The organism is Thiothrix unzii, from assembly GCF_017901175.1.
GTDB classification, from domain to species: domain Bacteria; phylum Pseudomonadota; class Gammaproteobacteria; order Thiotrichales; family Thiotrichaceae; genus Thiothrix; species Thiothrix unzii.
This window is the reverse complement of sequence record NZ_CP072793.1, coordinates 3,149,026-3,204,832: the sequence shown is the minus strand read 5'-3', so window position 1 is coordinate 3,204,832 and position 55,807 is coordinate 3,149,026. Positions and strand designations below refer to the sequence as shown.

The following is a 55,807-nucleotide window of genomic DNA, read 5'->3' as shown; positions in this document are numbered from 1 at the left end:
GAGTACAGTGGGCGAAGGCTGTGGGCGCATCACTTCGGAAATGATATTGGTGTCTAACACGATCATCAGTCAAAACTCACGGGTGCATAGACTTCACGAGTTGGCAGGTTCAGTTCCACACCGTAGCGTTCTCCAAAGAACTGCTGCGCTAACCGACCCAAACGTTCGGGAGGCATCACCGCCAACCGCAAAATACGCCGCACTTCTTCTTCCATCGACACCTGATGCTGGGCAGCACGGATGCGCAAGCGTTGCAGCGTTTCATCTTCCAGTTTACGAATGCTTAAACTAGCCATAGTACTCTCCTATTCCTATTATGCTTTCATATGAAAGCATTGTAGTCAGTTGCCTTCAATCGGGCAAGAATACTAAAACCTCGATCAATCTGGAATCCAATTCCATATTAGCCAAATCATTGTTTATAAACCTAAAAATTCAACGTAAACACATCCCCCAACACCCCATCCTCCCCACGCTTACGCCCTTGCGCCGCATTGTCATACACCACCAACAACGCGGTTGCGTCATCACCCTGTGTAAACAAACACAACCCTTCCGCGTGGTCATCACCGTAACCATGCGGAATTTCCGCCACCACCTCAAGCACATCGCGGGGAATCAGGCTTTCCCCATCCGGTTTTGCCCCGCCCTGCCAACGGTAAACCCGTACCGGGCCATCCAGACTCATGGTAGGCCCCGCCAAAATCAGCAAATCCTCACCTTGCACGCACAAATCGCGGATTCCCAAACCATCCAGTTGCAGGAAATGTTTACGGTAGGGGCGATCCTCCTCGCCGATACGCGCCAGCTTCAGCACGGTGGGATCATCGTCATCTTCCACACACTCGATTTCCAGCAACACCGCCCAGCCGCGCAATACTGGCCCGCGCAAACCGAGGAATAAGCGTGTACCAATCACCGCCAAACCTTCCACATCGAAGCCGTTGTCTTTGCCGGGGATTTGCAGGAAAGGCTTGATATGCGGGTCATCGCGTAACGCTTCCATCAATGCATTGCCATCAATATGTAACGGTAAATGCGCTCCCGGTGCTTGCAATACCGGCAGGCCATCAACGTGCGTCAAGGGAATACGTGCAATCAAATAGCGGTTGGGGTCGGGTACGATAGCCCCTAAACGCTCAATGCCTTTGCTGGCTAATTTGCCCGTTTTGGGCTTGCTGCGCTTGAGACTGTGCGAACCCACGACCCACAAAAAGCCATCGTGATAGGCCAAGCCTTCCACATCGACTTCGTTGTCTTCGGCATCCGCTGCTATCGGTAATTGCAAATAATCGTGCAACGCAAAGCGTGTGTGCGCGGCGTATAGCGGCTGATTGTCTGTGTTTACACCTTGATGCAGCAAACGCTCCAGATGGATGCTTTCATCATTGGCAACCCACAAACTGTCACCGATTTGCACCACAGCGGATAAGGCATCGCGGCACTCATATGCGGGGGCTGCAAACTGCAATAACACGGTATTCACTGGGCTATTTTCAATCATTACCACTTAAACGCCACCAACATAGCCATCACAAACATCACAAGGTAAACCCACGGTAAGGCCATTAAATAATGCACCCATTGGTAAGCATCCAGCGAATACGCCCACCACGCCCCAATCCCGGAAATGGCAAACGCAACAGGAACCAGCATCGCTGAGACTAACAACGCACCGCTCCACGAAATCTGCATATTGGCAATGCTAATGACGCTACCCATTGCTAAAAATGCACCCACGAGCACACCGAGTACGCTGACTACCGTGTTAATCCACAAACTCATAGACGACATACACACCTCCACATTCAGGGAATTCCTGCGCAAACTGTAGCACGCGCCTTACCGCAACGCAGTAACCGCAGGCAGATTCCGCGTATCCCTATCAAAAGGCATATATAGGGGGCTGTCAGGTTTGGTTAGAATGCAGGGGGATTGCGCAATCACAGATTCAATGAGGAGAACGACGAATGTCAAAGAAACACCCGGTTATTGCAGTAACAGGTTCCTCCGGTGCGGGAACAACGTTTGTTAAACGTGCGTTTGAGCACATTTTCTTCCGCGAGAAAATCACCGCCGCCGTGGTCGAGGGCGACAGTTTTCACAGCGTTACTCGTACTGAATTCAAGCAACGTGCCGCAGTTGAAGCAGATTTCAGTCACTTTGGCCCACAAGCCAACGATTTCCATGCGTTAGAAGCATTATTCAAAAGCTACGGCGAAACCGGCAGCGGTAAAAAGCGTTATTACCTCCACAATGACGCGGAAGCCGTACATCACCAACAGCGTTTAGCTGCGCTGGGCGTAGCTTGTGCATCCGGTTCGGGTGAATTTACCCCGTGGGAAGATACCGAAGCCAACACCGACATCCTGTTCTATGAAGGTTTGCATGGTTTGGTAAAAGACGCTACTGACGACAAAAAATACGGCGGTTACGACGTAGCCAAGTACGTGGATTTGGGTATCGGCGTTGTGCCTAGCGTTAACTTGGAGTGGATCCAAAAGATTTCACGTGACCATGCGGAACGCGGCTATTCACCGGAAGCAACCGTCGACACCATTATGCGTCGGATGCCGGACTACATTAACCACATTACCCCGCAATTCTCACGCACGCACATCAACTTCCAGCGCGTGCCGACCGTGGATACGTCTAACCCGTTTATCGCGCGTGACATTCCAACGGCTGATGAGAGCTTCGTGATTATCCGTTTCGCTGATCCGAAAGCGTTTAATGTGGACTTCCCGTTCCTGTTGTCGATGATCCATGACTCCTTCATGTCACGTCGCAACAGTATCGTGGTTCCCGGTGGTAAAATGGTATTGGCGATGGAATTAATCCTGAACCCTATCATTCACGACATGATCGAACGCCGTAACAACGCGTAAGTTCTGCTGGTCGGGGCAGTGTCTTTGCTGCCCCTGCTTAAAACAAACCTTTAAGCTTTTGCTTTAGCTCATCTTCAACTTTCTGCTTCAATTGCTCTTCCACGCTGGGTGCATTCGGGTCAGTCGTACTGCTGCCAGTGCCTAAATGCTGCTGCACTTTGTCTTGCAAACGCTGTTCCAGTTTGGCTTTTTCATCAGTCAGGCGTTGTTCCAACTTGGCTTTCTCTGCGTCGGCTTTGGCTTTGAGCGCGTCCAGTTGCTTTTGTTTTTCCGCTTCCAGTTTTTCGGTTAACTTGGCTTTTTCCTTGTCGAGTTCACGCTGTGCTAACGCTTTCAATAAAATATCCAGCTCCAAAGCGTAACTGAGATTGCTCCACGCCCCGTGTACTCGCAACGGTGCGAATAAACCTTCAGGCTGATCCGCTTTGGGTTTTTCACTGATGCGTAATTTCACATCCAGCGATTCATTCACCACATTGACATCACCGCTGCCTTTGATCTGAAAGTGCGGAGCCAGCAACACGTTTTCATCGGTGTGAAAAACACCGCGCTGCACCTGCCATTGACCGCCCAAGGTGGTGAATGCCACTTCTTTTGCCCCCGCCTCGTTGGTACGTTCTTTTTCAAACAGTTTCACTACCTGCTGGGTTTTTTGCGCAAGGTTGGAATCGCGGATTGTGCCGTCTTTCAATGCCACATCCAGCGTACCGTTGAGATTTTGCTTAAACGCGCGCGCGTCCCCGGCAACAGAACTGAGATTGGCGGTCAAATTCAGTGCGCCGGTAATGGTTTTATCGTTATTCAGGGCAAAAAACAGCTCTTCGGTACGCAATCCGCTGGTTTTATGGGTCATCTGTAAGCTGACAGGCGTTTGCTGGGTATAGAGCTTAATCGTTCCCTGATACGCACCTTTGAACAAGGTTCCCTGCGGAGCCAAGGTCAACACGCCGTTCGCCATTTGCACTCCCAAGGTGGCTTTTTGCAACTGAAACGGCGGGTAATTCAGGGTATCGGCCTTGAATTCACCCTCCATCGCTAACGCTGCCAACGGGTCACGTAGCAGCAATTTACCGTTTAATTGTTGCCCCATCAGGGTTAACTGGGTTTGAAACAGCTCCAGCTTGCCTTTGCCTGTACCCCAATTGAGATTAACCTCACCTTGGCCTTGCTGCCGCAACTGACCACCGGGAATGCCGTCACCTTGTAATTGCGTGGTGAGCTTTAAGCCACCCACCGTCAATTGCTGTTGTGCCAATTGCAAACGGGTACTGCCACTGGCTTGTATATCGGCGGTTTGCAGCGGTGCTTGACCACCTTGGGTTTTGGCGTGCGCTTGCATTGCATCGAGTTTGATTAATTGACTCGCCATGTCCCAATGCATATCGGCGGTAAGATTCGAGTCTACTTGCCCCGCTTGCGGATGATTCAATCCAGCCTGCAAGTGCAGCCCGGCGATACTGAGTGTTTCCTGCGCAAGATTAGCCTGTAACCGCCCGCTGAGTTGCACCTTGCCTTGTGGCAATTGCACCTGCGCTTGCAGATCGGGCATAAAATACTGCTGCGCGGCGGTTTCACCCCGTAATGTACCTTTGACATCGGCTTGCAGCTTGCCCTGCGCTTTACTGCTCAAGTCGACGTGCGCCACTAACCCGTTGAATGCGAGAGCTTTAGTTTGCAAATTGCCGTCAACCGCCGCACTGAGATTCAGCCCCAATGTGTCCCCTTGTGCGGGTTTATGTCGCAATTGCGCTTGTAATTGCAGCGCGGTGAGGCTGAAATCCTGCTGATTTTCCGCCAGTTGTGCGGTGGTTGTGCCTTCCAGCGTCGCATCCAGTAACGGAGTGTTTTGCTGAAGGTGTGTTGCAAAGCGAATCGCCACAGGCTTGCCGGGGCGTAATGCGCCTGTTTGTAAATTCAGCGGCGCGAGACTTAAGGTTTGCCCGCTTTGCGCATCATGCCACTGGATAGTGGAATCGTTAACGCTAATGCCCGCCACCATGAAATTGCCCAACAACCGCGCAATCACCTGACCCACCGGATCATCCGATTGCTGCGCATTACCCGGCAATAAATCCGCCCAGTTGGTATTGCCTGCTTTATTACGCTGTAAGTGCAACGTCATGCCTTGCAACGTCACCTCATTTACCCGTAATTGCTGTTGCAACAAGGGCAACACTTGCACCGATACGCGCGCTTGTTCGGCTTTTGCAAAGGCTTCCCCGCTGAATCCGGCAGCATTGCCCAGACTCACCTGCTGCAAGCGCAATGCTAAATTGGGGTAAAGCGACAACTGAATATCACCGTTAATGCTCAATTCACGCCCGGTTTTAGCCTTGACCAACGCTGCTAAGTCTGGCTTGTAGCGGTTCGCATCAAAGGTGAGAACAAAAACGGCAATAGCGGCGACCAGCACCAATACCAAGAAAAACAACGCTTTTAACGGGCGAAACACTGACATAAATAACTCCGTTTTGCCTTTAATCCCGCAATTTCACCGAATGCACGTGGACGTGTCCCGGCGGATGTTTAATCATTAACGAGTGCGCACAATGCGGGCAACGGGTTTGAGTTTGCAGCCGGTTTTCCTGCTTCACTTCCTCAAACACCAAACGCGCTTCCGCACGACTGATCCCAATGTGGATGCGGACTTTTTCCAGATAACGTAAACCGCCAAAATCCAAGAAACCGTTTTCCATCGCGCGAACCATTTCCAGTCGGAAACTTTCACGGCGGCGTTTTAACTCATTGATAATGCCTGACGCTAAAATAGCCGCAGGCAAGGCCGCAATCGCAATACCCAGAATAATAATGATCCCGCTAAACAGCTTACCCGCTTGCGTAATCGGGGTCACATCACCGTAACCAACGGTTGCCACGCTTACCGTCGACCACCACAAGGCACGCGGAATACTGCCAAATGCTTCCGGCTGCACATGCCCTTCCAGCCAATACATACCGGTTGCTGCTAACATAATCAGGGTGCATAAAATCAATAATGCAGAAATCAGCGTGTCCGCTTCCTGCCTGATAACAGTCAATAATAATGCCAACGAACGTGAGTAGCGCGTCAGTTTTAACAAACGTAATAAACGTAAACTGCGCAACACCCGCCAATCCGATACCCCAAAAAAGAAGCTGAGGTAAAAGGGCAGAATGGCTAATAAATCAATCAACGCCATAGGCGAATAAACATACCGCCAACGCCCGCGTAGTGAATGCTGTAAAGCTTTATCGCTGGATTCCACACAAACCCACAAGCGCAAGCCGTATTCCAAGGTAAACACCGCTACCGAGAAGATTTCAAAACCATCGAAATAGAGCTGATATGCCTCATACAGTTGATGCTCAGATTCCACCACTACCGCGACGACATTCAGCAACACCAATAACATTAAACTGCGATTGAGCCATTTAACCCAAGCCGCGCCTTTTTGTTGCTCTAGTGCTTGATACCATAACCGGCGGATAAGCTAACTCCCACGTTTACCAAGACTGTTTAAACTGATCAATCAGGCGACGTTGGCGTTTATCCGGTTTATGCACTTTGATATTAACCCCGTGTAAACGCCGTTCTTCAATCACCGCTTCGCGTTGTTGCTGATGATGCGCGGATTCGCTGTACAACAACCGCGCCTCTGATGCCGGGCGACGGTATTCATTGAGAGCCTCCACGGTAACAATCCAAGTTTCAAAGCCTTTGGTAAGGCGAATTTTGTCACCCGGACGCACATTCCGCCCCGGCTTTACCCGCTCATCATTCACATGAACATGCCCGCCGTTAATCGCCTCCACTGCCAGTGGGCGCGTTTTAAAAAACCGTGCTGCCCACAACCATTTGTCGATGCGTTGGCTTACATTTTGCGCTTCAACGGCCATGAAACGACCCGATCTTCCCAATCTTCTTCATTAACTTGTGAGGCATAGGTAAAACGCCCCACTACCGATTGCTTCATGCGATGAATACTCGCCTTGTCGCCCGACACCAGATGATGCCAAGACGGTAAATTTTTACCCTCGTACAATAAGCGGTACGCGCAACTCGGTGGCATCCAGTAAAGCTCTTCGAGATTATCCGGGGTCAAGTGCAAACATTCAGGCACTAAAGTTTCACGATTTGCGTAATCCTTGCACTGACAGGTCGTGCCATCGAGCAAATCACACGCCACATCAGTGTAATAAACCGTGCTGTCTTCCTCGTCTTCGAGTTTAATCAAACAACATTTGGCGCAATGGTCACACAGGCTTTCCCATTCCGCTTCGTTCATTTCTGCCAACGGTTTTTGCTGCCACCAAGGTAATTTGCGAGTATCAGTCATTTTTTGGCTTTGCCTCCAGCAATTCCTGTTTCAACGCAGCAAAACCTGCGATAGGCACGTAATACAACACTTCGCTGCCCTTCGCATTTAACGCGATTGCCAAGCCTTTATCGGCGTAAAACCAATATTCCACATTCACATCATTGGAGGGTAAACGCTCTGTCGGAGTCCCAAAACGTTGCGTGATAATCTCCGCATCGTAACTAATCGCCGGAATGTACACCAATTTACGGATCAAGAGCGCGTTGACCACCGCCATATCTTCCTCAGCCACGGTGTGTTTCCAATAACCACTCGCCATGCCTTCGCGCTTGGTGGCATTGGTTTGTAGGGCGGTTAATGTCGCATCATCTACCTGCAATTCCGCCAGCAATTTTGCGTCAAACAAGCCCAGACGTTGCGTACCAAAATACGCTTCCAAACGTCGCTGCCCACCTTCGTGCGCAAACACCGCCATTTCGGGGAAGCTGCGTACCTGTGACATCAAATCTTTGAGTGTGGATTTACCCAGCTCCACCTGAAATACCTGCGGATTGCCAGCAGGCGACAGGGTAATTTGCCAAGGTAAATTTTCAATCGGCGGGGCGGAAGATGGCTCACACCCGGTCAAACCAAGGGCAAGTGCCAAGCAACAAGCGGTCATTATCTGTTTCATACACGAATCAAGTCATAGCAATAATGCCCCATGATAACGCAATCGGGGCAGGCAGGTTCCACGTTATTTGCACAATCCGCGCGTATTTTTTGCGGAATTGGCGCGTATCTTTACTCCTGTCGAAAGGGCAATCCAATACATGAAACCCAATATCAAGGAGTACGATTATGAAAACTTTTACACTGATTTCCGGCACTTTACTGGCTGGTCTCTTGTTCGCCTCCGGTACTGCGATGGCAGAACCCATGCACCGCCCCGGTGGTTTTGACGGGGTAAATGTTGTTCAATTAGAACGCAGCATTGATCGCGGGGTGCGCAGCGGCGACTTGACTCGCGGGGAAGAAAGTACCTTGCGCACCAGTTTACGCAGTTTGATGCACTCAGTACGTCTTGCCAAAAAAGATAATCGCATCACCGCACGTGAACGCGCAGGTTTGGAACGCAAAGAAAGCCAACTCAAGCGCAGCATTTACCAATTATCCAATAACCGTGACGTGGCACGCCGTGACCATCGCAACGACCGCGATCATCGCAGCTATAACGACAACCGCGCACCACAACCACACGTGGTTATTGCGCCAATGCCAGTACGCACACACCGTTAATAATAACGGGGCTAAAGGGGCTAACTGGTCAATCCGCTCGGCGGGTTGGCCTTTTAAGCGTTGTTAATACGGCGTTGTAAATGACTGGTATGCGCATGACACAGCGCGATAGCCAATGCGTCTGCGGCATCGGCTTGCAAACGCCCTTGCAACCCCAGCAAAATTTTCACCATGTGTTGCACTTGCGCCTTATCCGCGCCACCTTTACCAACGGTCGCCAGCTTCACTTCTTTGGCACTGTATTCCGCCACCGGCAACCCGGAAGTAATCCCTGCACAAATCGCCGCGCCGCGAGCCTGCCCCAGTTTTAACGCTGACGCAGCATTGTTTGATACAAAGACATTTTCAATCGCCATTTCATCCGGCTGGTAAGTGCGGATGACGGTGACAATCTCGGTGAAAATCACCCCTAAACGTTCAGGCAATGCGCCATCGCCCAAACGCAAACAGGTGCTAAAGATATGTTGAGTGCGTTGCCCGTCGGTTTCGATTAACCCAATCCCCGTCTGGCGGGAACCGGGGTCAATACCAAGGATGCGCCGTAATGTCACTTAAACGTGTGCTGCCAACGATTCATCACTGAAATCGGCGTTGGTGAAAACTTCCTGCACATCGTCGAGATCTTCGAGCATGTCGATCATTTTCAGCAGTTTAGCCGCAATGTCGCCTTCTACCGCCGTGTGGTTTTCCGCACGCATTGTGACTTCATCGTGATCGGGGGTAAAACCTGCCGCAATCATCGCAGCCTTTACGCCAGCAAAATCTTCCGGCGCGGTAATGATTTCAGCAGAACCGTCTTCGTCCATCTGAATATCTTCTGCACCAGCTTCGAGAGCCGCTTCCATCAGCTTTTCTTCGTCTAAACCGGGGGCAAAGTTCATCACGCCGATTTTCTTAAACTGGAAGGCAACCGAACCGCTCGTACCCAAATTACCGCCGTGCTTGGTTAAAGCATGACGCACTTCACCCACTGTGCGATTTACGTTGTCGGTCATGGTTTCGACAATCACCGCAATACCGCCGGGGCCGTAGCCTTCGTAACGCACTTCGGAATAATTTTCCATGCTGGTTTCACCAGAGCCGCGCTTGCACGCTTTTTCAATGGTGTCTTTCGGCATGTTCGCGCCCAAGGCTTTGTCCACTGCTAAACGCAAACGTGGGTGCGCATTGGGGTCAGACGTTTTACCTTCGCGTGCAGCTACCGTGATTTCACGGATTATTTTCGTCCAGATTTTACCGCGCTTCTTATCCACTGCGGCTTTTTGGTGCTTAATGTTCGCCCATTTACTATGACCGGCCATGTCAAACTCTCGTCGTTAAGTCTTGAAAAATGCCAAGCAGTCTACCATAGCTGATACGAATCGGTCATGCAGCAACGCGAGGTTCCGGCATTAGCGTTGCAACACTTCCCAGTGAACTTCGACCTCACCCTTATCACCCGCGATATAGGCGGAATCGCCGGTAATCGTGATCGACAAATCCATTGTGCGGCTCACCAACGCCGCCAGTGCTTCAATTTCTTCTGCTGGGAAGCGGTAAATGGCAGCATCCAACTGGCTAAACTTTTTCACATTTTGTGACCACCAGACATCCGACTTGCTGTTAAAGCTGTAAACACGCACCGCTTGCGCCCGATGGCTCGCCTTTTTGACCCGTTCCGGCGTAGGTTCACCCAAATCAATCCACAGGGCTATTTGCTCATCCATTGTGCGTACCCAGATTGCCGGTTCCTCCACGTCTTCCAGCCCTTTGGTCAGTTCAATCCCTTCCTGAGCATTGAGGCAATAGGCCAGAATACGCACCATCATGCGTTCCAGTGTTTCGGATGGGTGCTGGGCGATGGTCAGATTCAGGGAGTCGTAGTAATTGCGTTCCATATCCGATAACGCAATTCTGGCTTTGTAGATGGTTGGTTTGATTGCCACGGTGAACCTTGTCTGTTGTGTTGCGGTGGAGGGGGCGTGCGCATACTAACATTACTCATCCCGTAACACGCTGAACTCTCTGAACAACCGAATCGGCAGCGGTGTTTGCAACCGCCAGCGGATATTCATCGGCTTATTGCCCGTGGCTTCAACCAAGGTGACGGCACCACAGGCGCGATAAGGACTGCCTTTATGCTTGCGAACAAAAAGCTGGAATTGCCAGCCATTTCCCGGACTTTCAAGGTAACGTTTTCCTGACGTGGTTTCAGAGCCGGCTGAATTTTGGCTTTGCCAATGGAATAATTCACGGCTAATCGCATAGTCATGATAAGCGATGCTGGCATGATAACCACTGCTTTTATCGAGCGTTACAAACAAAAGCTCCGTTTTACGCGCTTTCAGCGGCAGTACACCAGACTGAAACGGAGGGCGACATTCCGCCGTCAGCCAACCCACCGCCGTCAGAATTTCACGCACCCCATACGCGGCATGTAAACACAGTGGCGTATCTTCCAAACCTGCGATAGGTCGATTAGATACATGACTGCGTGCTTGCAGGACATCTGATAACTCCTGTAAATCTTCGCAAACAACAGGGTGCGCGGCTAAACGTTGCAGGAAATCACGGTAATGCCCAACCCGCGTCTGTTGGCCATCAACTTGGTAAGCCAACATTTGCAAGCGGCGTTCTTCGTGCTCATTTTGCGCAGTGTAATGCCCAGCGCTTGCCGCAATACGTTGCAACAACGCTAGCTGTGCTGGGTCGTCGCTATGCAATAGATCAGCAAAATGCTCACTAAAATAGCTTTCTTCATCCCCTTGCGGTTGCTGAAGCAGGCCAGCATCACGCTTCAAACTCGTCCAGCCGCTGGGTTTTGCTGAGCGGTAAATATCCGATAATTCAATGAGTTGTTCACGCAGAAAATCTTTCAACAACACGTGGCGATTACTGTGCAAAGCGATGTAAGCCTGTAATTCTCGGCGTAAATTGCGCCACCCTTGTTGCGTCAAAGTACGCAAACTATGCAGAACCTGGTCGCGGGCGCGCTTCTGTAAATGGATATGACACCCCGCAGGCAATGCACCAAAACCCTTTTCCACCGAATCCATCAACTGGCGACGCGATTGTCCTGTAAGGCTACCCAGCAATTTATCAAACCGAAATTCCACACGATGCTGCCCCACAAAGTCCAATATTAAGCAGCTTTCTTTGCCGGGTGAAAGGCGAAAACCGCGACCAATTTGCTGCTGAAACAATACCGGGCTTTGTGTCGGGCGTAACAACAGCAAGGTATCCACCATCGGCAAATCAACCCCTTCGTTATAAAGGTCAACCGTCACTAAGGCGCATAATTCGCCTTGATTTAAACGCTGCGGGGCTAAGCGACGTTCCTCAGTGGGCGTTTCACCCACAACGCAAGCAGCAGGCAAACCGGCGGCATTCAAGATGCTGGTCATGAATTGGGCATGAGCAACGGATACGCAGAACACCAAGGCTTTGCATTGGCGCGGATTAGCGGTTAAACGTTGCCATTCGTTGATAACCAAACTGGCGCGCACATGATCGCCCGTCAGCAACTTGTCCAGCGCGCTGGTTTCGCCACTTTGCTGCCACGGTATTTGGCTGAAATCCGTGTCATCATCGCAAGCGTAATATTCAAATGGGGCAAGTAGCTGTAAATCCAACGCGTGCCACAAACGTAACTCCACAGCAGGACTTCCATCCGGGCGGCAGTCGAAGTAGGGCAAAATCGGCTTGCCATCACTTCGCTCCGGGGTCGCGGTTAAACCCAGCAATATCGACGGCTGTATCGCCCGCACGAAAGTATCAAACCGATCTGCCGCTAAACGATGGCATTCATCCACCACGACAGTGTGCCAATAATCTGAGACTGTAAACCAAACTGTGTAACTGCTCTGATAGGCTACCCTAATGCGGGTAACGATGAGAGAGTACGACACAATGGAACAGGCACAACTCCAAGCTCTAGCCAAAGACTTGGCAAAAAGCATCAAGACGGAAGCAGACCTCAAGCAACTATCGCAACTCCTGCTGAAGATGACGGTAGAGGCTGCTTTAAACGCGGAATTGGATGACCATCTAGGGTATGACCGCCATGCGAAAACCCCAGAGGTAGGGAACAGCCGTAACGGTTACATGAGCAAGCTGCTGAAAAGCGACCAAGGCACGGTTGAAATCCAAACCCCGCGTGACCGTGATGGCAGTTTCAGCCCGCAACTGGTGAAGAAAAACCAAACCCGCTTCACCAAGATGGATGACCAAATCCTGTACCTGTATGCCAAAGGCATGAGTACGCGTGAAATCGTGGATTGCTTCCAAGAGCTGTACGGGGCAGAGGTTTCCCCGACCTTGGTATCCAGTGTCACGGCATCGGTGTTGGATCAGGTGACAACATGGCAATCCCGCCCGTTAGACCCGGTCTACCCGATTGTCTACCTTGATGCGATGGTGATGAAAATCCGCAAGGGAAAACAAGTGGTTAACCAATCAGTCTACCTTGCATTGGCGGTCAACTTGCAAGGGCATAAAGAACTGTTGGGGCTATGGCTGTCCGAAAATGAAGGTGCGAAATTCTGGTTAGGCGTTTTGACTGAACTGCAAAATCGGGGTGTCCAGGACATCCTGATTGCCTGCGTGGATGGGCTGACAGGCTTCCCCGATGCCATCAATGCGGTGTTCCCCAAAACTGACATCCAACTTTGCATCGTCCACATGGTACGCAACTCCTTGAAATTCGTGGCATGGAAAGATTACAAAGCCGTCACCACCGACCTCAAGGACATCTACCAAGCCAGCACCGAAGACCAAGGGAAACTCGCCCTCCAGCAGTTTGGTGAACGCTGGAATGACAAATACCCACAAATCAGCCGTTCGTGGCTCAACCACTGGGAAAACCTCAACACCTTCTTTGCTTACCCTGCGGACATCCGCAAAGCCATCTACACCACTAACGCCATCGAATCCCTCAACAGCGTGGTGCGCAAGGCGGTGAACAAGCGCAAGGTATTTACTAACGAAGATGCTGCCAAAAAAGTGGTTTTCCTTGCCATTGAACAGGCTTCGCGCAAATGGACGATGCCCATCCATAACTGGAAATCGGCACTCAACCGCTTTATGCTCCTGTTTGAAGACAGGCTCAAAGACTTTGTTTGATTTATGAGCAAAACGCAGTTACACAGATTTCTTTACAGTCTCAATAATCTGCACCGTAGCGCTCGACCAATTGACGGCTGCTTAGGCTGTCTATCGTGGTAAACAAATGGTCGAATTGATCCGCTTCGTGCCCACCACCCAAGAGTTCACCGAAACTCTGATCACGTAAAACTTCGCGATAAGTTCTTAACGATTGCCGGAGGATTTCCTCCCGATGTGCCACAAACAACAGACGCGGACGTCCGCCGTATTGCCTACAAATGGCGCGATAATCAAACGCGGCCACCACCGTTTTTCCGGTGCCCGTCGCCGCCACCACGAGATTTTTCATCCGGCCATGTTCGCGCTCGCGTTGTAACTGCTCCAACATCTCTTCTTGATACGGCTTGGGCTGTAGGTCAAAAAAGGTGGGGAGTGCTAATAGGCCAGTGCCTGCTTCACGTGCCAAAGCCACTTTTAAGGCTTGTTGATGAATAGGATTTTCTGGATCGTATGTTTGAAATTCGCCGTCTTCCCACAGCGTTTCAAAATGCGCTTGGGCGCGGATAAATAAGTCGGCTTGACCATGTTCGGTAAATTTCGTCGTCCACTCCAACCCGCCCAGCAAAGCCGCCCCGGAAAGATTCGCGCTGCCAACATAAGCAGAACCAAAGCCAGTGTGACGTTTGAAAATCCAGGCTTTGGCATGAAGTCGCGTGCGACGTCCATCCAAGGAAACTTTGACGGTGCAACCCGGCAGGCGTGCCAAATCATTAAGTGCTTGCTGATCTGTTGCGCCAGTATACGTTGTGGTGATTATACGAATCTGGGTACGACTTGTTCCTTTTGCGTCCACAGCAGTAATCGTTTGCAAAACATCGTATAAACGCCTGACACCCGGAACAGTTATAAAACTGACCAAAATATCAACTTGATCACAACTGGCAAGTTCCCGTCTAAGCTCATGGAGCAGTGACGGTGTATCTTTGCCTGCGGTGAATAACCATGGGGTAGATAATCCGGTTTCCGGTGCTTGAGGTGTTTGATGTTGTGGGTGTATGGACGTTAAGCGCTGCACCGGGTTCGCCAACAGTTCTACTACTTCAGCAGAATCGGATACTCGCTGGCGCAAATTCAGTAATAACGCATTGACGAATTCCAGTTGGTTTAACAGCTTCTGATCATCTTGCCCCGCCAGATCGTCCAGAATTAACGCCAACTGCCGCCCAACAACTTCAGCCAATCGCTCATGGCTATTAGCAGTATCCAGATTTTCTAAGCTGGCTTGTTGTGTGGTAAGCGCTTGTATTTTTTGCTTCAGCGCATCCGTCAGAATGAGATCATATAAACCGGCGCTGAGAGGTTGGAGTGGCATCAACTATTCCTGTGCACTTGTAGGTAAGGGCTTTTCCAAATGTCTCTCGGAGAGCAAAGGCGTTGTCATTTCCAATGTGACACTATCCTGTGGATAGCGAGATGTTGCTTAATTTAGCTTAGATTACACAAAAACGCCCGCATTCGCGGGCGTTCCCATACCACGACTTCGACGCATTACGTTGCTGCGTAGTAAATGTTCTGCGGATGCCATGCCTGTGCGAAGAAGAACCAGCGTTCCAGCAACAAGCCAAGGTATTGCACCACAAACGCTAAGCTCAACAATACCAAGCTGTCATTGCTCCAGCCAATCACCAGCAACGTGACCGGAATCACGAAAACCGCAATCGGGAAGCTCAGTTTAATGGCCTTAATGACCTGCGGGCTTTGGTGATGGAAAAACTCACGGGTATTGAATGACCCACCCATTGCCCCTTGGCTGATTTGGGTAATCTTCGGGTGACGTACCCCAATCGCGGTGCAAGCGGTGGTTTTACGCTTGAGGCGAGCATTGCGGCGCAGTGAATACATCCGTGTTGCAAAGCCAATCAAGGTAATAATAATCGCCCACATGGCGAAAAACATGACCAAACCGCTGTACTGTGATGCCGCCAATGCCGCTGCCAACGTGAAGCCGGACGCGCTGCCCAACAGTAAGTAGTTCACCACGGTTAACGGGCTTGCCCATTCTTGGATGAATTTCACCGCTGCGTAAATCATTCCGGTACACAGGTACAACAAGAACGCCAAGATCGTGGCAACAAAACCCACTACCAGCGACAAGTGGATATTTACCGTACCCAGCACCACCAGAACCGGATCAATGCCGAAGTAGTACAACGCACCCCACACCATCGCCGCACCACTGAAGGCCGGTAACACGATAACTTCACGTGCCAGCCAAGAAGTGCGCCACATCGTCGCGGCACGCCATGCGCGTTCCGGTCGACCCAAATGGAAGAAGGACGCAAACAGCCCCAATCCCATCAGCAACATCACAATAAACGTGCCGTTGACGTACAGGTTAACCGGTGGCAATTGACCACCTAAAATCCCGAACGTGCCGTAAACTTGCCCAGTGTACAGTGCCAGAAACAAACCCTGCCCCGCGCCAATCAGCGTCGTCAGGAAAATAACCGAAAATGCCGGATTCATAAGCAATAATCTCCTTAAGACAAGAAGTCGTCCAGCGTTGGCAGATCCAGATTAACTGGGGCACGCTGTTCTTCTTTCTTCAATGGGTTGTCAACACGGTGCAGAGCTTCCTCATCCACATTCGCATGGTTCTTACGGCGTGGCAGGTAATGGTTCGCTGGGCGCGTACCCCATTCCGGCTGCAACTGATAACCGCCGCGTTCCGCAATCGCCACGGAGACTTTGGAATCCGGGTCATGCACATCCCCAAACAACCGCGCACTGGTCGGGCAAGCCAACACGCACGCTGGTTTGCGCCGCTCTTCCGGCAAGCTGTAATCGTAAATGCGGTCAACGCACAAAGTGCATTTCTTCATTACCTTTTGCTTGGCATCCAGTTCCCGCGCACCGTAAGGGCAAGCCCATGAGCAATACTTACAGCCGATGCACTTGTCGTAATCAACCAGCACAATGCCGTCTTCCTTGCGTTTGTAGCTTGCCCCCGTCGGGCAAACCGGCACGCACGGCGGGTCTTCGCAATGCAGACAGCTTTTGGGGAAATGCACTGTTTCCGTTTTGGGGTATTCGCCCACTTCAAAGGTTTGCACGCGGTTGAAGAATGTTCCCGTTGGGTCTTTGCCATACGGGTTCATGTCTACCATGCCACCGCCGCCTTCGCCGGAAGTGTTCCATTCTTTACAGGATGTGACGCAGGCACTACAGCCGACGCACACATTCAGGTCAATGACTAACGCTAACTGGGTCATAATCAACGCCCCTTGAACATATTCTTGAATTTGCCGCTGCCGCCGATATAGGTCAGCCATTTACCGACAGGTTTCGCCATGCCGGGATAACGCGGCTGAGTCGGGAACTGCGGGAAAGTGGAGCCTTGTTCCGCATCGCTGGCTCTGTATACCTTGACGCGCACATCGAACCACGCTGCCTGCCCGGTAATCGGGTCGGAGTTGGAAAGGTGTTCGCCTTCCGCCTGATTCGGCAGCTCTTCGCCGATAATGTGATTCAGCAAGAAACCACGGGTACATTCGTTGGCATCTTTTTCCAGACCCCACGCGCCGGAAGCCTTACCGATAGCATTCCACGTCCACACTGTGTTCGGCTCGACCGATTGCGAGTAACGCGCCTGACAACGGATGCGACCGTGGACTGATTCCACCCAAATCCAGTCGCCGTCTTCAAAGCCGTTTTTCTCACCTACGCTAGGGTGCATGTGCATATAGTTGTGCGCATGAATCTGGCGCAACCACGCATTCTGCGAATCCCACGAGTGATACATCGCCATCGGACGCTGGGTCAACGCGCTCAGCGGGAATTCCTGCTTATTGATCATCTCGTTTTCGAGCGGCTCATGGTAAAACGGCAACGCATCGAAGAAACGTTCCACCCGTTTACGCAAACGATCCGGTGGCTGTTTGCCGTGGGAAACGCCTTGTGCGGCACGACGGAATTTGTGCAGCACCTCGGAATACAGGTGAATATTAATCGGTTCAGCGTGACGGGTCAGACCGTTGGATTGCGCCCACTGTAAGTAACCCGCGTTCCAGTTACGCATGTACTGGTACGATTTCGGCATTACATGGTGGTGCATACAATTGTTTTTGGCGTACTGTTCCCACTGGTTCGGGTTCGGTTCGCCGCGCATGGTTTTTTGCCCATTTTGACCGCGCCAGCCGCTCAGGAATCCAATGCCAGAACCGGGGGCAGTTTCAAAATTGGTAATGAAATCCGGGTAGTCGCGGTATTTGCGCTTGCCTTCGCTGGTGGTAAACGCCGGGAATTTTAGGCGTGAACCCAATTCAATCAGCACTTCCTGAAACGGCTTGCACTGACCAGTGACTGGTAAAATCGGAATCCGCACCGAATCTACCGGGCCGTCGTATTCGGAAATCGGGCGATCCAGCATCGACATGACATCGTAGCGTTCCAGATACGTGGTATCCGGCAGGATCAAATCCGCAAACGCCGTCATTTCCGAGTGGAACGCATCGCACACCACGAGGAACGGAATTTTGTACTCGCCGTTTTCGTCTTTATCCTTGAGCATGTCGCGCACGTCGGAGGTGTTCATCGACGAGTTCCATGCCATATTCGCCATGAAAATCAGCAAGGTGTCGAGTTTGTACGGGTCGCCGCGCCATGCGTTGGTAATCACGTTGTGCATCAAACCGTGTACCGACAGCGGGTATTCCCACGAGAACCCCTTGTCGATCCGCACCGGTTCGCCCTTGTCATCGACGAACAAATCATCCGGGTCAGCAGGCCAGCCGAGAGGCATCCCATCCAGTGGGGTATTCGGCTTAACCGCATCCGCTGACGTACCTGTTTTCGGGCAAGGCGGAATCGGGCGCGGATACGGTGCTTTGTGTCTAAAACCACCGGGGCGGTCAATCGTCCCCAACAACGACATCAGAATGCTTAACGCCCGAATGCTCTGGAAGCCATTAGAGTGTGCCGCCAAGCCGCGCATCGCATGGAACGCCACCGGATTACCGACTACGTGATCATGTTCGTTGCCCCACACGTCAGTCCAAGCAATTGGCAGTTCGATTTTCTGGTCACGTGCGGTAATCCCCATCTCATGCGCCAAACGTTTGATGGTAGCAGCCGGTATGCCCGTAATGTCTTCTGCCCATTCCGGGGTATAACTTTCCACCCGTTCACGCAGTAACTGGAACGACGGTTTCACAGGTGTGCCGTCTTTCAGTTTGAACTCGCCTGTCAGGAACGGGTCAGCACCGGGGGTATGGGTGGAAATCGGTTTATTGAGGTCACGATCCCACCACAATTTGTTTTGCGGGTCGAAACAACCTTCTTCCAATGGTACTTCAAAGCGCAGGAACATGCCGTATTCACGGCTTTTCGGATCCATATTGACCAGTTCCGGGCCATTGGTGTAATTCACCACGAAGTCGCGGTCGTATAAACCTTGCTCGATAATTTCGCGGGTAATCGCCAGCAACAACGCACCATCCGTGCCGGGGCGGATTGGAATCCACTCATCCGCCACAGCAGCGTAACCCGTGCGTACCGGGTTAATCGCAATCATGCGCCCGCCGTGGCGTTTGAAATCACCAATTTCGATTTTCAGCGGGTTGGAATGGTGGTCTTCCGCCGTACCGATCATCACGAACAATTTGGCGTGGTGCAGATCCGGGCCACCGAATTCCCAGAAGGAACCGCCGATGGTGTAAATCATGCCTGCCGCCATGTTCACAGAACAGAAACCGCCGTGTGCCGCGTAGTTCGGTGTGCCAAATTGCTTGGCGAACAAGCCGGTCAACGCCTGCATCTGGTCACGTCCGGTAAATAGGCCGAACTTTTTCGGGTCCGTTTCGCGGATGTGTTTGAGGCGGGTGGCGAGGGTATCAAACGCCTCATCCCACGTAATCGCCTCAAATTGACCTTCACCACGAGTGGCATTCGCTTTGCGTTTGAGCGGGGTCGTCAAACGCGCTGGCGAATACTGTTTCATAATGCCAGATGAGCCTTTCGCGCAAATCACGCCCTTGTTCAGGGGGTGATCCGGGTTGCCCTCAATGTATTTCACCTCGCCATTTTTGAGGTGAACATTGATACCGCAGCGGCAGGCACACATGTAGCATGTGGTGCTTTTGATTTCTGTTGCTTGGTTTGTTTGGGTAGTCATATCAGTACGTAACTAAATAATAAATTACTGAAATACAGTGTTAACGGATAGTGCTTGATGTAAGTCAAGTAATCAATAACCCATTTTATGTATATGAATAGAATTTATTTATTAGCGTATTAATCCAGTAGGTAACATTCAGATGGCGTATGGTTGAATTCTAGGGGGACATAGAATGCTCGCTCTGCTCCACAGGTCGACAGATTCCACATGGTTGTAGTCGTGCAGGGGAGTGGGGGAGCCATTCTGATATACTATGAAGCCTTGGCATTTGTATACTTTTTATAATATTTATCAAGTAGAATCCCGATCTTACTTGGCTGAAAATAGGACAATCAGCAATGACTTGTTATTGGGGACTACTTGGTGCAGAAACAGTGGAAAGCACCAAACGTACACGTACTTTAGGGCTTGGTGCTGCTGTCCGTGCATTCAATGATCTTGCTGTACCCGGCATGGGGGGTGTTTGGTTTGGCAAACAATTATTTCTTGCCACACTTGGAGTCAGTGTTGCCGAGTATGTGCGAAGTCAAGGCAAGCCAGTAGATAACATTAGGGTTGCCAATGCAGTTGAAGCACTCGGATGCTGGCTAGCCTTGAATGAGACATGGGAAGCGGATTCCCGCCTGCGTGGTGTTACCAAATTAAGAAATAAAAACAAGGCAGACCTCAGTTTTTTCGTTGTTTCCAAATCTGGCTTTTATGTTTCCCAACCCATGCGGATGGCAACAGTTCAGGCATTACGAGCGTTAGGGTTTGTGGAGTCAAATGGGGAACGGTTCAACTCATTTGCGTGTACACATCATGGTCAAACATTTATAGACATAATTTGTGACGATTATCGTTCCCAGAAAACCCCAATTAAAGTTCTTGCCGAATGGATAAATGGGAATAAAAAGAATATCAATACTGCGGGTCTACTATCTGTTTTATCCCCCAAAACATCAATGCCGTTGAATGCCCGTGACTTCTTGCGAGAACGGCTCATCGCTGCCGATATAGATAGTTTTGGTGCGAATCGCCGCAAGGCTGCCTTAAACTGGATGGAACATTTGCTTGGTAGTCCGGGGCAAAAGCTAGATTGGCGATTAAAGCCACCGATGCTGGAGCAGTTGCATTGGGATGATTTACAATCCGGTGGAATGTTTTTTCTCACTCGTCAGGCTGCACTTAATGTATTAGACCAAGTGGAGTTGCAGATTGGCAATCAAGCAAAGCAACATCTAGATTTACGAAACGCTCTGCCTTCAGAAATTCAATCTGCGATTAAAGAACTAAAAAAACGAGCAACAGATTTTATCCATCTCAGTCATGATCCTTTCCCCAGCAAAATAGCCACCAGTTTTGTAAACGAATGCGTACAAGATGATGAAAAGATTATTACCACTCTTGTACAACGTGATGGTCGTGTATTGAAACAGCGAAACCATTTCATTGTACCCGGCATGGCATTCATTGGCTCAGATATAGCTCAACACTCCAACACCGTTGATGACCAAGAAGATTCAGGGATAGAAACAGATGTTTCATCTGATATGCAGTGGCCTGAGTGGCCAGAAGGAATTTCTTACCGAATGCGCAATCTGTTTCTATTAAATATTGATCTACATGGTCAGCTTGATCAGTGGTTAGTTGGCAATAAAAATACGGAGGATGAGTGATGAGTAAATTCTCTCCTCCTTCTTTGGTGCATCACTTTGAACCACCAGAGAATTTTATTGGAACTTTTGGTTGGTTGTGTGGCTACTCAGCCGATAGTGATTTTCTTAATAATGCATTAGAACGGTTCTCACGTCAGACTAATGCTCAACGTGCTTATAGTGGGCGTATCGTTTTAGCGATATTGCTAGATGCAGGTAATCCACAAATTTCGATGACTGCTGCACCGGGCTTGTTGCATCTGCCAATACGGAAAAACCCACCGTTTAAATTGTTACATGCCAAAGTTGCCATACTGGGATTTCAACATGAGTCTGAGCAATCACGATGGTGTATACGCTTGATTGTTTCCACTGGAAACTGGACAAAAAATACGCTTGAAGATAGTCTTGATCTAGCATGGCGAGTTGATGTTGACAGTCAAACCTTGACGGATATTCATAAAAATAAAGAAAGGCAACAAGCTTGTGTAGACGTTCATAAAGCATGGCAGATGATGGTTTGGCTGACAGAGTATTTTGATGATCGGCTGCTGCAATTGCGTACTAACATTGAAACTGAATCTTATAGAAAAAGGGTACAGGTCGAGAAATGGTTACAAAAAATCAGTGAGATTAAAACATCAGAATCATCCCGCTTCTTTGATAATCGCAGGCATTCCCTCTTAGCTCAGTTAGTTGGAAAGATTTCAGAGCTTGCTGATCCAAATATCCGTCGTAACTATCTTGCGATGGGGTCAGGTTTCTATGAAGCTAATAATAGTGCGGGTCTTCCTACTGTTCTTGGTAAAATCGTTGATTCACTTCAAGATGCGGACTTGTTAACTAACTCTGCTGAAATAGATGTTTTCATAAATCCATTAGATTGCCAGTGCATCGTTCATTCTATTGATGCAATAAAAGAACAGGGATGGAGTGTTAGAAAAGCAGGTCAACCGCCATTTCTAGGAAAACAAGAAAGATTTTTACATGCGAAATTTTTGTTTTCAGCTACTTATCGAAAAAATTCCCCGTATTGCAATAACGCATGGTTGTATCTGGGATCGGGCAATCTGACACTTCCTGGATTTGCACAAAAAACATCAGTATCAGGTGGAAATCTTGAAGCTGGGATTATCATTGCCCCGCAAAATTTCCAATGGGAAGGTAACAAAGAAACCTTGCCGCAGAACTTAATCACCAATGTTTTGCCTATGCAATGGAAGGACGACCTGAATTCAACCCCTGATAAGTTGAGTGCAGGAAATGGAATGCCAGAACGTGATACTCAATTTATTGCTGCTCCTGTAGCTTGCCTAGTTTGGTGTGAAAGTAATGGCATTGGAAAACTCAAAGTGCCGGATGAAGCTGGAAATTTAGACACAACTCCGTTTGATGTACTGTGCGTTTCCGGCACACCATGCGCGACAGATAATTCAGGCTACTTTAATTGGGTTGAAGCTAAACCTAGGCAAGTTACGGTTCGTTGGTTCAATGGTGATAGCGAGTTTCAAACTGAAGTTCCGGTGATGGATGAGCATGGTCGTTTTGCCGGTACTGCATTACCGCAATTGGAACTAGAAGATGCGTGGTGGCAATTGCTCAATTTCCCACAACCACCTGAAGATGAAGACTTGCCAACAGATACGGATGACACTGAATCTAACGTTATGCAATCAAACAATGTAATAGGGATGCCTGAATCAAACCAGTACCCAGCAAGAGTAATGATGCAGCTAATTGAAAATATAGCAGAAAAGCAAACAGCTATAGTGCAAGTTGACTGGCTTACATGGTGTAACCGACTGGAACAGACGCTGATACAAGCAAAAGACAGTATTGTTTTGTGTGCGTTTCGACAATTTTCCATCAATCCTCTTAGTCCATTATGGGAAAAGCCATTCCGTCCAGCTTATGCGGAAACCAACCTTAGTAGTGAAGGACAATCCTACGAGGAAATGCTTTTACGCTTGGAACAGGAATGGAATGTACAGAGCTATAAAAAATTGGGGGCAAGTAAACCATGAACCAATCCTTTCAGGGATGGCAACAAGTTGCCGAAATCCTGCGTTGTTCTGCTGCCAAACAAAAACAATTGTGTGAGCAAGGCAAAGAAACATGGTTGAACGATGGTCAACAGGCCAGCATCTTGGCTCTTGCGGATCGCATTACCAAAAATGGCGTAGTAATTGCTGATGAAGTTGGCATGGGAAAAACCCGTGTAGCAATTGAGTTGGCACATGCTGTTATTGAATGTAAGGGGCGCGTTGCTATTTTGATTCCCCCAGGCTTGGGTTATCAGTGGCAAGACGAACTACAAAAACGTGGCAGACCTAATACGAAGTCTGTACTAAGAAGCTTTTCGGCTTATCTCAAGGCATGGGAATCAGATGACCCACAAGAGCAAGCACCATGGTTTAATGAGGATATTGTTTTAGTCTCACACTCATTTACTAACTGGAGTTTAGGAAATACATCAAAAAGTTGGCGTTGGGCTTTACTTCCTCGGTTGTTTGCAGAATGGCGTAAGCGGCAAGATGGACGATTACCCCGTGGTTCTCTCAGTGAGAATTTATCAGATTCTTTGGTACGTAATGCAACAGCGAGTATTGTCAAAGAAATTTCTGAAGATGCTTCACATCCTGCTTTTCATTTATTAGATAACCTCTATAAAAATGATGCGTGGAATACTATGCCATTGCGCTCAGGAGATTTCTACCATAAGCATAAAGAGGGGCGTATCTGGCTGGAAAGAGCAGTAGGTATTGGTTTAGGTGTTTTTGATTTAGTGGTTATTGATGAAGCCCATAAAAGTCGTGCAGAAGATAGTGGTCTATCACGACTATTGAGTAATGTCATTCTACCAACTACCAGTACTCGGCGGGTTGCTTTGACTGCAACACCCGTAGAATTGCACTTAGCACAATGGAAGCAAACACTGCAACGTATCCAACTCGATATGGAACAGATGAACAACATTTATCCATCTATTGAAAACTATACCCATGCAGTTCAGTACCTTCAAAAAACTTGGCGCAGTAATGAAAAAACTCGTGAAGAGTACAAACAGGCTGCTAAACAGTTTCAATCCACCCTGTCACCTTTTCTATTGCGCCGAGATAAGCGTGAGGATAAAGCAGTCAAAAACTTTCAGGCATTAACGGGTTTGTCAGCCAGTGACTACCGTTGCCAACAAGAAATCCCAATTACAACGACCTCATTGTCTGCATCATGGAAACAAGCCATTTGCGCAGCCGAAGCATTATCTGTCGTTGCAAATCAGGCAGACGACCCTAAAGCGAAACGCTTAAGACTTACTCTTGGCAATGGACATGGAATTTCTTCCTTAATTGATCAATATCTGTGTGTAGAATCTGACAAACCCACACAAGGGGAAATAGAAAGTGATAACCAAAAATCAGTTGATGATGGAAAACGTCAGCAACGTATTGAATGGTGGTTATCTATTATTGGCAATGGCTTTGAAAAACAAGCATCAATTCATGACCACCCTGCTATTCTTACAACAGTTGAAGAAATTGAAAAGTACATTGAAAAAGGCGAAAAAGTACTGGTTTTTGGACGCTTTACTCAGCCGATGAGAGTATTGGTTAATCTGTTGAACGCGAGACAAATGTTACATCGACTACAAACCAATATGCATTGGCCACAGGCCACTATTCATCAGGATGAGGTAGCAGCAGTTCAAGCTGCATGTACTCAGTTGCAGCTTGATACTCGTTTTCCTACAATTGAAAGCATCAATCGTGAGCTGGATAAACAATACGATAAGGAACAACGTCGCTTAAAGTCATTTAGAAATCAGCTTATAAATACAATTAGGCAAGGCTTAGGGCAAAGCCCTACTCCTATGAGCAGAATACTGGATTCTATCCAAGATGATGACGATACATTGAGTTGGTTAAGCCGCGCCATGTACGAATTATTGAATAGAGACAAAAATCCATTGCCAAAATATTGCGCCACCACCTTCATTGAATTAATTAACGCCATTATGGATACAGACAATGCCGAGCATGATGAAGCACAGAAAGCTACGGTAGGTGCAAACAATGTTAATAATGATGCTAAATCACATGAAAAGAGCATTGATTTTTCAATAATCAAAAAACGGCTAGGTGATGAATATAATCACCAACTTGGCAGTTTTGCCCGATTTATGTATGGGGAAACCAAGCTAGAATCACGTAGAGTCATGCAAGTGGCTTTCAACCGTTTGCATAGTTTTCCAAAGGTCTTAGTTGCCCAATCCATGGTTGGTCGTGAAGGTTTAAATTTACACAAAGCATGTCGAGTTGTTATATTACTTCATCCCGAATGGAATCCCGGTATTGTTGAGCAGCAAATTGGTCGAGTTGACCGAGTTGGTAGCCATTGGGAAAATACGCTGCTGAGTGAAGGTCAAGCAAACGAAAAACCTGAACATTTTTCTCGGATTGAAATTCGCCCCGTCGTATTTCGTGGCACTTACGACGAACATAATTGGAAAATCTTACAGCAACGCTGGCATGATCTTAGGGCGCAGTTACATGGAATAGTCATAACTGCAAGTACTGAAGAACTTCGTGATACTGATTTGAAAACGATTTTTGATGATATTACAGCGAACACGCCAAACTTTTCACCAAGTTGTCACGAGCTGACTAAGTGACTTTTTTAAAATACTCGACACCTGCCACGCCTTCAAAATCGTTGTCTTGTGTCAGAACAACTGCATGATATTGGCGTGCGGTGGTGAGGATGATGCTATCTGCCATAGGCATTTTAAGTTCAGCAGAGAGTTTCGCTGCCATCAAGGCAAGTGACATATCCAAATCAATCACCTGCCCTTGTGACATGATCGCAACGGCTTGCAATGCAGCATCCTCACCGCGTTGCTGTAGCACCCGCTTGAATACTTCAAAAATACTGATCGCGGGAACAATCAACTGTTGGGTATCTTCAATAGCGGCTGCAAATTTATCGGCATTTGCGCCGTCAGCAAAATATTCCAACCAACCACACGAGTCCACGACATTCATACACGGTCAGTCTCGCGCTCGACGGTTGTGTTGATACCCTTTAAAAATCCGCGCAACTCTCTGGCTATTTTAAATGGAATCAACTCAATACGATTACCGTAACGTAGTACCTGTATTTTTTGTCCAACTTGAATTCCCATCGGCTCACGAATAGCACGAGGAATGACTACTTGGAATTTTGGAGAAATTGTCGCCATCTGCATACCAAATACTACCTTTTCGATAATGGATGGGGTTAGTGTAATACGTTAGCGTGGATAACGACAGACGCTTGGGTTTAGGTTGCAGCTAATTGCTCCAGTTCTTCCCAGCGTGCAAACGCCTGCTCGAACTCTGCTTCCCGCGCCGCTAATTCGTCTTGCTTGGCGGTAATTGCCGTGCTGCTTTGTTGATAGAACGTAGGCGTACCCATCGCATCTTGAATCGCGGCAATGGCGGCTTCCAATTGCTCCAAGCGGGCGGGTAATAAATCCAATTCGCGTTGATCTTTGAAGCTGAGCTTTTTGGGTTTATTGACGGGTTTGGCTGCGATTGGTGGTTTTTCCGCAGCTTTTGGCGATTTTTGCGTGGATTTTTCCGTAGGTAAGGTGGGGCGTTGCAACAGCCAGTCGTCGTAACCGCCAGCGTATTCGCCAATGGTGTCCTTGCCATCAAGAGAACGCTCAAACACGATGCTGCGCGTGACCACCGAGTTGAGGAAACTGCGGTCATGCGAAATCAGCAACAGTGTGCCTTGGTAATCAATCAGCAATTCTTCCAGCAATTCCAGCGTTTCGGCATCAAGGTCGTTGGTGGGTTCGTCCAGCACCAATAAATTCGAGGGTTGCGCAAATAAGCGTGCCAGCAACAAGCGATTGCGTTCCCCGCCAGACAGCACTTTAACCGGCTTTTGGATTTGTAATGGGGTAAACAGGAAGTCTTGCAGATAACTGATGATATGGCGTTTTTGACCGTTGACTTCCACAAAGTCAGAGCCAGAAACAATGTTATCCCGCAGGTTTTTTTCACCGTCGAACTGCGAGCGGTGTTGGTCGAAATACGCTACTTGCAGGCGCGTTCCCACGTTAACCGTGCCAGAGGTGGGTTGTAATTGCTCCAGCAACAGTTTGATCAAGGTGGTTTTACCAACCCCGTTGGGGCCGATAATGCCGATTTTGTCGCCACGTAATACCGTGGTGCTGAAATCGTTGATCAACAGGGTGTCTGCCCAACCGTAACTGAGGTGAGTGGCTTCCAGCACGATTTTACCGGAAGCGTCGGCTTGCCCTATCTGCGCTTGCACTTTGCCTTGGAGGTTGCGGCGTTGCTGGAATTCATTGCGCATCGCTTCTAAGCGGCGTACTCGGCCTTCATTACGGGTGCGGCGGGCTTTGACACCTTGGCGAATCCACGCTTCTTCATCCGCTAAACGTTTATCAAACAGCGCGGCTTGTTGGGCTTCGGCTTCGAGCGCGGCTTGTTTGCGTTCTTGGTATTGCTGAAAGGTGCCAGCCCAACTGGTGAGCTTGCCGCGATCCAGTTCGATAATGCGTGTCGCGAGTTTTTGCACGAAAGCGCGGTCATGCGACACAAATAACAGGGTGCTTTTGAAACTCAGCAGGAAGTTTTCCAGCCATTCAATCGCAGGAATATCCAAGTGGTTGGTTGGTTCGTCCAGCAGTAACAGGTCGGGTTCGGAAACCAAGGCGCGTGCCAGTAAAGCGCGGCGTTTCCAACCACCGGAGAGGCTTTCAAAGCGCGTATCCGGGTCAAGTTGTAAGCGCGATAGCACCGTGTCAACTTTCCATTGCACCTGCCATTCGTCTTCGGGGTGCAAGTCGGTTAAACCTTGCGCTACGACCTCGAAGACGCTGGCTTCCATGCCGTGCGGTACGTCTTGTTGCAGCCGCGCGATTTTGACATCGGGGGAATGCAATACGTCACCGTCGTCGGGAATCACTTCGCCGCAGAGCAATTTCATCAGGGTGGATTTGCCCGTGCCATTACGCCCGACCAAACATAAGCGTTCGCCCGCGTCGATTTGCAGGTCAATACTGTCGAAAAGGCGATTGTCGCCGTTTTCGAGGTGAATATTTCGTAAGTTTAAAAGTGCCATAGGCGCGGATTATCGCAGTCAATCGTGCAATTGACCAGAACGCTGGATGGCGGATAATGCCTTTACTTTAGTTAACCCCTCGGAAAACGCATTGAATAACGCCGCGCCCACGCCGGATCACTGGTTGCACACCTTGCAAACCCTGAGTAAAAACTTAGGCTTTAATGCTGTGGGGGTGAGTGGTATTGCGTTGGAGGCAGCGGAACAGCGGTTGCTGGACTGGTTGGATCAAGGTTATCACGGCGATATGGCGTGGATGGCAAGCCACGGCACGAAACGCAGCCGCCCGGCAGAACTAGTAGCGGGAACGTTGAGTGTCATCAGTGTGCGCATGGATTATTTCCCGCCGGATACCGTGGATGCGGTAATGCTGCTGAATCACCCGGAACGGGCTTACATTTCGCGTTATGCCTTGGGGCGCGATTATCACAAGCTGTTGCGGCAACGTTTAGAAAAGTTGGCACAACAATTACAACCGCTGTTGGGGCAGTTTAATTACCGGGTGTTTACCGACAGCGCACCGGTATTGGAAAAGCCGTTAGCAGTTAACGCGGGGTTGGGGTGGATGGGGAAGCACACCAATATCCTGAGTCGCGAGGCGGGGTCGTGGTTTTTTCTAGGGGAGATTTACACCGATTTGCCGTTGCCGGAAACCGGAGCGGTCACGGAGCATTGTGGGCAATGTCAGGCGTGCATCACGGTTTGCCCGACACAGGCGATTATTGCGCCGTATGAGCTGGATGCGCGGCGGTGCATTTCCTATTTGACCATCGAGCATCAGGGTAGTATTCCGCTGGAGTTGCGCCCGTTATTGGGTAATCGGATTTACGGTTGTGACGATTGCCAGTTGATTTGCCCTTGGAATCGTTTTGCGCAGACTTCGCCAGAAGCAGATTTTGCCGCACGCCACGGCCTAGACAGTGCGCGGTTGGGGGAATTGTTGCAATGGACGCAAGCGGAGTTTTTACAGCGTTTTGAAGGTTCACCGATTCGGCGGATTGGTTATGCGCGTTGGTCACGCAATCTGGCGGTGGCTTTGGGTAATAGCCCTGCGAGTGCGGCAACCTTGGCGTTATTGCTGCAACGGCGGGGTGATTGCGGTGATGAGATGGTGTTGGAGCATCTGGATTGGGCGATTGCGCAACAGCAAAAGGTGTAAAAATTAACCGGTCATCATTATTTTTTATCCTCTTATCCGCCTCCTCCACCGTTTATCAAGCTAGTGCTGCACATGCGCCGCGTTTTCTGTAACGATACGTTCCATAGACAAACCCAAACCCGAACGACACCATGAAAACGATAAAAAACAGTGTGTTACTCTGGGCTGTTGCCCTACTTCCTTTAGCTGGTTGCACCAGTGTGCAAAGCCATCCGCTGTACAGTGCTTGGCAGGCGCAAGCCTACGGTATGTACGGAATGCAGCCTAATGCTGTGGGTGTAACTCGTGCACCACTGACATACATGCCACAACAAGGTTATATTAGCCCTGTTGTTACCGTATCCGCCCCGATGTCTGGAGGCGAGCGACGCTACGTTGCTGCACATTACGGTTTAAACTGATTATCTGTTTGTTAGCCCCTGGAACCCTAAGTGGGTTCCAACAATGACACGAAGGTCTTAGCCCTTCCTTTGTGTCCTTTTAGCCAGACCCGGTTTTTGGGTCTGGCTTTTTTTCGTTGTACACTGCTGCGTTATTGTGACTACCAACGAGTATCTTCATGGACATTGGCGCACTGCGGCGGGAATACACCCAAGCGGATTTAAGTCGGGCTACCTTAGCAGCTAACCCTTTTGAACAATTTCACCAGTGGTTTCAGCAGGCGATTGCCGCCGAAGTGCTGGAGCCGAATGCCATGCAAATAGCCACCGTGGCAGCCAATGGCAAACCCACATTACGCACCGTTCTGCTAAAATCCTACGACGAGAATGGCTTCGTGTTTTTCACCAATTACCACAGTCAAAAAGCCCAGCAGATCAGTGAAAATCCGCAGGTTGCGTTGTTGTTGTTTTGGAAAGAACTCGAACGTCAGGTGGAAATTACCGGACGCGCGGAAAAAGTGTCCACACTGGAATCGTTACGCTATTTTATCAGTCGTCCGCGCGGCAGCCAGTTAGGGGCGTGGGTATCGGCGCAAAGTTCGATCATTACCTCGCGCACCTTGTTGGAAATTAAGCTGGATGAAATGAAGCGTAAATTCAGTGCTGGTGAAATTCCTTTGCCGGATTTTTGGGGTGGATACCGGATCGTGCCGGAAACCGTGGAATTTTGGCAGGGGCGTTCGAGTCGTTTGCATGACCGTTTTGAATACCGGCGGCAGTCAGCGGATTGGGAAGTAGTACGGCTTGCACCTTAGTAATACACACTGCAATGCTAGGAAAAAGCTGGCAGAACGCAGCCGCTACAGGTATCTTGGTGATAAACGACAAAACGGCTCAGTTTTGGGAGGAAGTGTACGATGGGTGTGAGTAAGTGGTTGCTGTTGATGAGTTTGTTGTCATTGAGTGCCTGTAAGTGGGATGTGCCGGTATTGGGCAGCGAAGCTTTGCCCGAAGGCGTAAAGACGGAAATAGTCGAATTCCAGCGCAATGGCGGTGCTCAATGCCCCGGCAATCCGGGCGTGACTGCTGAAAATATGCAGTGTGCGAGTGTTAAAGTGAGTTATCCCAAGGTGTTGGGTGAGGCAAATCCTGCTGCGGTCGATGCGATTAATCAGTTTGTTTTAAGCCAATTGGTCGAATTCAGTGATGAACAAGGCAAGCAAGCCACGTCGCTGGAAGAATTAGCGTCGATGTTTATTGCGGATTACCAAAAAACACCCAGCCCCCTGAGTAGTTGGGAATTGGAACGCACGGTCACAGTGGTGTTTGGTGCAGGTCATTTGATCACCTTGAATTTCACTGAAAACGGTTATACCGGTGGTGCGCATCCGTTCGGCGGGCAGCGTTATTTTGTGTTTGATACCACGACTGGCAAACAAGTGACGTTGGCGGATTTACTGACACCGGGTTATGAAAGTGCGTTAAATGTCGCGGCTGAAAAAGCTTTCCGTGAAGCACGCAATATTGCCCCGGATGCCAATCTTGAAACCGAAGGTTTTTGGTTTGAAAACAATGTGTTTAGTGTGAATACCAACTTTGGGTTGCAGGCGGATGGTATGGTGTTTGCGTTTAACCCTTACGAAGTGGCTCCTTACGTGATGGGGCCTACCGAATTTACCGTGCCTTATGAAGATATTAGCGATGTGATTGGTGCGGATAGCCTCTTAGCGGCGTTGCGTTAGGTGATGAGGGTGTGTCATGCAATACGTGCGTGACCCGGAGCGCATCTGGGCACAAAATCTCGAAAAAATTCGTGAACTCACCGATCTGTCCGGTTTTACCGCTGAACAGCAGGAAGTGGTGATTCCGATGGTGTACGCCTACGGTGAACCGCAGTTGGCGCAGCACATCCGCTTTAGTGCCAATTTGATTAATACCGCTGGGAAAGCCCTCAAAAAACGCAAAAATCTGTTGTATGACGAAGATCTAATCCGTTATGCCTTGGATGTCAGTCGTTTATCCCAAGAACCCATGCATTTTCTCCATAAAGCTTCGGTGGTATCTCATGCCAAAGCCAACCGCCAAACTCGCGCAATGAGTGCGGTAGAATGCTGGAAGCCCTATATGTCAGGCGGTATTGTGTTGATTGGACAATCGGCTACCGCCTTGTTTCGTCTGTTGGAAATATTAAAAGAAGGTGTGCCACCGCCTGCCTTAGTGATTGCCGCGCCGCATGGTTTTGTGCAAGCGACAGCAGCCAAGCAATGGTTGTGGGATTTACATCAGGAATTAGGGGTGGAATGCCTTGTTGTCGATGGAATGCGTGGTGGCAGTGCGCTAGTGGCGGCGGCAATGAATGCTTTATTGGCTATGCACCAACCCAGCCAGCCGTGTGAGTGATCATGGCAGAAACGCTGCGTTTTATTGATACCCACTGTCATTTCGACGAGCCAGATTTTGATGTCGATCGCACCGCACTCACCCAGCAAATGCAAACCCTTGGCGTAACTGATTTGGTATTCCCGGCAGTCAAAGCCGCCGCATGGGGGCGTTTACAGGCAGTATGTGCAAGTCTTCCCGGTTTTCATGCTAGTTACGGTTTACACCCGGTTTATCTTAACGAACATCGCCCTGAGCACGTTTTGAGCTTGCCGAGGTGGTTACAGCAAGGCAATCCAGTAGCGGTGGGCGAATGCGGGCTGGATTTTTTCTTACCGCATTTGGATGTGGCGGCGCAGGAGGCGTTGTTTGTGGCGCATTTGCGTTTAGCGCGTGAATTCGATTTGCCGTTGATAATACACGCACGGCGTTCGGTGGATGCCATCGTTAAGTGTGTTCGGCGTTTTCCGGGGGTAGCGGGCGTGATTCACAGCTTTGCCGGGAGTCAACAGCAGGCGGATAGTCTGATTCGCTTAGGGTTTTATTTAGGTGTCGGCGGCACATGCACCTATCCACGAGCTAATCGTTTACGCACTATCCTTGCCAATGTGCCGCTAGAACACCTGTTGTTGGAAACCGACGCACCTGATCAACCGGACAGCGCGTGGCGTGGGCAGCGTAATGATCCGACACGCTTGCCGGTGATTGCTGCTACCCTTGCTGAGCTACGCGGTGATACCATCGCCCACATTGCTCATGTAACCACTGATAACGCAACTCGGCTGTTTCGACTATGAAATACTTTTTCCCAATACTCATGGCTTTGCTAATTTTGTCTGGTGTGACCTTAGTGGTAACGCCATTTGTAGCTGAATGGTTGTTGCCCGCCTCGTCCAATGGCTTTCGCCAAGCTAAACCTGACGAGGTAAAGCAAGCACTAGCGAGCTGGTTTGGTACTAAGGCTGAAGCTTTTGGGGAAAGTTACGGGGTGAATCAGGCTTCTGCGCAAGGCACGACGGCGTGGTTTACTTTCAGCGTAGCGCGTGAGCCTGTTACCAGTTTCATTCTCAAAAACCGTTTGCAGCAACAGGATTTAACCCCGGAACGTTTGCAAAGTTTGTTCTTGATGCAAACGCCGCCCGTAGCTTGGTGGCAACCCGCCTCATTGCAGCGCGAAACCTGTTTTGTGGGTACGGAAGAAGGGCGGCAGTTGAGTTTGATTTATCATGCCGAGCAACAGCGGGGCTTTTTAGTGGTGCGTACCCAGCAAAAGACCAACGATTTTTAGCTAACCGCTACGCCTGAGTGTATTTTTGCTGGAATAATAATCTGGCATTTTGCACCCACTCCTCAAACGGTGGCGGCGACTCCAGTCCTAAAATGCGCTGCGTTTGGGTAAAATCATCACGGGTAAATTCTGCTACCTGTCGGTAAGTCATAATGCCCAACGCCTGTAATTTACCAGCTAACGACGAATTAATGCCCTGAATGCATGTGAGATCGTCTTTGGTTTCAGGTGTTAGCGCGGTGGTGGTGGACAATACGTCCAAGGTCATTGGTGTGGGCAGCGTTTGCTTGAGGCTAGCCAATTCCACTTTTCTTTGTTGCAACTGCCCGCGAAACTGTTGAATCGTTTGCTCTTGTTGGTGCAGTTTTTCCAGCAATGCCTCGTATTGACGCCGCACATTTTCTAACGCTTTGCGATTTTCCAAAAATTCGCCGTAATCGGTTTCGGTTGATACAGTGCTAATTTTACGCAATGCGCTGTCCATTTGGCGTAATTGCGTGCGCAAGGCAGCGTTATCGCGGGTGGCATCCTCGTAATTACGTCGTAAGCCCGCTAATTCATTACGGCAATTGGTGGCGATAGTGGCGTGAATGGTTCGCGCACCCCACCAACCCAAAGCGATTCCTGCAACCGTGGCGACTAACAGGAAAAGAGCAGTTTGCATCACGAGGTATCCCATCGGTTATTCTCTGAAAACGGTGATTTCGATACGTCGATTTTGGGCGCGACCTTCCTCAGTATCATTGCTTGCAAGCGGACGTGCCGAGCCATAGCCTTGAGCTTTGACTTGTGTGGCATTAACGCCTTGTGACAAGAGGTAATTGCGCACTACATCAGCGCGGGCTTGAGTGACAGCCATATTGCCTAGCGCGGTGCTTTGGCTGTCGGTATGGGCGGAAACTTCCACCGTGAGATCTGGGTTTTTGCGTAAATGCGCCACGACTTCTTGCAAGGTTTGCAAAGCTGCCTCATCCAATTCGGCTTTGGCGTAGGCAAATTGAATCGCGCTCAGGTCGATTTGCTCGATTTCATGCTGTTTACTGGGGGTGTATAACTCACCACTGGCAATCGCGGGTGTTTCCAGTACATTGTTGGTATCGGGCACAGTAGCTGCTGTGATTAGTAGTTGTTTGTTGACATCGCGCACCCCGTAAACGTCGCGGCTAATGGCTAACATCCGATCAGCTTCTGCATCACTGCTGACAGTGCCAGTCAACACGCCGTCACGTCCGCTAAATTGAACATTATCAGCAGAAAAACCTGCTTGCACTAACGCTTGGCGGGTGCGTTGCAATAAGTCGGTTTCAATATTGGTTTGCTGCGACAACACAGCCACCAGGGTCAGTGTTGCTACCGACAGCGTAACCATGACAGCGAGCATGGGCGCGATTGGCTGTTGAGCTTGTGTTGTATCGACCATCTGAAACTCCATCTTTCGTTGCATAATCCATGAATATAGACCAACGAGGTGTTTATAGAGGTTAAGAACTGTCGATGATAACTGCGAGAGGTACAGGGATAGAGGGGCTTAATCGGCAGATGAACTGGATAAGTCGCTGCTTTTTAGGTAGAAATTGAAATGGGTGAAAAGCAAATGGGCTGCACTCGGCAGCCCATAAAAAATAATTTTAAGCAATAAAGGAAAGGATTTCCCCGGCTTCTTGTTGCTGGCGTGAGCCACCTTCAACAATAACTTCGCGCAAAATTTCAGCCGCAGCCTCAGGTTCACGCAGATCAAGGTAGGCACGCGCAATATCCAGTTTCAGTTCTGCATCCGGGCTTTCGGGAATCATTACCGCTGGTATTTCGGGTTCCGTCACGGGCATGGCTACGCTGCTGACCGGCGGTGTGCTGGTGTCAGAATAACTAACCGGTTCACTGGGTTTGGGCGCAGGTACTAAGGGTACGGGTTTGGGTGGTGCGATAACGGTTTTAACACGCGGCTCTTCACGGTTGCGTTTCAGCATCCACAGCAACGGTAACATCAGCAGTGTGAGTAAGCCTAGCAATGCCCAAGGCAACCAGTTGCTACCAGATGATTTCTTTTCAGCAACCGACACCGAAGCGTGAGCTTGTTGTAAGTCGTTATTCAGTAAATCATTTTGACGTTTGAGTTCGTCCAATTGGGTTTTCAGCCCAGTCGTTGCCGTGGTGCTTTCTTCTAAGGCTTGTTTGGCGGCAGTTAATTGGTTTTTAAGCTCGGTATTTTCTGTTTGTAAGGTTGCAACGTCAGTCTTCAGCGTGGCTAAGGCATCCGTTTCCGTGCCGCTGCTGGGGGTTGCAGCGGTTGTTGTGGCTGATCCCGCCAGTTTACTTTCTAAATCTTTAACTTTATCGGCGAGTTGGGTTAATTCCGCTTCTTTGGCTTGTTTGCTTTCTTCGTAGTTTTTAACCATATCCTGCAAGGCGGCATTTTCTTCCTCCAGCAGTTTCAGGGTTTCTTCCATCTCTTTACGTTCGGCTTCGAGGGCTTCTAAACGTTGCAGAGTGGCTTTATCCACGCTGGCATTAGCTGCTGTTGCAGGTGGTGCGGGTGGTTTGAGGTCGGGGATGCTACTGGCTTCGGGTAAAGTCAGGGTTTTGCCAACAATCAGCCGATTGATATTCGTACCGACGAAGGCATCAGGATTGGCTTTAAGAATAGCCTGCATAATCGCATTACGATTGCCATAGCCCGGATACTGTTTGGCGACAACAATCCCTAGGGTATCGTTGGGCTTGATTTCCCACGTTTTTTCTTCGGCACTGGCTATTCCCGGCAGGGATAAGCTCAGTGCTACCAAAGAACTGAGTAACGCGAGGCGGACGGTATGGCGATTTGTTTTCATGGCTAGTTAACCAGTGTATCCATCAGGTCAATCATAAATTCGGTGTCTTCTTGCCCCTGCAATTCCCAGCCTTGTAAGCCCATGCTATCCAGCACGCCTTGGGCTTTAGGATTTTCCGTCATGGCGGGTAGCAGGTGGCGCAAATCCTGATGATGCGTTTGTAAGCGTGGCCCCGCCAATAAAACATGACGGATGACATAAATTTCACTACGAACTAACTCACGTAGCTGGTTGCTCACCATGCCGGAGAATCCGTTAAAAGCCTCTTTCAGGAAGAAACCAACGTCAGCTTTGCCGCGTAGTAATTGCCCTGCTACCAGTGCATAAGTACTGACGGTATTCACCTCGACATTGGCATGGGAAAGATCAGCAGGCTCCAACATGATCATGGAAATCAGATTCACATCCGGGTCATCGGTGGTCGCAATGCGGATGCCGGGTTGTAAATCTTCGACGTGCCGCACCGGGGAATCCGCTGCCACAGCAATAACTGCCTCATCTGATTTACTCAACGGCGCGGCGATTGCCACAAAGCCTTGTTCACGCACCAGCATCGCAGCATCAAACGGGTTGGCGTAAATCAAATCAATTTCTTGATTGAGTATTGCCGTGCGCTGGCTGGCAAAGTCAGGGTAGAGTTCCAAATGGATGTGTTCACCCAATTGGCGTTGTAGCCAAGTATTAAAGATGTACCAACCAGCAATTTTTGCGGGTGGGAAATCCGGGCTAACGGTCATTACATAGCGCATTCCCGTTTACTCCTCAGCCTGTTTCATTTGTGCGTAAAGTGCGATGCATGACTCCACTTTAGCGCGGGAAGGTTTACGCCGTACCGACGTTAAACCCACTGGTTGACCATCACGCATATTGAGAATAATGGTGGCGTATACCCAGTAGTAGCGCCCGTCTTTGCGTAAATTTTTTACGTAACCGTGCCATTTGATGCCCTTCCCAGCAGTCTCCCATGCATCCTGAAACGCCGCTCTCGGCATGTCAGGATGCCGCAGGATATAGTGCGGTTGACCAATCAATTCGGCTTCGGTATAGCCCGACATGTCTACGAAGGCTTGATTGCAATGGGTAATGGTTCCTTGCAAATCCGTGCGAGAAACAATTAACTTGCCTTCAGGAAACGGTACTTCCTCGTCTTTGACGAGTACGTACCGCGAAGAGCCATCGTAGTAGTGCTGCAAGTGCCGGACGTAAGGCTCCTGCACCTGCTGAATGGTCATGTCTTCCATTGCCGCTCCCTCTCGTTCCGTTATCCGATCAAGGCGGATACGGAATCATCTTTTGTACTGCTTAGATGATTTTTCCAATGTTTTCCGCCGCGCGTTTTACATCCAAGAAAATCAGTCCCAGACGTGCGTTGGGTTTGGCTAATACCGTTACCACGGCTTCTTTACCTGCGTGTGTCATCAGGATGTAGCCACGTGCACCTTTGATCAGTACTTGTTCTAATGCACCACGTGCCAGTTCTTCAGCGGTGCGATCACCGAGTGACAACATCGCGGCACTCATTGCGCCTACGCGGTCTTCATCCATACCACCGGGCAGTAAAGAAGCCATCATCAGGCCATCAGTGGACAGTACCGCAGAGGCTTCGATGTCCGCAGAGGAACCATTCAAATCACTCAGGATTGAGTTAAGCATTTCAGAGCGCATGTCGTTTTTTCTCCTTTGTGTTCATCAAACAGGTATTTCAGTCTTGCCGTAACGCATTTCTAATGCCCAGACCAAGCGTTTAAAGCCGGGTTGGTTGAATTGTGGAATGCCACCAATAATCAACGTGAAGCGGTTTTGCCCAATGTATAATGGCCAAAAACCGACCTCGCTATTGCCACTTGCATCAACTAATCCCCACGCCCGTTGACGGTAGCCGAGATTGCCTTGCAAGAGTTCTTTGTGACGTGCGTAAACAGCGGTCAAGTTGGCACTGAGTGCCGCCAGTTCTTCGGCTGCTTCATGGGTATAACCCGCACTACCAAGGTATAAGCCACGACTTTCCGCGAGGATTGCCTTGCCTTCATCCGACATGGTACGCAGCAGTTGGGGCAGCAAGCGTTCCAAGGTTTCGTGCGGTGCTCTTTCGCTGTGTTCTAAACCGAGAATCAGTCCCGCTTCTTGTAACCAGTGAACGAATTCGAGGGCACGTTTCTTTTTGTAGCCACTCAATTCGCAGGCAACCCCAACGTTGAACAGCGGCGTTTCCGCTTCTTGCATCAAACGGTGCAAGAAATCGCGCCCCGGTTCGTCAGCTTTGTCCTGTACGGCGTAATACGTGCCACCCGGCGTAATACCCAAATACAGATTTTCGGTGAGTATGTACTCGCTCATCAGTTTGTCACTCCAGGATCCAGTGAAAACAGCAGAGCCTGAATCAACATGGTGACATCCTTGTGACTGCGTGCATCGACTTCAAAGATCGGTGCTTGCAATGAGAGCGATTCCAGACACTGCCGGTACTCAGCTAAACCCGGTTTACGTAACAAATCCATACGGGTTACACCGACTACCATTTGCTGCTTTTCGATAAAATCACGGAATGCGTTCGTGTAAAAACGCATATCCTGAAAAGGGTCTTTGCGGGTATTGTCCAGCATCAACACCAGACCGATTCCACCTTTAGTGAGAATATCCCACATAAAGTCGAAACGTTCCTGACCGGGTGTGCCGTATAAGTGCACCCGTTCGTTATCACTCAAGCGTATCAGGCCATAGTCCATCGCCACCGTCGTTTGTGGCTTGCGGCTTTTGGTCATATCCGAAGCGTATTCGTCCGTGGTAATCGGCTTTATATCGCTGATGGAGGAAATCGCGGTGGTCTTGCCCGCCCCGACCGGCCCGGTAAAAATAATTTTGCGGTTGATCATGCTCATAAAGCTATTTTGCGCCTCCTCCCAACAGACGCTTCAACAGGCGTGAGAATAGGCCACGGCTTTCCTTAGGCTTCTCTTTTTCGCGACTCTTGAGTTTTGTCTGATCCAATTCAAACAGGTTAAGTGTGTTCGCCGCCGTATAGAATGAAAATACGTAGCGTTGCGGTATATTGAGTGCTTTGGCAATGTCCAAAGGCGTGCTGGGACGTTGGTTCCATAAAGCTGCAATGCGCATAACTTGCGGGAACTGTTCGATGCGAGTCAGGTTTGGCCAATACTTAAGAGCAATACGCTGATTGATGTCAACATGACGGCTGAGTCGTCCTTGAGCAGTCAGTAGGCTAGTTACCCACAGGAAAGCTTCCATATCCAATAGGTTAGCAGCATCCTCACGGATTTGCGCTTCGTGTGTTGAAACTTCGGTGCTGCTGAGTATATGTAGCGCAACTTGTCCGGTTTGCACCGGGTTATTACACAGCATCGCAAACGCATCAGAGCGGGTATCCAGTGTGCAATAAACTTGATGTGTTTCCGGCATGAGTAAAGCGTGACCGCCGCCGGGTAACTTGAGTTCAACGTGCTGATTGGATTGCCGCGCCAAGCGCACAGCTTCTTGCACGTTCGTCAGCAAGTAGTTTTCCGGGGTAAATAAAATGGCTTCCATATGCCAATCGGTGGTGTCGTGTATATCGTCACGTTCACCACAAAGTTCACGCCAGCGTTGTTCGGTAATTTCGGGAGAGACGCTATCCACAACCGGACGCGCAATTTCTTCCATTGAAATTTCATGTTCGGCAGGGTCAAAAACGACTTCCGGCGTAGGTATTTCAGGCGTAATGAGTGGAGTGACAGGTACTTCGTCGTCCTCATCATCCAGATCCAGCACCACGGTACGCGGTTTATAGATCGTGCGTTTCGCAACACCAAACGGTTGTGGAAACTGACTGTCAAGTTTCGGCGGTGGAGGGGTATTTACCTCTTCCTGCGCCGGACTCGATGGGCGTAATGCTGGAGTTTCGGGGGCTGATTGTGGCGTAGTCAGCAATTGCTGCACGCGGCCTACCGCTTCCGTGAGTGCTCTTGAGGTGAGGGGTTTGGCAATCCAGATGGTGTTTGGTAATTCTACCGGGTGTACCGAAAGGATAATGCCGGGTTTGCCATTGGGTGCGTGCTGCGCCCATTCTTCGTGTGCGCCAACGTGATCGTAATCTACGATCAAAGCCTTGGCATCACCGATAGCCACAGTTTTAAATAAGTTACGACCAGCACCTGCGAAGAAAAACTCTAAAATTGCCCGGTTGTGTGGGCTAATGCTTAAAAGAGCAACCTTCAGTGGGTCTGTTTTAGCATGTGTCAGCATAGATCCAGCCTGTTTCTCATTTTTTTACCAACTCTCGGATTCTTGCTGTTTCTCCAACCATACGGGGGAGAGGTCGCGTCCTGCTTCCTGTAGATGCTTGATCATGGCATCTAATCTTTCCTTATCACGGGTGTATTGATAAATACTCACCAACTCCTGCTCCATTGCCTCGTCTGTATTCCCTGACTGTATTTCGGCTTCCAGTAATTCGCGTGCCGTATCAATTTGCCCGTATTCAAGACATGCCACCACTTCTGCCATGACATCAGTATATTGCGCCGTTTCCTGACTACGTTCAATGTGCAACAGGCTTGCTGTCGGTGCTTCCTGACCGGAGGCTAACAACGATCCCATGCGCCATTTCATCGTCTCACCCGCGAATGCGCTACCTTGTTCCAGCCATGCGCTGAAAAAGTTGGTATCGTCGGCGTTAAGTTGACTTTTGGTGAGTTCTAATAGGTGCGCACGTAATTGCTGCCCTGCATTACCCAGCGCGATAAAAATATCTTGTAGGCTTCCCGCTAGGCGGTCTTGTAACGACTCACCTTGTGCCAGCAAGATGCGTTGCGTATGCGCTCGCAAATCTTGTGGGTAACGCCGAATGTGGTGCGATAAAAATCCCCACGCGCGTTCCGGCGTGCCGTATTGATCAAGCCTTAACCCTTTTTCATTGGCCAAGGTGAATACCAGTGGTAATTCAGGAGGAGCTTGTGTGTTTCCCCCGCGTAGCAACTTTTCAAGCATAGTTCGGAACCGTAAAAAGTACTCGTTCTTTATAGCCGAATTTTCTGTGTCTAACAGAAGTTTTTTTGATCATAGTCTATAAATAAGTGCGGAAAATCTTTTTCGGATGAAAGGTATCGCACCCTAGTTGCCTGATACTGCTAGAATATTACGTTGTAAGAATGCGCAGGGAATTGCCGATGTTTTACTTAGTCTCTCAAATTGCGTTGATTTTAGCCGTTGCCGTGCTGGCAGGCTTGGGTGTGGGTTGGTGGGTGCGTGGTTTGTTACCAACGGGCGGACGTTTGTCGGCTAAAACCTTACCGGATGACCCATTTGATGCCCGTTTTCGTTTGGAACAATGCCATCGTGATAACTCCGCATTGCGCCGTGATTTAAAAGAAGCGGAAGCGCAAGTGGAAAAGCTGCAAGGCCGTTTGGAGAATGCGGAAACCTCCGATGGTGACGTGCAAGAACGTCTGGAAACTGCCGAAATCCGAGTGCAGGCACTGATGGAAGATTTGCAGTTACGTGATGATACCGTGGCAGCGTTAGAACAAGAGTTGTTATTGTTACGTTCCAAGGCATGATGTTTTGTTGGAGTCCTGCTACTATCGTTGAGACAAACGAATCCTTACTGACTTGCCAACAAGGTATACCATGTCCAGCAAAAACTCTTCTTCCGCTTCAGTGCTTGAGCATAGCGTTGAAATCGTTGGCGATATTTCGTTCAACGGTAATCTTTACCTGCAAGGGCGCGTGAACGGTAATGTGGTAGCCCCGGTGGATTCCACCGCAACGTTATACGTACAAGAAGGCAGTGAAATTGTCGGTGAGTTGCGTGCGCCCACGATTGTCGTTGCCGGTAAAATTGCAGGCGATGTGTTTGTTTCCCGCCACATTTCGCTTAAAGCGAGCGCGAATGTTGTCGGTAATATTCACTACACTGAGCTGCAAATTGAGGAAGGGGCGAGCGTGAATGGCACGCTCACTCGCTTGAGTGCGGCTGACTAAGTTTACCCCTATATTACGATTAGCTAAAAAACTTATACAAAAAACGCGGAAGAATGCTAGGATTAACAACCGTAGCGGTTGTACTCATGGTGCTTCCGCTCGTGTTACACAGTCTGCAACGTAAGATTGCAGATGGTGGTCTAGGCAAGTTTTCTTGGTGAAAGCTTACCTATCTTCTCTGTTTGAATTTTTGTGGAGATTATAAAATGACTCAATATCGTCTGCTGATCGCTGCTCTGTTAGCTGCTTTCGCTCTGACTGCTTGTGGTGAAAAAGCTGCTGATGCTCCTAAAGCTGCTGAACAAGCTGCTCCAGCTGCACCTGCTGCTGATCCAGCTGCACCTGCTGCTCCAGCTGCACCAAAGTGATCAATAGCCGTTAGGCTAATGAGTACTAGACAGGGCGGTTTTTCCGCCCTGTTTTGTTTTGGGGTCAACTCACTCTCTGGCATAATCCCTTTATGTTTCTTAAAGTAGACCCTTCCCATGAGTTACTATCAATACCACGTCTTTTTTTGCACCAATCAGCGTCAGCCCGGTGTGGCTTGTTGCGCTAACCTAGATGCGCAAGCTCTGCGCGATTACGCCAAACAACGTACTAAAGAACTCGGTTTGCACAAAGATGGCAAGTCGCGCATCAATACGGCGGGTTGCCTTAACCGTTGCGCGGAAGGCCCGGTGCTGGTCGTTTATCCAGAAGGCATTTGGTATACCTACGTTGATCGCGAAGATATTGACGAAATCATTGAAAGCCACCTGCAAAATGGCAAGCCCGTTACCCGTTTGATGCTTGATCCTGTGTAACTCATGATGGAAAAATTGCGTCATTACGCCCGCTTAGTCCGGCTTGATCGCCCTATCGGTATTTATTTGTTGCTGTGGCCGACGCTGTGGGCATTGTGGTTTGCTGCCGAAGGTGTGCCGGATTTTACGATTTTATTGGTGTTTGTGGCGGGTGCGGTGCTGATGCGCTCGGCGGGCTGTGCGATTAACGATTACGCGGATCGTGATGTTGATCCGCATGTCGCCCGTACTAAAACCCGCCCGTTAGCCGCTGGTTTGATTACCCCGAAAGAAGCGTTGGGGGTATTTGCGGTACTGAGTTTGCTGGCATTTTTACTGGCACTATTACTCAATGGCCTGACTATTGTGCTGTCGTTGGTGGCGGTGTTGCTCGCGGCAACTTACCCGTTTATGAAACGCTTTCATCATTTGCCGCAAGTGCATTTGGGGGCGGCGTTTGCTTGGGCGATTCCGATGGCGTTTACCGCAGTCACGGGGGTAATGCCGCCGTTGGTGGCGTGGTTGCTGTTCGCGGCAGCAGTGTTGTGGACGACGGCTTACGATACCATGTATGCGATGTGTGACCGTGAAGATGATCTGAAAATTGGGGTGAAATCCACCGCTATTTTATTTGGGCAACACGACCGCGTGATCATTGGGGTATTGCAGGTGCTTACCTTGGTGTTGTTGGCAGTGGTGGGGTGGTTAAGCGCACGTGGTAACTGGTATTGGTTGGGTTGGGCGGCAGCGGTGGGTTTTTCGCTATACCAACAGTGGTTGATTCGGCGGCGTGAACCGTTACCCAGTTTGCAGGCATTTTTAAACAATCATTGGCTGGGAATGTGCGTTTTCGTGGGTTTGGCAGCCGATTATGCTTTATGAAGCAGATTCCGTTACAATCGGTCGTTTTATGACACTCTTGAGCTTGCATTATGTCTAGACAATCCAGTTTTAACCGTGAAGAACTCCTGCAATGTGGTCGTGGCGAAATGTTTGGCCCCGGTAATGCGCAACTGCCTGTACCGAATATGCTGATGATGGATCGCGTCCTTGAAATCAGTGATGATGGCGGTGCTCACGGCAAAGGTCACATTTTGGCAGAATTGGATGTCACGCCGGATTTATGGTTCTTCGATTGCCATTTCCCCGGTGATCCGGTAATGCCGGGTTGTTTGGGCTTGGATGCAATGTGGCAGATGGTGGGCTTTTATTTGGCATGGCTGGGTAATCCGGGTCATGGTCGTGCATTGGGAGTTGGTGAAGTTAAGTTCTTTGGTCAGGTATTGCCCACCGCAAAGAAGGTGACGTACAAACTCGAACTCAAGCGCGTGATTACCCGCAAATTGGTGATGGGTATCGCTGATGGCAGTTTGGAAGTTGATGGGCGCGAAATTTATACTGCGAAAGACTTGCGGGTAGGTTTGTTTACCTCTACTGCGAATTTCTAAACGGCCTATACTCCTGATAAAGGAACTTCCTGCTGGTGACTGGTTCAAAACGGCAGGAAGTTTTCTTCACCATACAGCTTCAGGAGCTATACCATGAAACAACAACTCGCTGCCTTATTGCTCGGCATGGCTGCTTGGGGTGTTACCCACGCGGCTGATACTCCAGTTTATGATCGCATTGCGTTTACCGTCAGTGCTGAAAAGGAAGTCCCCAACGATGTGTTGACCGCCGTGTTGTACGCAGAGCAACAGGGGCAGGATACCGCAGCAATGGCGGATAGCGTCAATCAGGCGATTACTTGGGCGATGGGCGTTGCTAAACAAGAAACCGCTGTAGAAGCCCGCACACTCGATTACACCACTAATCCGATGTACACCGATTCGCGCATTACCGGCTGGCAAGTACGTCAAAGCATTCAGCTCAAAAGCAAAGACAGCAAGGTTTTGAGCGGTTTACTCGGTAAATTGCAGGAAAAATTGCGCATCGAAGGCATCAATTACAGCGTTTCCCCCGAAGTGCAAGGCAGCACTGAAGAGGAGTTGATTAATACTGCACTGGCTAATTTCAAGAAGCGCGCGGAACAAATCAAAACCAGCATGGGGCGTGCAGAGTACCGTGTGGCGCGGTTGGATGTGCAAGCAGCAAACGATTTTCAACCACCGATGATGCGTATGGCAGTGATGGATGCCGCACCGATGGCAGCTCCCGCACCACCGTCACTGGAAAGCGGTAAACAGAAACTGAAAGTGAATGTGCAAGCCGAGATTGAACTTTCAATCAATTAAATGTACGATACCGGCCTTTTCGCACATACCGAATAATTTGAGGATTTCAACATGAAGCCCGGCATTCACCCTAATTACAGAGAAGTCGTCTTTCAAGACATGACTAGCGGCTTCACGTTCTTGACCCGCTCCACCATCAACACCAAAGAAAACGTGACATGGGAAGACGGTAAAGAATATCCACTGGTTAAAGTGGAAATTTCCAGCCATTCGCACCCGTTCTACACTGGTAAGCAAGCAGTTAACACCACTGCTGGCCGTGTCGAAAAATTCAAGAATCGTTACGCTCGCGGCAAGTGATTGCTGGCAGACGATTGCTGAATCGGGCATGATAAAAAGGCATCCTACGGGATGCCTTTTTTGTTGGTTGTTTGAGGAGTTCAACGATGCGCTATGCTGCTGTAGTGATGGGCATTGTGCTGGTCGGGCTAACCCAGTTGTTGGGTTGTTCTGTCAATCCAGTGTCCGGTGAAAATCAGCTTGCTTTAATGTCTGAAGGTGAGGAGGTCAATGCGGGGCAGCAAGCGCATCGCGATGTCCTTGCGCAAAATCCTCCCTATCGCGATGTCGCCTTGCAAGCGTATGTAAGCCGTATTGGTCAAACGATGGCTGCACAAAGCCACCGCAACCACCTGCCCTACACGTTTACAGTGCTGGATGATCCGGCGGTAAATGCTTTCGCCTTGCCGGGTGGGTATATCTACATTACCAGCGGTTTGTTGGCGTACCTGAATTCTGAAGCCGAATTAGCCGGGGTATTAGCCCACGAAATCGGGCATGTGGCGGCGCGGCATAATGTCAGCCAAGCCTCATGGGGCGCGGTGGGGGAAATTGCCACCAAAATCCTTAGCGAAAAACTGGGTAATCCTGAATTAATCAGTACGCTGGGTGAGCTGGGTTTACGCCAATACGGGCGAGATCAGGAATTACAAGCGGATGGTCTGGCGGCGGAATATTTAGCGCGTGCAGGTTATGATCCGGCGTACATGGTGAATGTGATTGCTACCTTACAAGCGTATGATCAGTTTACCGGTGGCGGTTCTGAGCCTTACCGCGATTTACTGTCTACGCATCCTAGCAATGACCAGCGGTTGCAGCAGTTAATTGCGCAAGCGCGTCAGTACGGTGGTGGGCGACGTGATCCGGGGCATGAAACGTTTTTGCGCCAGATTGAAGGTTTGCGTTTACCCTTAGGTAATGGGCAAACTGTACAGGTACGCTTGTTGACAGCGCGTCCCGGTGATAATTTTGAACGCTTGGCGCAATCCAGTCGGTTGCGCAACAATGCGGCGATGCATTTACGGGTATTAAACGGTTTGTTTCCGAACGGCGAACCGCGTCCCGGTCAATTACTAAAAACGATACAATAAGCAATCAGTGCACTACAGTTAGTCAACCTGTTGAGTCAAACAAAACGGCGGAGGAGCCATGTCCAATTTAAAAGAAGATGCGCTGAAATATCACGCTGAACCACGTCCCGGCAAAATTGCCACTCACATTACTAAGCCAACCGCGACGCAACGTGATTTGGCTTTGGCATATTCACCAGGGGTTGCTGAACCCGTGCGTGAAATCCACAAAGACCCGGAAGCGGCGTACCTGTACACCGGCAAAGGCAATCTGGTTGCGGTCATTTCCGACGGTTCCGCCGTGCTGGGTTTGGGCAATGTCGGCGCACTCGCCGGTAAACCCGTGATGGAAGGCAAAGGTTTGCTATTCAAACGCTTTGCGGACATTGACGTGTTTGACATCGAAGTTGCTACCCAAGACGTGGAAGAGTTCATCACCGTGGTGAAGAACATCGCAGGCACGTTCGGCGGGATTAATCTGGAAGACATTTCTGCACCGCGTTGCTTCGAGATTGAAAAACGCCTGCAAGCGATGCTCGACATTCCGGTATTCCATGACGATCAACACGGCACTGCGGTGATTATCGCTTCCGGCTTGATGAATGCACTGGAAATTCAGGGCAAAAAAATCGGTGACGTGAACATTGTGTGCGTTGGCGCGGGTGCGGCGGGAATTGCTTCAATGAACCTGCTGGGTGCATTGGGTGCGGATAAGCAAAAGCTGTTAATGGTCGATAGCAAAGGCGTATTGCACACCGGGCGTACCGATTTGAATGCTTTCAAACGCGATTACGCGGTGGAAACCGACAAGCATACCTTGGCGGATGCGTGCCAAGGTGCGGATGTATTCATTGGCTTGTCCGGCCCGGACATTATGACGGTGGATATGCTCAATAGCATGGCGGCAAACCCAATTGTGTTCGCGTTGTCGAATCCTGACCCGGAAATCAATCCGGCAGTGGCGTTAGCGGCACGCAGTGATTTGATTATGGCGACGGGGCGCAGTGATCAGCCTAACCAAATCAACAATGTGTTGGGCTTCCCGTTCTTGTTCCGGGGTGCATTGGATGTGCGGGCGCGTTGCATCAATATCGAGATGCTCAAAGCGGCAGTGTACACGCTGGCGGAATTAGCCCGCGAACCCGTGCCGCAAGACGTGCTGGATGCTTACGGCTTGGATGCGCTGGAATTCGGGAAAGACTACATCATTCCCAAACCGTTTGATCTGCGTTTGCGTGAGCGTGTGCCTGCGGCAGTGTCCAAAGCGGCGCGTGACAGTGGTGTCGCACGCCTCTAAGTGATAACCGGGTTACAGGCCGTTATACGGCGTTAATACCGGTTGCGCCTGCGGGGTTGCCTGCGGGCGTTGTGTCGGGGTTAAACTCAGTTTTTCCCCTTCACCACGAATGCAGTAACGCAAACCTAAACGGTAGCAGCGTTGCGCATTTTCTGGTTCCTTCATAGTGTCCAGCAATTCCGCTAGCTCCAAGTACGCTTGGGTGTTGGGGGTTTGATTGAGGCTGGATTCGTAATAGCTTTTCGCCATGCCCCAGAGTTTTTGCTGATTGTATAAACGCGCTAACAGCAGCAGTAACGCCGGGTTATTATCCGGGCGGCTGAGTTGCCATTTTTCCGCTTGTTGAATCGCATTGCCTAAACTGTGGTGCTGAATGCGCCCGTACAAATCCGCCAAACCGTCATCCCAACGCTTGTTAAGATTATTGCTAATCAGGCTGGCACAGCTCAAATCATCCCCTGCGGTGTGTAATGCACGCGCGTACAGCAAAATCGCTTCAGGATTTTCGCGGATGACTGACGGTAATTTTTTCCACAAGGCTTGCAGTTTATCGGCGTGTTTAGCTTTGGCGTGTTGCTGGAACATCGCGGCTAAAGTTGCACCTTGTACCTTGCCCATATCGTCGTTTTTCAACAGGTTTTGCTTAACCAGTTCTGGGAGTAATTCCAGTAAAGTATCCCAGTGTTCCTGACGGTACAAAACTTTGGCGAGGAGCTTTAATACGTAAGGGTGTTTGGGCGAAAGTTCGCGTAAGCGCGTCAGGGTTGCGTGCGCTTGCTCAAGTTGCCCGCTGGTCATTTGCATATCGGCTTGCGAAACACCCACGGCAATATTGGCTTTGCTGTCACTTTCAATCGCCTGTTTAAGCAATTCATCGCGGCGGGTGTAGGCTTCCTGCATGTGTGCGGCACGCGCGGCGGCAAGGTAGTTCAGCAGCGGAGTATCGCTGTGTGGTGCGTGTTCAGTGAGTAATTTTTCTGCCTTTTCCCAATGGCCTTCGGTCAATTGAATCAAACCTTGGCTGAGGGCGCGGCTGGCCTTGCTGCCAAGGCGGGCTTCGCGGTAACGGCTGAAATTACGGCGCAGCCCTAGCACGTGGCGTAACAGCGCAATCCCGATGTAAAACACAATGCAGGTTAGCAGCACCAACGCGACCAGGGTGGCGGTTTTCATTTCCAAGCTCCAGACACCCCACGTAATCGTGGTGATGCCGGGATTGGCGAGTACGGTTTGCCCCAGCCAGAAAATACCAGCGGCTAAAATCAGCAGAACGATAAGGTAAAGGATCATTCGCTTTTGCCTCCTTTACTGGTGTCTTTGGCTGGCGGCTTAGTCGTCGTTGCCTTGTCATCAGCAGCCGGTAAGGGCGGTTTGGCGTTGTCGGCTTGGCGGGCACTTTCCAACTGTTTCAGGCTTGCGGAAATATCTGGTAATACAGGCTGCAAATCGAGTTTATCGAGTTTATCCAAGTTCTCTTGGAGAGGTTTGGCTTGCGCTTCTGGGTAATAGCTTTTCAGGGTTTCGCGCAGCAATGCTATTTGCGCATGGAATCCGCTGTTATCACGTTGCAGTACCAGTAGGCGTAAGGTTTCTAGGCGCAGATGTAGTAGCTGGAATAAATGCTGACGTGCATCGGCATCTAACGCACTTTGCAATGGCTGGTCAAAACGCCGCACCACCACAGCATCATTGAGCATTTCACCCGCCTTGCGTTTGTAATCTGCCCACAAGGAATTGCCCTCGATGCTATCGCTGGCGGCAATGTCCGTTGTGGCGGCATCGCTTGCGGCGACCTCACTCAGGGCGGGCAGTGGTTTAAGTTCCAGCATCATGGCGTGAATTTGTTGCGACGCGCCGGTAATGTCCGGCGCAGGTGCGGCTTCTAGTGCGGAAATATCACGCGCGATTTGCTGACGTACCGGCAAGTAATTGACCGAACCCAGTGTTGCCAATAGCGCATCAGCCTCTTTCAGGCTGGCTTTTGCGGTTTGCGGGTTATTGACGAGGTGCAATTCGCGATTAGCCATTTGTAACAGGAAGGCGACTTCGGCGACTTGCCACTCTTTGGTGGTTGCTGGAGCCGCGCTTTGCTGCATTCGTGCCTGCAAGAAGGTCACTTGCTCGACTTGCGAAGCCACGGTATCGGCAAATTGGCGGGTTTGGTTTTGCATCCGCGCCATTTCCTGCAAGGCTTCCGTGTGGTTGGCTTGCGATTGGTTGGCCTTGTCGGTGAGTTCTTTACGTAAGGCTTGAATCGCACTGTCGTCGGGTGCTTGGGTTAACTGCTGTTTAATAGCCGCGAGTTCTGACACATTGTTGCGCACCTTGTCGTGCATTCGCTGCCAATGCTTATAGCCTGCGGCAATGCCCACTACCGTAAAAAATAAGGCGAGGATGGCAATAAATAACGCGAAACGTGCGCTCGCAGAGCCACGCTTGGCAGGTTTGCTGTTGTCGTAAATGTCCAGTGTTTCCACGTCATTTGCGCTAGGGTTGCTATCAGCTTCGTGTGCTGTTTTGTCGATCATCGTGAGAATTCCTGTGCCCATTGGCTGAGTGCAGCTAACATTGCCTCATCACCGGGGTTGTCTGCAATGACCATCTGTCCCGTAAAACCGGCTTGCCGGGCGGTGGTTGCCATGCGTTGACTACCCACCAATAACGGAACCGTCTTTATCCATTCAGGATTACCCAGCAACGTCAGTAAGTTGAGTAATCCCTCGCTGCTGGTGATGGCAATTATACCAAGCTGCTGGCTATCGTGGTGGTGTTTCAATACGCTAATGTCATTTTTCGGACAAATGCGCTGATAAACGTCCACATAATCCACGACCGCCCCGCGTTGGCGTAGCGTATCGGCTAATAATTCGCGGCCTCCCTCACCCCGAAAAATCACAATACGCCGGTTTGCCAGTTGTTGCACCGCTGGCATCGCTAGAAAATCTTCGCTGGTAAAGCCCATTGCTGGAACCCAAACCGGCTGTAACCCCGCTGCTTGTAAGCTACGGGCAGTTTTACTACCAATCGCGCCCAAGGTTAACTGTTGTAACTGTGTGCGTTGTGACGCATTGAGCAATGCAAGGCCAAATTGCACCGCATTGCTGCTGATGAAAATAGCTGCGTCGTAATCCGCTAAATGCGCTAACCGCGCTGTTGCCTGCTGTAAATCTTCGCAAGCTTGCACCGCAATCACCGGAAACGCCAACACTCGCGCTCCCCGCTGAATCAATTGCTGCTGGAACGCCGTTGCCTGATGCGCAGGGCGCGTGACTACGACACCCAGCCCCTGCAAGCTGTTGTCAGGCATGAATGCCTAACGACGCCAGCACTTTACCGCCACCTTGCGCCAACAGATTTTCGGCAACCAATACCCCAAGGTCTTCCGGGTCAACCACACAGCCGCGCAGTTCACAGGTATACACCTCGGAACCATCCGGGAAACCGATCAAGCCGCGCATCCGTAACGCGCCTTCTTCGAGTTCCGCAAAACCTGCCACAGGAATCTGGCAACCACCGTTTAAACGTTTATTCATGGCACGTTCGGCACGCACACAAACCGTGGTTTGCGGATGGCGTAATGGTGTCAATAAATTTTCTACCCGTGGGTCGTTGCGGCGGCACTCAATGCCGATAGCACCTTGACCGATGGCGGGTAAACTTTGTTCGGTAGACAGGTAGGCGGTAATCCGCTGCTGGAATTCCAGACGAATCAAACCGGCGGAAGCTAAAATAATTGCGGCGTATTCGCCGTTATCCAGCTTGGATAAGCGCGTATTGACGTTGCCCCGTAAATCCCGAATCTGTAAGTGTGGGTAACGGGCGCGAATTTGGGTTTGGCGACGCAGGCTGGATGTGCCGACGATAGCACCTTCCGGTAACGCATCCAGGTTGGCGTATTCGTTGGAAACAAACGCATCGCGCGGGTCTTCACGCTCCATAATAATGGGTAGGTGCAAACCGTCCGGGAATTCCATCGGCACGTCTTTCATGGAATGCACCGCAATATCCGCGCTGCCTTCCAGCATACCGACTTCCAGTTCTTTCACAAACAAGCCTTTACCACCGATTTTGGACAGTGGGCTGTCGAGGATTTTATCACCGCGCGTTACCATGCCCACCATTTCGATGTGCAGACCGGGGTGAAGCTCCTGTAAGCGGCGGGCGACGTGTTCGGCCTGCCAAAGGGCGAGAGGACTGGTGCGGGTTGCGATACGGATGGTGTCAGCCATAATTTTTGCGGATGCCCCTGATTCAATGAAACCCCTGCACTTTAAATGTTTGACACCCTAAGCGCAATCCCGTACCTTGCCGCGCTGTTCAGGTGCTTCGGTTTAATCACTGAAGTTAAACGGGAAACTGGTGTAACACCAGTGCTGCCCTCGCAACGGTAAACGTATTCACGCAAGCCCGACACCGGCCTGACAACGCGCGGTGGAAGACCCTCACCCCCCCTCTCCCGCTTAGCAGGAGAGGGGGAAGAGATTCCCCGTTCCAGTCATGGTGCGCGATGGGCGCACAATACGGAAAACCAAATACCATGAAATTATTCCCTTTTGCCGCTGCGTGCGGTACTGCTTTTATTTGCCTGTCTGTTTCCCCCAACGTGTTGGCGGAAGAATCTACTCAACTCGAAGAGGTCGTGGTAACTGCTGACCGCAAAGCGCGGACGGTGGATGAAACACTTACGCCCGTCACTGTTATTACCCGTAAAGATATTGAGAAGTATCAGGCCACGGATGTTGCGGAAGTGTTGCGTCGCGTGCCGGGGATTAGCATCACCAATAATGGCGGAATGGGTAAAGTGACTTCAGTTCGGTTGCGTGGTACAGCAGCAAATCACCTTTTAGTCTTAATTGACGGCGTACAAATAGGTTCTGCCACCTTGGGTTCTGTGTCTTTTGAGCATTTGTCGTTGGATCAGGTCGAGCGTATTGAGGTAGTACGTGGCCCACGTTCCAGCTTGTATGGTTCGGAAGCTATCGGTGGTGTTGTTCAGATTTTTACCCGTAAAGGCGGAAAGGGCTTTCAGCCAGAAATCATTGCCAGCATCGGTAGTCATAACGCTCAAAAATTGAATGTAAACTTGGCAGGCGGAGATGCCGATACATGGTTCAATGTGAATGCTGGCACAGAAAAAACAGACGGTATAGACACCACTAGCAATCAACAAGAGCCTGATAATGATGGTTATCGCCGTGAGTCTGCTTCATTGCGTGCTGGGCATCGTTTTACTAATGGCACGGAAGTAGAAGCCGCGTTGTTGCATACTCAGGGTGACAATGCTTTTGATGGTAGTGATCTTTCAGGCAATTCAAATGATTTTGTGCAAGAAAGTATCTCAGGAAAAGTGAAACATGCATTCGGTGAGCGGGTAAAAGTATCGGCTCAGATTGGACAGTCTCTTGATGAAACCTATAACTATTTTAACGGTGGCAATCTTAATCCTTTTGCCAGTCGGCAATTTGATACCCGCCGTGAAACAGCCAGCTTGCAAGCGGATGTTGTAACGAGTGCAAACGGTGCATTGACTATTGGGGTCGACAGGCAAAAAGATAAAATCATAAGTGATAGTGTGTATACCGTGATCTCCCGCGAGAATGACGGTGTGTTTGCCAGCTACCAGCACGATTTTGGTAAAACGGATGTGGAGGTGTCCGCACGTCGCGATGACAACCAACAATTCGATAAACATAGCACGGGTGCAATTGCCATTGGACATGAGATCGGTGATGCAATGCGTATCAAGGCATCCTACGGTACAGCATTTAAAGCACCGACATTTAATGCCTTATATTCCCCGTGGGGTGGTGATCCAAATTTGAAACCTGAAACCAGTCAAAATATTGAACTGGGATTGTCAGGGCGCGGGCAGGGATTTACCTGGGATGCAGCAGTCTTTCAGAATAAAATTACCGACTATATCGAATGGGAAGAAGATGCAGTGGGTAATTGGACTGTGAGTAATGTGCAACCGACGATCAAGGGCGTGGAAGCTCGTGTTGCTGGTAAGTTGGGTGAATGGGATGTCGCGTCCACATTAACGTTACAAAATCCAAAAAAACGCTCCGGGCCTTTTGCTAATCAACAGATGGTTAACACGCCAAAGCAAATATTTAATGTTGATGTTGATCGTAAACTAGGTGCGGTTTCTGTAGGGGCTACCCTACATGCAGAAGATGCGCGTCATGGTAATGCAGCAAATACCGATAGTCGAAAGCTTCCCGGCTACGCCACCGTTGATCTCCGCGCTGATTACCGGCTTGCAAAAGACTGGACAGTGGGGGCGAAAATCGGCAACGTGTTGGACAAGGATTACCAGACCAACTCTGGGTATAATCAAGACGGTATTAATGGTTTGGTGACGCTGAAATACGCACCGAAGTAGAACTTGTTAAGGAGATATGTATGTTTGAACTTTCTCATAAAAACCAATGGCTGGTCGGCGGCATTTTGCTGTTGGTGATGCTGGCGACGCGCGTTCATGTCAGCGATCACTTGCTGGATGCATCGTGGGCAGTCTTTTTCTTGGCGGGTTTTTATTTGCGTAACGCCGTGAGTTTCGGGGTGTTTATGGCGACAGCGATGGCGATTGACTACGTTGCTGTCAACCAATTTGGGGTTAGTGATTTCTGTCTGTCACCCGCTTATTGGGCATTGGTTCCGGCTTACGGTGCGTTGTTTGTGTCTGGGCGTTGGTTTGCTGGGCAATACCAAGGTGAAACCTTTGCGTCGTTGGGCAAGTTGATCATCGCGGTCATAGCGGGTTTCGCGGTATCAGAAGTGATTTCCAGCGGTAGTTTTTACGCTCTTTCCGGGACGTTTGCTGAGGTGACGTGGAGTGAGTTTGGAGCACAATTGCTGAAGTACTCCCCGCACGGTTTGTACATTATGAGCTTGTATCTGAGTACGGCTGCGTTGTTGCATATTGCAGTGCGTCAAATTAAGCAGGTGAATACCACCGTTTAAATGGTCGTGTTAAATACAGGTAAAGAGTGCGGATTGGCTTTTTTACTTGTGTGAATTTCTCATAACAAATATCTATTTACTGTGTAATAATATTGATCAGTGTAGTTGGTGTATGAGTGAATAAACATGATACAAAAAATGCGGTGCAGGGCGTGGTTATTTCCCTTGGGGCGGCAGGTTTACCGTGTTTATGATTCGGCGACGCTGGAGTTGCTGGGGCATTTTTTGGGTGCAATGCTGCTGTGTGCTATTTCGGTGGGGCAAGCTCCGCTGATAACCATTGTGATGTGGGGTGCGGCGCAGGGCTTGGTATTGGGGTTGCGCTTTATGGGGTTGCAATCTTATCGCGAAGCGCAACAGCATTTGCACTTGCGCCAAGTGGAGACGCAATTGTGCCCGTATCGTTGGGGATTTTCCTATCTGGTGGGAGTTTTCCTCAGCGGTTTGACGTGGGGCGCGAGTGTTTTTCTATTGAATTTTTCTGATGAACCAGCGTATCACGCGGTATTGGTATCGGGTATTTTTGTACTGGCAGGGTCAGCCGTTGTGACCTTGGGTTCTATTTTCTCGCTGTATTTGCTGTTTGTGTTGCCGATGGTGTTACCGGTAGCGGTATGGTTATTGCTGAATAGTGACCCACTTTACAATGCAATGGCGTTGGCGGCGTTGATTTATGT

At 49.8% G+C, this 55,807-nt stretch carries 60 protein-coding genes and 1 riboswitch (2 of these 61 running past the window's edge); of the genes, 25 read left to right on the top strand and 35 right to left on the bottom strand.

What is annotated here, in order from left to right; all coding sequences use genetic code 11:
- From J9260_RS16065 to J9260_RS16050, 4 genes are all read right to left on the bottom strand, one after another.
- Nucleotides 1-66, bottom strand: partial view of a type II toxin-antitoxin system VapC family toxin gene (locus tag J9260_RS16065; RefSeq protein ID WP_210218725.1) — the start only. Its footprint begins 357 nt before the window's first position; 66 of the gene's 423 nt are visible here — the first part of the coding sequence; it begins with the start codon at nt 64-66; its stop codon lies beyond the left edge, outside the window.
- A complete protein-coding gene (locus J9260_RS16060) occupies nt 66-296 on the bottom strand; it encodes a FitA-like ribbon-helix-helix domain-containing protein (protein WP_210218724.1) in 231 nt (76 codons plus the stop codon). The genes J9260_RS16065 and J9260_RS16060 overlap by 1 nt, the downstream gene beginning before the upstream one ends.
- Nucleotides 297-427: 131 nt before the next feature.
- Nucleotides 428-1,504, bottom strand: a complete 1,077-nt coding sequence (locus J9260_RS16055) for a DUF3616 domain-containing protein (protein WP_210218723.1) — start codon at nt 1,502-1,504, stop codon at nt 428-430.
- Nucleotides 1,504-1,794 carry a hypothetical protein gene (locus J9260_RS16050; protein WP_210218722.1) on the bottom strand — a complete coding sequence of 97 codons (291 nt, stop codon included), beginning with the start codon at nt 1,792-1,794 and terminating at the stop codon, nt 1,504-1,506. The genes J9260_RS16055 and J9260_RS16050 overlap by 1 nt, the downstream gene beginning before the upstream one ends.
- Nucleotides 1,795-1,970: 176 nt before the next feature.
- Here J9260_RS16050 and J9260_RS16045 point away from each other — a divergent pair, with 176 nt between their 5' ends.
- Nucleotides 1,971-2,888, top strand: coding sequence for a phosphoribulokinase (locus J9260_RS16045; protein ID WP_210218721.1), 918 nt, complete (start codon nt 1,971-1,973; stop codon nt 2,886-2,888).
- Nucleotides 2,889-2,925: 37 nt separating this feature from the next.
- On the opposite strand, the gene J9260_RS16040 is transcribed toward J9260_RS16045, so the two are convergent.
- The 5 genes from J9260_RS16040 to J9260_RS16020 are packed head-to-tail and all read right to left on the bottom strand — an operon-like array spanning nt 2,926 to nt 7,859.
- A complete protein-coding gene (locus J9260_RS16040; RefSeq protein WP_210218720.1) occupies nt 2,926-5,346 on the bottom strand; it encodes an AsmA family protein in 2,421 nt (806 codons plus the stop codon).
- Between the two features lie 19 nt (nt 5,347-5,365).
- On the bottom strand, nt 5,366-6,355 hold the full coding sequence (locus J9260_RS16035; RefSeq protein WP_281419480.1) for a potassium channel family protein: 990 nt from the start codon (nt 6,353-6,355) through the stop codon (nt 5,366-5,368).
- Between the two features lie 16 nt (nt 6,356-6,371).
- Nucleotides 6,372-6,764, bottom strand: coding sequence for an RNA-binding S4 domain-containing protein (locus J9260_RS16030; RefSeq protein ID WP_210218718.1), 393 nt, complete (start codon nt 6,762-6,764; stop codon nt 6,372-6,374).
- Nucleotides 6,740-7,204, bottom strand: coding sequence for a YcgN family cysteine cluster protein (locus tag J9260_RS16025; RefSeq protein ID WP_210218717.1), 465 nt, complete (start codon nt 7,202-7,204; stop codon nt 6,740-6,742). The genes J9260_RS16030 and J9260_RS16025 overlap by 25 nt, the downstream gene beginning before the upstream one ends.
- Nucleotides 7,197-7,859 (bottom strand): hypothetical protein, encoded by a 663-nt coding sequence (locus J9260_RS16020; protein ID WP_210218716.1) that lies wholly within the window; start codon nt 7,857-7,859, stop codon nt 7,197-7,199. The genes J9260_RS16025 and J9260_RS16020 overlap by 8 nt, the downstream gene beginning before the upstream one ends.
- Before the next feature lie 167 nt (nt 7,860-8,026).
- Here J9260_RS16020 and J9260_RS16015 point away from each other — a divergent pair, with 167 nt between their 5' ends.
- Nucleotides 8,027-8,464, top strand: coding sequence for a hypothetical protein (locus J9260_RS16015; RefSeq protein ID WP_210218715.1), 438 nt, complete (start codon nt 8,027-8,029; stop codon nt 8,462-8,464).
- A 53-nt stretch (nt 8,465-8,517) separates the two neighbouring features.
- Here J9260_RS16015 and ruvC read toward each other — a convergent pair whose 3' ends face one another.
- From ruvC to J9260_RS15995, 4 genes are all read right to left on the bottom strand, one after another.
- Nucleotides 8,518-9,015, bottom strand: a complete 498-nt coding sequence (gene ruvC, locus J9260_RS16010; protein ID WP_210218714.1) for a crossover junction endodeoxyribonuclease RuvC — start codon at nt 9,013-9,015, stop codon at nt 8,518-8,520.
- The gene (locus tag J9260_RS16005; protein WP_210218713.1) at nt 9,016-9,765 is read right to left on the bottom strand and encodes a YebC/PmpR family DNA-binding transcriptional regulator; all 750 of its coding nucleotides are present in this window, start codon (nt 9,763-9,765) and stop codon (nt 9,016-9,018) included.
- Between the two features lie 90 nt (nt 9,766-9,855).
- Nucleotides 9,856-10,389, bottom strand: coding sequence for a YaeQ family protein (locus J9260_RS16000; protein WP_210218712.1), 534 nt, complete (start codon nt 10,387-10,389; stop codon nt 9,856-9,858).
- Between the two features lie 51 nt (nt 10,390-10,440).
- Nucleotides 10,441-12,351 carry a DUF3427 domain-containing protein gene (locus J9260_RS15995; RefSeq protein ID WP_246499486.1) on the bottom strand — a complete coding sequence of 637 codons (1,911 nt, stop codon included), beginning with the start codon at nt 12,349-12,351 and terminating at the stop codon, nt 10,441-10,443.
- Nucleotide 12,352: 1 nt separating this feature from the next.
- Here J9260_RS15995 and J9260_RS15990 point away from each other — a divergent pair, with 1 nt between their 5' ends.
- Nucleotides 12,353-13,564, top strand: a complete 1,212-nt coding sequence (locus tag J9260_RS15990) for an IS256 family transposase (protein ID WP_210218710.1) — start codon at nt 12,353-12,355, stop codon at nt 13,562-13,564.
- Between the two features lie 40 nt (nt 13,565-13,604).
- On the opposite strand, the gene J9260_RS15985 is transcribed toward J9260_RS15990, so the two are convergent.
- From J9260_RS15985 to J9260_RS15970, 4 genes are all read right to left on the bottom strand, one after another.
- The gene (locus J9260_RS15985; RefSeq protein ID WP_210218709.1) at nt 13,605-14,918 is read right to left on the bottom strand and encodes a DEAD/DEAH box helicase; all 1,314 of its coding nucleotides are present in this window, start codon (nt 14,916-14,918) and stop codon (nt 13,605-13,607) included.
- Nucleotides 14,919-15,094: 176 nt separating this feature from the next.
- Nucleotides 15,095-16,072 carry a dimethyl sulfoxide reductase anchor subunit family protein gene (locus J9260_RS15980; RefSeq protein WP_210218708.1) on the bottom strand — a complete coding sequence of 326 codons (978 nt, stop codon included), beginning with the start codon at nt 16,070-16,072 and terminating at the stop codon, nt 15,095-15,097.
- A 14-nt stretch (nt 16,073-16,086) separates the two neighbouring features.
- Nucleotides 16,087-16,818 carry a 4Fe-4S dicluster domain-containing protein gene (locus J9260_RS15975; RefSeq protein WP_210218707.1) on the bottom strand — a complete coding sequence of 244 codons (732 nt, stop codon included), beginning with the start codon at nt 16,816-16,818 and terminating at the stop codon, nt 16,087-16,089.
- A gap of 2 nt (nt 16,819-16,820) precedes the next feature.
- Nucleotides 16,821-19,718, bottom strand: coding sequence for a molybdopterin oxidoreductase family protein (locus J9260_RS15970; protein ID WP_210218706.1), 2,898 nt, complete (start codon nt 19,716-19,718; stop codon nt 16,821-16,823).
- Nucleotides 19,719-20,059: 341 nt separating this feature from the next.
- Between J9260_RS15970 and J9260_RS15965 the strand changes: the two genes are divergently transcribed.
- Genes J9260_RS15965 through J9260_RS15955 form a run of 3 tightly spaced genes read left to right on the top strand, consistent with a single transcriptional unit; the run spans nt 20,060 to nt 26,027 of the window.
- A complete protein-coding gene (locus tag J9260_RS15965) occupies nt 20,060-21,379 on the top strand; it encodes a hypothetical protein (protein ID WP_210218705.1) in 1,320 nt (439 codons plus the stop codon).
- Complete coding sequence (locus J9260_RS15960; RefSeq protein WP_210218704.1) at nt 21,379-23,382, top strand: phospholipase D-like domain-containing protein; 2,004 nt, start codon at nt 21,379-21,381, stop codon at nt 23,380-23,382. The genes J9260_RS15965 and J9260_RS15960 overlap by 1 nt, the downstream gene beginning before the upstream one ends.
- Nucleotides 23,379-26,027, top strand: coding sequence for a helicase-related protein (locus tag J9260_RS15955; protein WP_210218703.1), 2,649 nt, complete (start codon nt 23,379-23,381; stop codon nt 26,025-26,027). Before J9260_RS15960 ends, J9260_RS15955 begins: the two co-directional genes overlap by 4 nt.
- Here J9260_RS15955 and J9260_RS15950 read toward each other — a convergent pair.
- The 3 genes from J9260_RS15950 to J9260_RS15940 all read right to left on the bottom strand — a co-directional run bounded on the left by J9260_RS15950 (nt 26,020) and on the right by J9260_RS15940 (nt 28,492).
- Entirely contained in the window at nt 26,020-26,397 is a 378-nt protein-coding gene (locus J9260_RS15950; protein WP_210218702.1) for a type II toxin-antitoxin system VapC family toxin, read from the bottom strand. The two genes, J9260_RS15955 and J9260_RS15950, sit on opposite strands and share 8 nt — an antisense overlap.
- Complete coding sequence (locus J9260_RS15945; RefSeq protein WP_210218701.1) at nt 26,394-26,600, bottom strand: AbrB/MazE/SpoVT family DNA-binding domain-containing protein; 207 nt, start codon at nt 26,598-26,600, stop codon at nt 26,394-26,396. The genes J9260_RS15950 and J9260_RS15945 overlap by 4 nt, the downstream gene beginning before the upstream one ends.
- A 74-nt stretch (nt 26,601-26,674) precedes the next feature.
- Nucleotides 26,675-28,492 (bottom strand): ATP-binding cassette domain-containing protein, encoded by a 1,818-nt coding sequence (locus J9260_RS15940; RefSeq protein ID WP_210218700.1) that lies wholly within the window; start codon nt 28,490-28,492, stop codon nt 26,675-26,677.
- 46 nt (nt 28,493-28,538) lie between these two features.
- Between J9260_RS15940 and queG the strand changes: the two genes are divergently transcribed.
- From queG to J9260_RS15905, 7 genes are all read left to right on the top strand, one after another.
- Nucleotides 28,539-29,651: a tRNA epoxyqueuosine(34) reductase QueG gene (gene queG, locus J9260_RS15935; protein ID WP_210218699.1), complete on the top strand. Its 1,113-nt coding sequence runs from the start codon at nt 28,539-28,541 to the stop codon at nt 29,649-29,651.
- A gap of 131 nt (nt 29,652-29,782) precedes the next feature.
- Nucleotides 29,783-30,052 (top strand): hypothetical protein, encoded by a 270-nt coding sequence (locus J9260_RS15930; protein WP_210218698.1) that lies wholly within the window; start codon nt 29,783-29,785, stop codon nt 30,050-30,052.
- 158 nt (nt 30,053-30,210) lie between these two features.
- On the top strand, nt 30,211-30,846 hold the full coding sequence (gene pdxH / locus J9260_RS15925; protein ID WP_210218697.1) for a pyridoxamine 5'-phosphate oxidase: 636 nt from the start codon (nt 30,211-30,213) through the stop codon (nt 30,844-30,846).
- 102 nt (nt 30,847-30,948) lie between these two features.
- Nucleotides 30,949-31,773 carry a DUF3298 and DUF4163 domain-containing protein gene (locus J9260_RS15920; protein WP_210218696.1) on the top strand — a complete coding sequence of 275 codons (825 nt, stop codon included), beginning with the start codon at nt 30,949-30,951 and terminating at the stop codon, nt 31,771-31,773.
- A 16-nt stretch (nt 31,774-31,789) separates the two neighbouring features.
- Nucleotides 31,790-32,431 carry a precorrin-8X methylmutase gene (locus J9260_RS15915; protein WP_210218695.1) on the top strand — a complete coding sequence of 214 codons (642 nt, stop codon included), beginning with the start codon at nt 31,790-31,792 and terminating at the stop codon, nt 32,429-32,431.
- 2 nt (nt 32,432-32,433) lie between these two features.
- Entirely contained in the window at nt 32,434-33,207 is a 774-nt protein-coding gene (locus J9260_RS15910; RefSeq protein ID WP_246499484.1) for a TatD family hydrolase, read from the top strand.
- Nucleotides 33,204-33,698, top strand: coding sequence for a hypothetical protein (locus tag J9260_RS15905; RefSeq protein ID WP_210218694.1), 495 nt, complete (start codon nt 33,204-33,206; stop codon nt 33,696-33,698). The genes J9260_RS15910 and J9260_RS15905 overlap by 4 nt, the downstream gene beginning before the upstream one ends.
- A gap of 7 nt (nt 33,699-33,705) precedes the next feature.
- Here the strand turns inward: J9260_RS15905 and J9260_RS15900 are convergent, their stop codons facing one another.
- From J9260_RS15900 to J9260_RS15855, 10 genes are all read right to left on the bottom strand, one after another.
- Entirely contained in the window at nt 33,706-34,362 is a 657-nt protein-coding gene (locus tag J9260_RS15900) for a hypothetical protein (protein WP_210218693.1), read from the bottom strand.
- An 18-nt stretch (nt 34,363-34,380) separates the two neighbouring features.
- Nucleotides 34,381-35,118, bottom strand: a complete 738-nt coding sequence (locus tag J9260_RS15895; RefSeq protein WP_210218692.1) for an OmpA family protein — start codon at nt 35,116-35,118, stop codon at nt 34,381-34,383.
- 208 nt (nt 35,119-35,326) lie between these two features.
- A complete protein-coding gene (locus J9260_RS15890) occupies nt 35,327-36,526 on the bottom strand; it encodes a FimV/HubP family polar landmark protein (protein WP_210218691.1) in 1,200 nt (399 codons plus the stop codon).
- A gap of 2 nt (nt 36,527-36,528) precedes the next feature.
- Nucleotides 36,529-37,275 carry a phosphate/phosphite/phosphonate ABC transporter substrate-binding protein gene (locus J9260_RS15885; protein WP_210218690.1) on the bottom strand — a complete coding sequence of 249 codons (747 nt, stop codon included), beginning with the start codon at nt 37,273-37,275 and terminating at the stop codon, nt 36,529-36,531.
- Nucleotides 37,276-37,281: 6 nt separating this feature from the next.
- Nucleotides 37,282-37,767 (bottom strand): PAS domain-containing protein, encoded by a 486-nt coding sequence (locus tag J9260_RS15880; protein ID WP_210218689.1) that lies wholly within the window; start codon nt 37,765-37,767, stop codon nt 37,282-37,284.
- Between the two features lie 61 nt (nt 37,768-37,828).
- A complete protein-coding gene (locus J9260_RS15875) occupies nt 37,829-38,191 on the bottom strand; it encodes a roadblock/LC7 domain-containing protein (RefSeq protein WP_210218688.1) in 363 nt (120 codons plus the stop codon).
- 24 nt (nt 38,192-38,215) lie between these two features.
- Nucleotides 38,216-38,863 carry a hypothetical protein gene (locus J9260_RS15870; RefSeq protein ID WP_210218687.1) on the bottom strand — a complete coding sequence of 216 codons (648 nt, stop codon included), beginning with the start codon at nt 38,861-38,863 and terminating at the stop codon, nt 38,216-38,218.
- A complete protein-coding gene (locus J9260_RS15865) occupies nt 38,863-39,405 on the bottom strand; it encodes a GTP-binding protein (RefSeq protein WP_210218686.1) in 543 nt (180 codons plus the stop codon). The genes J9260_RS15870 and J9260_RS15865 overlap by 1 nt, the downstream gene beginning before the upstream one ends.
- Nucleotides 39,406-39,409: 4 nt before the next feature.
- Nucleotides 39,410-40,765, bottom strand: a complete 1,356-nt coding sequence (locus tag J9260_RS15860) for a hypothetical protein (RefSeq protein ID WP_210218685.1) — start codon at nt 40,763-40,765, stop codon at nt 39,410-39,412.
- Between the two features lie 24 nt (nt 40,766-40,789).
- A complete protein-coding gene (locus tag J9260_RS15855) occupies nt 40,790-41,509 on the bottom strand; it encodes a type IV pilus assembly protein FimV (protein WP_210218684.1) in 720 nt (239 codons plus the stop codon).
- 179 nt (nt 41,510-41,688) lie between these two features.
- Here J9260_RS15855 and J9260_RS15850 point away from each other — a divergent pair, with 179 nt between their 5' ends.
- The 7 genes from J9260_RS15850 (at nt 41,689) to J9260_RS15820 (ending at nt 45,518) form a co-directional block, all read left to right on the top strand.
- Nucleotides 41,689-42,078, top strand: coding sequence for an AtpZ/AtpI family protein (locus J9260_RS15850; RefSeq protein WP_210218683.1), 390 nt, complete (start codon nt 41,689-41,691; stop codon nt 42,076-42,078).
- Between the two features lie 70 nt (nt 42,079-42,148).
- Nucleotides 42,149-42,502 (top strand): bactofilin family protein, encoded by a 354-nt coding sequence (locus tag J9260_RS15845; protein ID WP_210218682.1) that lies wholly within the window; start codon nt 42,149-42,151, stop codon nt 42,500-42,502.
- Nucleotides 42,503-42,708: 206 nt separating this feature from the next.
- Nucleotides 42,709-42,870: a hypothetical protein gene (locus J9260_RS15840; protein ID WP_210218681.1), complete on the top strand. Its 162-nt coding sequence runs from the start codon at nt 42,709-42,711 to the stop codon at nt 42,868-42,870.
- A gap of 117 nt (nt 42,871-42,987) precedes the next feature.
- Complete coding sequence (locus tag J9260_RS15835) at nt 42,988-43,305, top strand: (2Fe-2S) ferredoxin domain-containing protein (protein ID WP_210218680.1); 318 nt, start codon at nt 42,988-42,990, stop codon at nt 43,303-43,305.
- Between the two features lie 3 nt (nt 43,306-43,308).
- A complete protein-coding gene (gene ubiA / locus J9260_RS15830; protein WP_210218679.1) occupies nt 43,309-44,166 on the top strand; it encodes a 4-hydroxybenzoate octaprenyltransferase in 858 nt (285 codons plus the stop codon).
- 50 nt (nt 44,167-44,216) lie between these two features.
- Nucleotides 44,217-44,732, top strand: a complete 516-nt coding sequence (fabA, locus tag J9260_RS15825) for a 3-hydroxyacyl-[acyl-carrier-protein] dehydratase FabA (RefSeq protein ID WP_210218678.1) — start codon at nt 44,217-44,219, stop codon at nt 44,730-44,732.
- 93 nt (nt 44,733-44,825) lie between these two features.
- Complete coding sequence (locus tag J9260_RS15820; protein WP_210218677.1) at nt 44,826-45,518, top strand: SIMPL domain-containing protein; 693 nt, start codon at nt 44,826-44,828, stop codon at nt 45,516-45,518.
- On the opposite strand, the gene J9260_RS18920 is transcribed toward J9260_RS15820, so the two are convergent.
- Nucleotides 45,507-45,848 (bottom strand): hypothetical protein, encoded by a 342-nt coding sequence (locus tag J9260_RS18920; RefSeq protein WP_425520097.1) that lies wholly within the window; start codon nt 45,846-45,848, stop codon nt 45,507-45,509. The two genes, J9260_RS15820 and J9260_RS18920, sit on opposite strands and share 12 nt — an antisense overlap.
- Nucleotides 45,849-45,904: 56 nt before the next feature.
- Between J9260_RS18920 and J9260_RS15810 the strand changes: the two genes are divergently transcribed.
- Nucleotides 45,905-46,888 carry a M48 family metalloprotease gene (locus J9260_RS15810; protein WP_210218675.1) on the top strand — a complete coding sequence of 328 codons (984 nt, stop codon included), beginning with the start codon at nt 45,905-45,907 and terminating at the stop codon, nt 46,886-46,888.
- 58 nt (nt 46,889-46,946) lie between these two features.
- The gene (locus J9260_RS15805; protein WP_210218674.1) at nt 46,947-48,164 is read left to right on the top strand and encodes a malic enzyme-like NAD(P)-binding protein; all 1,218 of its coding nucleotides are present in this window, start codon (nt 46,947-46,949) and stop codon (nt 48,162-48,164) included.
- A 12-nt stretch (nt 48,165-48,176) separates the two neighbouring features.
- Here the strand turns inward: J9260_RS15805 and J9260_RS15800 are convergent, their stop codons facing one another.
- The 4 genes from J9260_RS15800 to hemC are packed head-to-tail and all read right to left on the bottom strand — an operon-like array spanning nt 48,177 to nt 52,393.
- Entirely contained in the window at nt 48,177-49,454 is a 1,278-nt protein-coding gene (locus J9260_RS15800) for a heme biosynthesis HemY N-terminal domain-containing protein (RefSeq protein ID WP_210218673.1), read from the bottom strand.
- Nucleotides 49,451-50,692 (bottom strand): uroporphyrinogen-III C-methyltransferase, encoded by a 1,242-nt coding sequence (locus tag J9260_RS15795; RefSeq protein ID WP_210218672.1) that lies wholly within the window; start codon nt 50,690-50,692, stop codon nt 49,451-49,453. Before J9260_RS15795 ends, J9260_RS15800 begins: the two co-directional genes overlap by 4 nt.
- On the bottom strand, nt 50,689-51,471 hold the full coding sequence (locus J9260_RS15790; RefSeq protein WP_210218671.1) for a uroporphyrinogen-III synthase: 783 nt from the start codon (nt 51,469-51,471) through the stop codon (nt 50,689-50,691). Before J9260_RS15790 ends, J9260_RS15795 begins: the two co-directional genes overlap by 4 nt.
- The gene (gene hemC, locus J9260_RS15785; protein ID WP_210218670.1) at nt 51,464-52,393 is read right to left on the bottom strand and encodes a hydroxymethylbilane synthase; all 930 of its coding nucleotides are present in this window, start codon (nt 52,391-52,393) and stop codon (nt 51,464-51,466) included. Before hemC ends, J9260_RS15790 begins: the two co-directional genes overlap by 8 nt.
- 72 nt (nt 52,394-52,465) lie before the next feature.
- A riboswitch (cobalamin riboswitch) is annotated at nt 52,466-52,600 on the top strand.
- Nucleotides 52,601-52,701: 101 nt separating this feature from the next.
- Here hemC and J9260_RS15780 point away from each other — a divergent pair.
- From J9260_RS15780 to J9260_RS15770, 3 genes are all read left to right on the top strand, one after another.
- On the top strand, nt 52,702-54,549 hold the full coding sequence (locus J9260_RS15780; protein WP_210218669.1) for a TonB-dependent receptor domain-containing protein: 1,848 nt from the start codon (nt 52,702-52,704) through the stop codon (nt 54,547-54,549).
- Between the two features lie 20 nt (nt 54,550-54,569).
- Nucleotides 54,570-55,130 carry a hypothetical protein gene (locus tag J9260_RS15775; protein WP_210218668.1) on the top strand — a complete coding sequence of 187 codons (561 nt, stop codon included), beginning with the start codon at nt 54,570-54,572 and terminating at the stop codon, nt 55,128-55,130.
- A gap of 126 nt (nt 55,131-55,256) precedes the next feature.
- On the top strand, nt 55,257-55,807 hold the beginning of the coding sequence (locus J9260_RS15770; protein WP_210218667.1) for an HD-GYP domain-containing protein. The gene runs 769 nt beyond the window's last position; the window shows 551 of its 1,320 coding nt (coding positions 1-551); it begins with the start codon at nt 55,257-55,259; the stop codon falls past the right edge of the window.

What these genes read in the sequence shown, in the direction of transcription:
- J9260_RS15880 (WP_210218689.1), bottom strand. Translation starts at nt 37,767, where the DNA reads ATGGAAGACATGACCATTCAGCAGGTGCAGGAGCCTTACGTCCGGCAC.
- J9260_RS15945 (WP_210218701.1), bottom strand. Translation starts at nt 26,600, where the DNA reads ATGCAGATGGCGACAATTTCTCCAAAATTCCAAGTAGTCATTCCTCGT.
- J9260_RS15780 (WP_210218669.1), top strand. Translation starts at nt 52,702, where the DNA reads ATGAAATTATTCCCTTTTGCCGCTGCGTGCGGTACTGCTTTTATTTGC.
- J9260_RS15895 (WP_210218692.1), bottom strand. Translation starts at nt 35,118, where the DNA reads ATGGTCGATACAACACAAGCTCAACAGCCAATCGCGCCCATGCTCGCT.
- J9260_RS15790 (WP_210218671.1), bottom strand. Translation starts at nt 51,471, where the DNA reads ATGCCTGACAACAGCTTGCAGGGGCTGGGTGTCGTAGTCACGCGCCCT.
- J9260_RS16020 (WP_210218716.1), bottom strand. Translation starts at nt 7,859, where the DNA reads ATGAAACAGATAATGACCGCTTGTTGCTTGGCACTTGCCCTTGGTTTG.
- J9260_RS15885 (WP_210218690.1), bottom strand. Translation starts at nt 37,275, where the DNA reads ATGCGCTATGTAATGACCGTTAGCCCGGATTTCCCACCCGCAAAAATT.
- J9260_RS15840 (WP_210218681.1), top strand. Translation starts at nt 42,709, where the DNA reads ATGACTCAATATCGTCTGCTGATCGCTGCTCTGTTAGCTGCTTTCGCT.
- J9260_RS15970 (WP_210218706.1), bottom strand. Translation starts at nt 19,718, where the DNA reads ATGACTACCCAAACAAACCAAGCAACAGAAATCAAAAGCACCACATGC.
- J9260_RS16050 (WP_210218722.1), bottom strand. Translation starts at nt 1,794, where the DNA reads ATGTCGTCTATGAGTTTGTGGATTAACACGGTAGTCAGCGTACTCGGT.
- J9260_RS15905 (WP_210218694.1), top strand. Translation starts at nt 33,204, where the DNA reads ATGAAATACTTTTTCCCAATACTCATGGCTTTGCTAATTTTGTCTGGT.
- J9260_RS16040 (WP_210218720.1), bottom strand. Translation starts at nt 5,346, where the DNA reads ATGTCAGTGTTTCGCCCGTTAAAAGCGTTGTTTTTCTTGGTATTGGTG.
- J9260_RS15855 (WP_210218684.1), bottom strand. Translation starts at nt 41,509, where the DNA reads ATGCTTGAAAAGTTGCTACGCGGGGGAAACACACAAGCTCCTCCTGAA.
- J9260_RS16060 (WP_210218724.1), bottom strand. Translation starts at nt 296, where the DNA reads ATGGCTAGTTTAAGCATTCGTAAACTGGAAGATGAAACGCTGCAACGC.
- J9260_RS16030 (WP_210218718.1), bottom strand. Translation starts at nt 6,764, where the DNA reads ATGGCCGTTGAAGCGCAAAATGTAAGCCAACGCATCGACAAATGGTTG.
- J9260_RS15850 (WP_210218683.1), top strand. Translation starts at nt 41,689, where the DNA reads ATGTTTTACTTAGTCTCTCAAATTGCGTTGATTTTAGCCGTTGCCGTG.
- J9260_RS16045 (WP_210218721.1), top strand. Translation starts at nt 1,971, where the DNA reads ATGTCAAAGAAACACCCGGTTATTGCAGTAACAGGTTCCTCCGGTGCG.
- J9260_RS15775 (WP_210218668.1), top strand. Translation starts at nt 54,570, where the DNA reads ATGTTTGAACTTTCTCATAAAAACCAATGGCTGGTCGGCGGCATTTTG.
- J9260_RS16025 (WP_210218717.1), bottom strand. Translation starts at nt 7,204, where the DNA reads ATGACTGATACTCGCAAATTACCTTGGTGGCAGCAAAAACCGTTGGCA.
- J9260_RS15820 (WP_210218677.1), top strand. Translation starts at nt 44,826, where the DNA reads ATGAAACAACAACTCGCTGCCTTATTGCTCGGCATGGCTGCTTGGGGT.
- J9260_RS15800 (WP_210218673.1), bottom strand. Translation starts at nt 49,454, where the DNA reads ATGATCCTTTACCTTATCGTTCTGCTGATTTTAGCCGCTGGTATTTTC.
- pdxH (WP_210218697.1), top strand. Translation starts at nt 30,211, where the DNA reads ATGGACATTGGCGCACTGCGGCGGGAATACACCCAAGCGGATTTAAGT.
- J9260_RS15940 (WP_210218700.1), bottom strand. Translation starts at nt 28,492, where the DNA reads ATGGCACTTTTAAACTTACGAAATATTCACCTCGAAAACGGCGACAAT.
- J9260_RS15990 (WP_210218710.1), top strand. Translation starts at nt 12,353, where the DNA reads ATGGAACAGGCACAACTCCAAGCTCTAGCCAAAGACTTGGCAAAAAGC.
- queG (WP_210218699.1), top strand. Translation starts at nt 28,539, where the DNA reads ATGGCGGATAATGCCTTTACTTTAGTTAACCCCTCGGAAAACGCATTG.
- J9260_RS15900 (WP_210218693.1), bottom strand. Translation starts at nt 34,362, where the DNA reads ATGCAAACTGCTCTTTTCCTGTTAGTCGCCACGGTTGCAGGAATCGCT.
- J9260_RS15860 (WP_210218685.1), bottom strand. Translation starts at nt 40,765, where the DNA reads ATGCTGACACATGCTAAAACAGACCCACTGAAGGTTGCTCTTTTAAGC.
- J9260_RS18920 (WP_425520097.1), bottom strand. Translation starts at nt 45,848, where the DNA reads ATGCCCGATTCAGCAATCGTCTGCCAGCAATCACTTGCCGCGAGCGTA.
- hemC (WP_210218670.1), bottom strand. Translation starts at nt 52,393, where the DNA reads ATGGCTGACACCATCCGTATCGCAACCCGCACCAGTCCTCTCGCCCTT.
- J9260_RS15920 (WP_210218696.1), top strand. Translation starts at nt 30,949, where the DNA reads ATGGGTGTGAGTAAGTGGTTGCTGTTGATGAGTTTGTTGTCATTGAGT.
- J9260_RS15805 (WP_210218674.1), top strand. Translation starts at nt 46,947, where the DNA reads ATGTCCAATTTAAAAGAAGATGCGCTGAAATATCACGCTGAACCACGT.
- J9260_RS15835 (WP_210218680.1), top strand. Translation starts at nt 42,988, where the DNA reads ATGAGTTACTATCAATACCACGTCTTTTTTTGCACCAATCAGCGTCAG.
- J9260_RS15845 (WP_210218682.1), top strand. Translation starts at nt 42,149, where the DNA reads ATGTCCAGCAAAAACTCTTCTTCCGCTTCAGTGCTTGAGCATAGCGTT.
- J9260_RS15810 (WP_210218675.1), top strand. Translation starts at nt 45,905, where the DNA reads ATGCGCTATGCTGCTGTAGTGATGGGCATTGTGCTGGTCGGGCTAACC.
- J9260_RS15915 (WP_210218695.1), top strand. Translation starts at nt 31,790, where the DNA reads ATGCAATACGTGCGTGACCCGGAGCGCATCTGGGCACAAAATCTCGAA.
- J9260_RS15985 (WP_210218709.1), bottom strand. Translation starts at nt 14,918, where the DNA reads ATGCCACTCCAACCTCTCAGCGCCGGTTTATATGATCTCATTCTGACG.
- J9260_RS15960 (WP_210218704.1), top strand. Translation starts at nt 21,379, where the DNA reads ATGAGTAAATTCTCTCCTCCTTCTTTGGTGCATCACTTTGAACCACCA.
- J9260_RS15930 (WP_210218698.1), top strand. Translation starts at nt 29,783, where the DNA reads ATGAAAACGATAAAAAACAGTGTGTTACTCTGGGCTGTTGCCCTACTT.
- J9260_RS15865 (WP_210218686.1), bottom strand. Translation starts at nt 39,405, where the DNA reads ATGAGCATGATCAACCGCAAAATTATTTTTACCGGGCCGGTCGGGGCG.
- J9260_RS15910 (WP_246499484.1), top strand. Translation starts at nt 32,434, where the DNA reads ATGGCAGAAACGCTGCGTTTTATTGATACCCACTGTCATTTCGACGAG.
- ubiA (WP_210218679.1), top strand. Translation starts at nt 43,309, where the DNA reads ATGATGGAAAAATTGCGTCATTACGCCCGCTTAGTCCGGCTTGATCGC.
- J9260_RS15890 (WP_210218691.1), bottom strand. Translation starts at nt 36,526, where the DNA reads ATGAAAACAAATCGCCATACCGTCCGCCTCGCGTTACTCAGTTCTTTG.
- J9260_RS15980 (WP_210218708.1), bottom strand. Translation starts at nt 16,072, where the DNA reads ATGAATCCGGCATTTTCGGTTATTTTCCTGACGACGCTGATTGGCGCG.
- J9260_RS15950 (WP_210218702.1), bottom strand. Translation starts at nt 26,397, where the DNA reads ATGAATGTCGTGGACTCGTGTGGTTGGTTGGAATATTTTGCTGACGGC.
- J9260_RS15975 (WP_210218707.1), bottom strand. Translation starts at nt 16,818, where the DNA reads ATGACCCAGTTAGCGTTAGTCATTGACCTGAATGTGTGCGTCGGCTGT.
- J9260_RS16005 (WP_210218713.1), bottom strand. Translation starts at nt 9,765, where the DNA reads ATGGCCGGTCATAGTAAATGGGCGAACATTAAGCACCAAAAAGCCGCA.
- J9260_RS15870 (WP_210218687.1), bottom strand. Translation starts at nt 38,863, where the DNA reads ATGAGCGAGTACATACTCACCGAAAATCTGTATTTGGGTATTACGCCG.
- J9260_RS16055 (WP_210218723.1), bottom strand. Translation starts at nt 1,504, where the DNA reads ATGATTGAAAATAGCCCAGTGAATACCGTGTTATTGCAGTTTGCAGCC.
- J9260_RS15875 (WP_210218688.1), bottom strand. Translation starts at nt 38,191, where the DNA reads ATGCGCTCTGAAATGCTTAACTCAATCCTGAGTGATTTGAATGGTTCC.
- J9260_RS16015 (WP_210218715.1), top strand. Translation starts at nt 8,027, where the DNA reads ATGAAAACTTTTACACTGATTTCCGGCACTTTACTGGCTGGTCTCTTG.
- J9260_RS15965 (WP_210218705.1), top strand. Translation starts at nt 20,060, where the DNA reads ATGACTTGTTATTGGGGACTACTTGGTGCAGAAACAGTGGAAAGCACC.
- J9260_RS15795 (WP_210218672.1), bottom strand. Translation starts at nt 50,692, where the DNA reads ATGATCGACAAAACAGCACACGAAGCTGATAGCAACCCTAGCGCAAAT.
- fabA (WP_210218678.1), top strand. Translation starts at nt 44,217, where the DNA reads ATGTCTAGACAATCCAGTTTTAACCGTGAAGAACTCCTGCAATGTGGT.
- J9260_RS15955 (WP_210218703.1), top strand. Translation starts at nt 23,379, where the DNA reads ATGAACCAATCCTTTCAGGGATGGCAACAAGTTGCCGAAATCCTGCGT.